Raw genomic sequence first — 57,671 nt, 5'->3', positions numbered from 1 at the left:
CTTAGTGAAACGATAGCCTCACTTAGGTGAAACTTTATCTTCACCTAGGTGAAAAGATTATATGCTGCCCGCCGAAATCTCTCTCAAGCCGAAAATCCAGCAATATAGCAAGCTGGCATTCCGACAGGCAAGCAAGAAAAGGCGAGTTAAGCTTCAGCCAGTCCCGGATGCGTCATGGGGATTCCCAACGCATCTGCTACTCCTTGACCATACTTCTTATCTGCTTTCATGCAGTTCCGGATATGGCGGAGCTTTATCTCTTCCGGAATATCTCCCATCGATCTCGCCGTATTCTCAAACAAAGCCTGCTGCTGGACAGGGCTCATCAGGTGGAACAAGTCGCCTACCCGAGAATAATAGTCGGAATCGTCTTCTCGGTATTTCCACTGATAAGCAGCTCCATCCACTTCCAAAGGTGGCTCCTTATATTCCGTTTGGTTCTACCATTCACCGTAACTGTTCGGTCCATAGCCTAAAGTAGAGCCATGATTACCATCTACATGCATCTGTCCGTCACGATGATACATGTTCAGGAACGGACAGTGACTACGGTTTACCGGAATCTGATGGTGGTTTACTCCCAAACGGTAGCGCTGGGTATAGCCGATTTGGTGCAGATACCCATTCTTTGCAACGACCATTTAACTTCCCGAGGCTTTCTATTCTGACCACAAGAGAGTTACCGTAAAAAATCGGCATTGGCCTTTGCAGAGTTTTTGCTGAATGTAGCTGAGGGCAGATAAGCCATCATCGAAACAAGGTAAAATAGTATCTTATTACTGCAAGCTACCAGTCAGACTTTCTAAATAAATAAAAAATTCCGATAAACAAGAATTATTCTCTCGCTTACCGGAATATCATAAAAGTTATAACTCTCAGTGACAGGTTCTATTAGCGTAAGCGTTCGTATGCCTTTACCAACATTTCATCTTTTCCAATAGCACGAATAGCCAACCAATTCAATATAATTGAAATAAGAGGAAGGCACAATGTCCATGCAGGCGTAAAGCTTCCACAATCTTTTAATGTTCCCCAAACAAAAACCGCCACAGTTACATAATAACCTATCAGTACAATGCTACTGAACAATGTCAGGCGAATCTGTAACATACGCTTTCTATAAAGAAAAATAGTAATAAGCGATATAAATGCTACGACCACAAGAATAGCAAATAAAGCCCACGGTGCATAGTTCATGTTTCCATCCGGTGCTACTACTGCAAGATTTGTCATATCCGAAACACTTGTGTCCGTATAAAAATGGCCGACAGGGAAAGACATCATCACTACCATCAATATGGCAACGATAAGTAAATAAACAGTCTGAATACGTTGTATCATAATAAAAGAATAATTTAAAGGAGAAAGGATAAATAAAAAACACAGAAGCGCATTATCACCCATACTGAAAATACACTGTAGCGATATGCGTTTCTGTGTTCAAACAATATATCCTTATTGCAGTTTTTCTTTTTCTTTAGCAGGATTTCTGTAATATACCTTACCTTCTATATACTCCTGAGTAGCAATCAAAGTAGGTTTTGGCAGTTTTTCATAATAACGTGAAATTTCAATCTGCTCTCTGTTCTCGAATACTTCCTCCAGATTATCGTTGTAAGAAGCAAATTCTTGTAATTTCTTTGACAAGTCATTCTTCATTTCTACCGCAATCTGGTTTGCACGTTTACCGATGATTGCAACTGTTTCATAGATATTACCAGTATCTTCACACAGTTCCATCAAGTCACGAGTTACGGTATTGGTAGGAGCGTTTGTCTTTTTGTAATCCATAATTTTTTATTTAATTATAAACCTTGATTAATTTTCGTCTTTCACAAATTTACTTGCATCTTTAAAAATTTGTTCCACCTCATTTTTATACTTACTTTCCAGGAACTCATTGATAAATGCATAATATTCATCGATTGTTTCACGCATACGGTCTTCCTTCTTTTCAGGAACACTTTCCTTTGCCATGTCATACTTTGCACGTAAAATCAAAATGGAAAGATCTTCCCGTCTCTTTGTATAAGGATATTCACGTAAAATATTCTGCGCAGTAACTACAGCTGCCAGATAATTATTACCTGTACTACTATACACCGTATTACCTGTATACGATCCTAAATCATAATATAACTTAGCTGACAAGAATTCTTTTTCTACCAGCTTATCCTGCAACTCAAAAATCATGTTCTGAGCCAGTTCCTTACGGTCACTTTCAGGGAAATATTCCATAAACATCTGCAATTCCTCAATAGCTTTATAGGTACTGCTCTGATCCAAACGAGGCTCCGGCGTATCCAAATACAAAGCTTTTCCGCTGTAGAAACGGGCCAATTCTGTATACGTTCCGCGAGGATAAGTCGTATAATATGTATTAAAATAATGAGAAGCTGTTATATAATCTCCCTGATTATAGTAAGTCATCGCCAACATATATGCTGACTCCTCCGCATTGCTCGTTCCCTTCATTATCAAGGCAAGATCTTCGAGAAGAGTAGCAGCTTTACTGTTTTGTCCTTTAGCAAAATAACTTTTTGCAGCTTCATATTTATATTCGTTGTCCGTGCACTTCAGCACTTTATTGTACTCTCCGCATGAAGACAAAACCCCAGCAGAAAGGATAGCCATAACGATGTACTTTTTCATGTTTATCAATATAGATGTGCAAAAGTACTCTTTTCCGACGAATAATGCAATAACTCAATGTTTTTTAATACAAAATTTACACTCCTGCGCCATCAGATGAAAATAATGTGTATTTTTACACTCCTATTAAAATATATACATAATGAACTTCGAACTTGTATCAGAATATCAGCCAACCGGAGACCAGCCGGAAGCTATCGCACAACTTACAGAGGGAGTTAAAGCAGGTATCCCGGCACAAACGCTACTGGGTGTCACCGGCTCTGGCAAGACATTCACAATAGCGAATGTTGTCAAGAATATCAATAAACCGACATTGATATTAAGCCATAATAAAACTCTGGCGGCACAATTATATGGAGAGTTCAAGAGTTTTTTTCCACATAATGCCGTAGAATATTATGTATCTTATTATGATTATTACCAACCGGAAGCATATTTACCTTCCACCGATACTTATATAGAGAAAGATCTCGCCATCAATGAAGAAATAGACAAATTACGTCTTGCTGCTACGTCTGCATTACTTTCTGGAAGAAACGATGTCATTGTTATCTCGTCAGTGTCATGCATTTATGGTATGGGAAATCCTGCCGATTTCTATAACAATGTAATAGAAGTCAAAAAAGGCAAACTGCTGGATAGAAATGTTTTTCTGCGCCGATTGGTAGATAGCTTGTATGTACGCAATGACATAGAATTGAATCGAGGCAATTTTCGTGTAAAAGGGGATACTGTCGACATTTATCTTGCTTATACAGATAATCTGCTACGTGTCATGTTCTGGGATGACGAGATTGATGCCATTGAAGAAATAGATCCCGTTTCCGGCCACCGGATAGGAAGTTTCGACGAATATAAGATATACCCTGCCAACCTTTTCATGACAACGAAAGAAAGTACACTACGGGCTATTCATCAGATAGAAGATGACCTGACCAAACAGGTTGCTTTTTTCGAAGAACAAGGTAAAACCTATGAAGCTAAACGCTTATATGAACGTGTCACCTATGACATGGAAATGCTTCGGGAATTGGGGCATTGTTCCGGTATTGAGAATTACTCCCGCTATTTTGACGGTCGTGAACCAGGTAGTCGCCCTTATTGTCTGCTGGACTTCTTTCCCAAAGATTTCCTGATCGTCATAGACGAAAGCCACGTAAGTGTTCCGCAGATACGCGCCATGTACGGAGGCGACCGGGCCCGTAAAGAGAACTTGGTGGAATATGGTTTCCGCTTACCTGCTGCCATGGATAACCGTCCCTTAAAGTTTGAAGAATTTCAGGAACTGGCCAAGCAGGTTATTTATGTAAGTGCAACTCCGGCCGACTATGAATTGATACAGAGCGAAGGTGTAGTGGTAGAACAAGTAATCCGACCGACAGGACTTCTCGATCCGATAATAGAGGTACGCCCCAGCATGAATCAAGTAGATGACTTAATGGAAGAAATCCAGCAACGCATTGAACAGGAAGAACGTGTCCTTGTCACCACACTAACCAAACGCATGGCGGAAGAATTAACCGATTACCTGCTTCGCCATAACATTCGTTGCACTTATATACATAGTGAAGTGGAAACATTAGAACGTGTACGTATCATGGAAGATCTTCGACAAGGTGTTTACGATGTATTGGTCGGAGTGAATCTGCTGAGAGAAGGACTGGATTTGCCGGAGGTTTCACTTGTTGCCATTTTAGACGCCGACAAAGAAGGCTTTCTTCGCTCCCACCGTTCACTTACGCAGACAGCTGGACGTGCGGCCCGAAATGTAAACGGAAAAGTTATCATGTATGCAGATAAAATAACTGACAGCATGAAACAAACCATCGATGAGACAAACCGCCGGCGAGAAAAACAGCTGGCCTACAACGAAGCACATGGTATTACTCCCCAGCAGATTAAAAAAGCCAGAAATAACGCACTGCTTGACAACACAGGAGGAGAAGCAAATCCGAACAGCAAGGAACTTAAGGCATATACAGACAGTCCTGAGCAAATGCATGCTGCTGCCGACCCAATTGTGCAATACATGTCAAAAGAGCAGTTACAAAAGAGTATGGAACGTACGCGGAAACTTATGCAAGAAGCTGCTAAAAAGCTCAACTTCATTGAAGCTGCCCAATACAGAGACGAACTGCTGCGGCTTGAAGACTTATTAAAAGACAAGTCCTAAAATTCCATCAAGATTAAAAGATTTCCACTTAAAAAAGACAAGCAACAAGAACTATATTTACCGGCAAGATAGAACCGGGAGATATAGTTCTTATTGTCCTGAAGAGATAAAAAAACAATCACCCCGAACAAAACAAGTATATTGTCTGTCCGGGGTGATTCTTTATATAACGCTTGTATTATTTCTCAATATCAATACCCTTATTGCGTAATGTCATTGCCATCAGGCGCAAATAATCGCTGTACTGCTTTTCAGTCAAAGTACCTTTCATCAACTTCAGATTTCCATACACAGCATTACGAATCTTCTGATTACTGTTTTTCTTTGAGCTGTTTGCCATCTCCATCTGTTCCTGAAAATAGTCGCAAATATTAGCAACTTCTTCATGTTGCTGAGAAGAAAGTTTCAAATACTGTGTCAATTTCGCCTTGTTAATAGCGCCATCCCATTTTTCAGTAACCTTAATTGTATCATTTGCACCGTTAGCAAATACAGAAACAGAAAAAGTCAATGCCGCTACTAATGTAAATCCTAATTTTCTCATAATACCTAATTTTAATGTTACCTAAAAACTTTGTTACCTTAAATACTTATACTTATTAAATCTAGTTTAGCTTGAGCTCAATCCTTTTACCGCAACAAAGGTAGAAAATATATTCTACAACATACAAATGAATCTACTTAAAAATGCATTACACATATCATTTATTGATATAAATCAAACAAACCATATCATAACAGGTATCAATGCAACACTTTTGTAACATCAAGTTATTATTTCAATTAAATCATTGACTTTTTGAAATGCGATACACAGCAAAATCATATACATAAAGTTCCCATATTGAAGATTATTGCTTACCCACAACAATACACTTCCCCAAAAGGAGCATCACCGTTTTGACAAACCTTAAAAATATCCTATTTTTGCATACAATAAAACCAAAAGAAGTCAATATGAAGAAACATGTTATTTTATTAACGCTGGCAATTCCTCTATTAGGACTGTCATCATGTATGAGTATCTTCTCCAGTTCGCAACAGCCCATAACCATTACAGGAGAAAATGGAATCAAACTGTATGATGCAACAAATAATGTAAAACTTGCAGAAATCAAAGAAGGAGAATCTACTACAATCAAGTTAAAGAAGAAACTTTCCGATAAAACCATTATAGCCAAGAAAGAGGGTTATAAAAACACTCCTTTTGTCATAGAATCGGCTTTCAATGCAAAATCATTGTGGAATATATTATTCTGGCCAGGATTCCTGATTGACTTAGGTACAGGAAAAATCAACAAATATGATCCGGTTATTTATAATATAGAAATGGAGAAAGAATAAATATCTATTAATAAAAAAGCCTTTGACTTACATCAAAGGCTTTTTTTATTAGTGTTTAGAAACTTGTCAGATTATCCGCCGAAGTTATCATACATGATAGAAGAGCTTTCTACGCCCAGGCTATCAAGCATGTTAACCACAGCTTTTGACATCGGACCAGGACCACACATGTAGTATTCGATGTCTTCTGGAGCTTCGTGATCTTTCAGGTAAGTGTTGTACATAACCTGATGAACGAATCCCGGAGTATACTTCACGCCCGCTGCATCGGCTGCCGGATCCGGACGGTCGAGTGCCAAATGGAAGTGGAAATTCGAGAAGTCCTTTTCCAACTGCAAGAAGTCTTGCAGATAGAATACTTCATTCAATGCACGAGCACCGTAGAAGTAATGAAGTTCACGATCTCTCGTATTCAGAGTACGAGTCATATGCATAATCTGTGCACGAAGCGGAGCCATACCGGCACCACCACCTACCCAGATCATTTCCTTCTTAGAGTTGAAGATCGGGTGGAAGTCACCGTAAGGACCACTCATCAATACCTTATCACCTGGTTTCAGGGTAAAGATATAAGAAGAAGCGATACCCGGCATTACATCCATAAATCCGCTACGGTCTGGTTTGAACGGCGGAGTAGCGATACGAACGGTCAACATGAACACATCACCTTCAGCCGGATAGTTAGCCATTGAGTAAGCACGGATTGTTTCTTCCTCGTTTTTACATTTCAGCTTAAACAAACCGAATTTTTCCCATGAAGGCAAGTATTCCTTACCGATAAGATCTTTATCGATATCCTTGTCATAATCCATTTCATATTTAGGAATCTTAATCTGAGCATAAGAACCCGGAATGAAGTCCATGTGAGCACCCTTAGGCAACTGCACCTTGAATTCCTTGATAAAGGTAGCCACGTTCTTGTTAGAGATAACCGTACATTCGTATTCTTTTACGCCCATTACAGATTCAGGTACCTTGATAGACAAGTCACCTTTCACCTTCACCTGACAGCCCAGACGCCAGTGGTCTTTCTGCTGTTTGCGGCTGAAGTGGCTCACTTCAGAAGGCAGGATTTCTCCTCCACCTTCTACGACCTGACATTTACACTGTCCGCAAGAGCCCTTACCACCACAAGCAGATGGCAAAAACACTCCGTTTACAGCCAATGTATTCAGCAATGTAGAGCCAGACTCTACTTCCATTTCTTTATCGCCGTTGATAGTCAATTTTACATTACCGGAAGCAACGAGAAACTTCTTTGCCACCAGCAAGATGACTACCAGCACCAGAATAGTCACCAGGAATACTCCAATGCTTGCTAAAATAAAATTCATATCCATTGTCTATTCCTTTCCTATTAGATGTTCAAACCAGAGAAACACATAAATGCCATTGCCATCAGACCTACAGTGATAAATGTGATACCCAAGCCTCTCAACGGAGCAGGTACATCAGAGTAAGCCATCTTTTCACGAATAGCAGCCAAGCCCACAATAGCCAGCAACCAGCCCAGACCTGAACCCAATGCATAAGAAATTGAATCCCATACATCACCGATGAACTTAGAGTCCGACGGAGTCAGGTTGATACGCTGCTGCATGAACAGTGAAGCACCCATGATAGCACAGTTTACAGCAATCAACGGCAAGAATATACCCAGTGAAGCATACAGTGAAGGACTGAAACGTTCTACGATCATTTCAACCAACTGTACAATAGCGGCAATCACGGCAATAAAGAGGATGAAGCTCAAGAAGCTCAAATCGATACCCAGAATACCATCAGCAGCCAGCACCTTAGTCTGGAGCAGATAGTTCACCGGCAGTGTAACCACCAGCACGAAGGTAACGGCAATACCCAGTCCCAGTGCGGTCTTTACATTCTTCGATACAGCCAGATATGAACACATACCCAAGAAGAATGCAAAAATCATATTGTCCACAAAGATAGAGCGGACTAATAAACTTATAAAATGTTCCATAATCTTGTTTTAATTGAGAACCTTCCGCAAAACGAGAAAACCCCGCCTACGAACAAGTTCTTCATTGAATAACTATTATTCTTTATCTTGCAATTCTTTGTGTTTAGCACGCTGATACCAAATAAGACATGCTACGATGATCAATGCCATAGGAGGCATCAGCATCAAGCCGTTGTTTACATAGCCAGCGCTCTTTATTGCATCATAGTTCAGAATGTTGAAACCAAGCAATGTACCAGAACCCAGCAACTCACGGATAAATGCAACCATTACCAGAATCTTTGCATATCCAAGACCGTTTCCGATACCATCCAAACAAGATTCCCACGGACCATTAGCCATGGCAAATGCTTCCAGACGTCCCATCAGGATACAGTTGGTAATAATCAGACCAACGTATACAGACAACTGTACACTTACATCGTAAGCAAAAGCCTTCAACAATTCACTTACAATAGTTACCAATGCGGCAACAACAACCAACTGCACGATAATACGGATACGGTTAGGAATTGTTTTACGGATCAACGAAATCACAACATTAGAGAAAGCTGTAATAATGGTAACAGAAAGTCCCATTACGATAGCAGGCTCCAACTTAGAAGTAACTGCCAGTGCAGAACAGATACCCAATACCTGTACGGTCACCGGGTTATTCAAACCCAACGGAGTAGAAAATACTTCTCTATTTTTAGCTGAAAATAAACTTCCCATATTATTATCTCCTCCTTTTATTCGTTAGTAGTTAAAAACTTGGTGTATTGTCCCATACAGTCTTTCAGCATCTTGTCTACAGCAAGAGAAGTAATTGTACCTCCGGAAATACCATCTACCTGGAATTCCGGTTTTTCAACCTTACCATTCTTTACAACACCCAGACCGATGGCACCATTCTCCATCACATTTTTATCTTTAAATTCGTTCTGGAAGTGTTCTGTAGCAATCTCAGCTCCCAGACCCGGAGTTTCTGAAGCATGAGAAAAATAAGTTCCGTAAACAGAATTCTTATCTTCATTCAGTGCAACATATCCCCAGATAGCTCCCCAAAGTCCGGCACCGTAAACAGGAATGACATATTTAGTCTGACCGTCTATTTCGCAAACGAACAGGTGAGCACGACCGTTTTCCTTATATTCTTTTTCGTATGCAGTAACAAAAGCACCTTCATACGGAGTAAGTGTTCCGTCTTCGGCAACAACCATATCAGACTTCACAACTTTGGCAAATTCAGCTTCTGCATCCTGTACATTCTTGATGCCCAGTGAAGAGAGAATCTGCTTCTTTGTATCAAGCTCTACGTTCTTTCCCTGAATATCGCGCAGAGAAGAGTTAACGAAAGCCAGCAAGAATGCTACGATAACAACCATTACCGAAGCATAAATGATAGTATAAGAGTTACTATTAGTATTCATTGTATATTCGGTTTTTATTTGTTAGACATAGCACGTTTCGCACGACGAGAAATATTGTTCTGAACTACAACGTAGTCGATCAGCGGTGCAAAGATATTCATCAGCAGGATAGCCAGCATCATACCTTCAGGATAACCCGGATTCAATACACGGATAATGATTGCCATGGCACCAATCAGGAAGCCATATACAAACTTACCGTTTTCTGTACGTGAAGAAGTTACCGGGTCAGTAGCCATAAACACTGCACCAAAGCAGAAGCCGCCCAAGCACAAGTGTTCGTACCACGGCATGTGAGCAACACCGGTATCAGGACCAATCGTATTGAAAATCCATCCCATTACAGCTCCACCAACAAACACAGACAACATTGTCTTCCAGCTTGCTACACCAGTCCACAACAAGATAACAGCACCGATTGCGATGGCGATTACGCTTGTTTCACCGATAGAACCCGGAATCAGACCAGTAACCATGTCCCATGAGAAAGCAGGACATTCAGCAACCTTGGCAACACCCAGAGGAGTTGCAGCAGTCAGTCCGTCAACAGTCTTACCCAGACCGAAGATACTGTCACCTGATACCCATACAGCATCACCCGACATCTTGGTAGGATAAGCAAAGAACAAGAATGCACGAGTAATCAAAGCCGGGTTAAAGATATTCATACCTGTACCACCAAATACTTCCTTAGCGAAGATAACAGAGAATGCTGTTGCAACAGCAAGCATCCACAACGGACAGTCTACAGGAACAATCATCGGAATCAACATACCAGAAACCAGGAAACCTTCCTGAATTTCTTCCTTCTTCCATTGTGCTACGACGAATTCGATTCCCAGACCTACTACATAAGAAACAATAATTTTCGGCAGAACAGCCAGGAAACCGTAAGCAAACATTTCGATAAAGCTACCGCTGATGCCTGCATGAACATAATGCTGATAACCGACGTTGTACATACCGAACAACAGTGCCGGAATCAATGCAATAACCACGAGTGACATGATACGTTTGCTATCAATCGCATCGTGGATGTGCGTACCTGTCTTCGAAGTAGTACTCGGAACAAACAAGAATGTTTCGAAACCATCGAACACAGAACGAAAAGCATGATATTTGCCGCCCTCTTCAAAGTTTGGCTTTATCTTATCTAGATAATTTCTTAGCGCTTTCATTTATATTCTATTAATCTTTTAGTTAGTATTAGCACATTTCACGACGGAGCATATCCAGTCCTTCGCGAACGATACGCTGCAATTCCATCTTAGAAGAGCAAACGAACTCACACAGAGCGAAGTCTTCAGGAGCAACTTCGTAGATACCCAGTTGTTCCATGCGGTCAATATCTCCGGCAATGATTGCTTTTATCAAATATTCGGGCATGATGTCCATCGGCAATACCTTGTCATACTCGTTAGACATAATCATGTGACGTTCGCCACCTTTTACACGAGCATCCAGTGTGTATTCCTTCTTACCCATCAGCCAGCTGAAATAAGAGCGGCTGGTGCTGAACTGATCAAGACGAGGCATGATCCATCCCAGCATTTCGTGTACATCGTTACCTTCAGGAATAACTGTTACCTGGCTATGGAATGCGCCAAGGAATCCGTTGGCAGAAATCTGCTTACCAGTCAGTACGTTACCGCTGATATAGCGCAGTTCTTTTCCATTATTTACATTACCGGCAAAAACATTTGTCAGACATGCACCTACTTTCAGCTTGCAATAAGCAGCCTTCTTCACTTCAGAGCCTGTTACAGCAACCGTACGAGTCATGTCTACACGTCCGGTATTCAGCAGACGACCGATAAAGATTACAGCCTGCGGATCGATTGTCCATACGGTTTCACCTTTATTTACAGGAGCAATGTGGTTAATCTGTACACCTACGTTGCCTGCAGGATGAGGTCCGTCGAACACTGTCACAGTCACGTTCTTAGCCTGTGTCAGAGCTGCAGCACTTTGTTTTACACTAATACTCAGGTAAGTCTTGGCAATTTTTGCCAAAGCATCAAGTCCTGTCTGGAAATTTGCTTCTTCACCTTTCAGGGCAAATTCAAAATCAGGAGCAAGCGGATTGCTGTCGAACGCTGATACGAAAATTGCTCTCGGAGCAACTGTAGGATCGGCAATGACATCATACGGACGCTGTCTGAAGAAAGCAAACATACCACTTTCCAGCAACAGTTCCTTTACTGCAGCGGCATCCATCTTGGCAACGTCTTTCTTGCCAAACTCCTGGAAGTCCTGTTCTGCAGCTGCTTCAACCGTAATGCTCATCACTTTACGGCGAGCTCCACGCTCCACACTGGTTACTACGCCGCTTACGGGCGAAACAAATTTCACTTCAGGATGATTCTTGTCAATAAACAAGGGTCCTCCGGCCATAACATATTCCTGTTCCTTCACTACGACCTTAGGTGTTACACCTGTAAAATCATCGGGAATCAACGCATAGAATCCCGGCTCTTTTACAGCTACCACTTCAGCAGTCGCCTTGCCTTTCAGGTTAATGTCAAGACCTTTACGCAATTTTATTAAATTAGCCATATTGGGTTATAAAAAATGGTTTTATAAATTTGACTGCAAAATTAAATAAAAAAGAATGGAAATAAACAATTTCAAGCGGGTTATTACGGAAAAAATTCTTTATATAATTGTTTATAAGTTACAAAAAGCCGCATTTTGTCTTCATTTTGTAATATACAGAGAGCAATTTTGATTATTTTACACTCCATCAAATCCGACTGTTTTCAGACTGATTTGCGAGCATTTCTCGTTTAGAACCATTTGACAAGAATTATAAAAATTTAGCTGAAAAGTGATTTCACCAGCAAGGTTTCGAAAAGCAGAAGAAGGCGTTTTTCCGAAACGCCTTGCCACGAAAAGAGGGACAACAATAGATTTTAATCATCATCCCGTCAGGAGTAGAAAAATCTTCGGCACGTGTTACTGAAAATTTGTACAAAAGATTTTATTTTTTGTACAAATTTTCAGAAAACATCAGCACAAATTTATTCACAGAAGCAGAGCTTTCAAAAGAGAAGCCTTTATATTGTCATTCAGCCACTTAGATTTTTCTGAATGAAAGTCTGCATTATGTTTTAAATGAGGGCATCTTTCCTGCCCTCATTCTATCAATATCCCGGATTTTGCTTCAGTAATCCGTTCATATCAATAACTTTTGCCGGAATCGGAAAAACAGTAGTATAGCCATCCGCCTCGCCGGGAAGCTGGGGACGGAAGCTGTAAGAACGAGTAAACTGATGGAAGCGGATCAAATCTTGACGGCGCCACCCTTCCCATGCAAGCTCCAGTTGCCTTTCGGACAGCAGGTTATCGAGAGTTGCCTCACGGTAAGGAGCTCCTACCCTGCCACGTACTTCATTCAGTTCGGCAGTACCGTCTTCACCGTTTCTTACTTTAGCTTCACTCATCATCAGTAATACATCTGCATAACGGAACAGTACGATATCATTATCCATCAGCTTACCATCCTTTAATGCCGTATTATCTACCTCATATTTCTTCATACGGGCACCCGCTGTCTGCTCATATTCTGTATTCGATACATCGAGGGCTACTTTGTCAGGATAATAAATTAAAGGTTCACCGTTGTCGAGCAGTACAGGATTGCCTTGCAAATCGTACACTTCATCTGCAAAATAACAATACTCAAAACGAGGATCTACCGCATCAGTCCCGTAGCCGAAAGTCTGCAAAACTTCGAGTGCTGCACTCGATCCGTTTTCACCTCCCAGCCCGTAGGCCTTAGCATGATTATAATGACGAGAGCGGAAAAGATATTGCATCTGGTTAGTGTACAGGGTTTTACTCATAGGAATAACAAAAATATTTTCCTGTGAAGATTCGTTAAAAATGGCAAAATTGGAAGAATAATCATTTTCCAGCCGATACCCCATCCGCGCAAGTTCTGCACAATAAAACTGCGTAGTTTGCCATGCATTAAGCTGTTTTCCATCGACGGTGAAATAAATGGCACTTCCTTCCGGATAAACGCCATCGGTCCAGTCGGCATCCATATAAACTTCTGCATTTAGAGCCAGTTTAGCCAACAGGAAATAAGCTACGGCTCGTGTCATTCTTCCGTAATAAGTACCGGGAGTATTACTTCTTTCTTCACTCAGGAAAGGCGCAGTTTCCTGCAACTCTTTTACAATAAAAGTAAAAATCACATCCCGTTCTGCCTGCAACATCGTTTTATCGCCACCCCCTGACGAGGTTATCAGAGGCACCCGCCCAAACAAATCCATGGTATAATAATAGAACATAGCGCGCAGTGCACGCACTTCTGCCTGATAAGCAGGAAGCTCTTTATCGGAATGGGTAGCCGCATACTGCCCAATCTGTTCCAGCGAATAATTGCACTGTTTGATGGAACGGAACAAATATTCCCAAGTATTCAGTATGGCATCGCTGCTCACTCCCCACTGATGGAGGTAAAGCCCTTGCCAGAACCCGCCATCATACCAGTCGCCACCGCGGGTGGGCATGATAGCTTCGTCAGTCGTAAAGGTATTCAAATCGTATATTCCACGTCCCGTACCCTGCAAACCTTCTGAATCTTTGTAGCTTCCCACATAATTATAAAGTGAAGCCACGCCGTTACGGTAAAGAGCCGATATGTTAGAATAGGCTTCTTCTTTGGATAAGCCATCACGAGGATGTTCTTCCAGAAAACTGCTGCACGATATATTCATAGCTGCAGAGCAGGCCAGCATGTATATATATAGTTTTTTCATAGTAAACGGTTTAGAAATTAAGGCTTAAACTGATAGTATAGGTTCTCGACAACGGATAAGTACGTTTATCATCCACTCCCAATGTAGAATCGACAGTCATGCTGTTGATAAGAGGAGTCAGTCCTGAGTACCCACTGATTGTGCCCAGATTGTTGACAGTAAACGCCAGACGCATGTTGTGCAAAAACTTTGTATTCTTCAATGGAACATAGTATCCTACCGTAAGATAGTCAAAATTGATATAATCGCCATCTTCCAGCCAGTAGTCGGTCGCAGTCTGATCCTTGATCATCCGTGCAGGAGCTTCCGCCATCACGTTATAATCGGGAAGACTGTTCATATTCATGTATGTCAGCGAGGTACCATTATATATCTTATGTCCAAAGGCTCCATTTATTTGTAAAGAAACATCAAACTGTTTGTATCGGAAACTGATATTCGAGCCAAGCAGAGTTTTCGGTACAGCTTGTCCGGCAATATAGCGGTCCTCACCATCTTCCAGATTCACCCCTCCTCCATTCAGATCGGCTATCTCGTATTTATATCCTCCATTTCCGTCGGGAACCAGTCCGGTACAATGAGGCAGATAGAATACTCCCAGCGGCTGTCCCACTATCTGATACACGATATTGTTGTATCCTCCGTGGAAACCGGCGCCGTTTAGTCCGGCTATAACAGTATATTCTGAAGCAGAAACATATTCTCCATCATACATACCACTCAACGAAAGCAGCTTGTTTTTCTGGAAAGTGATATTTGCATTGATATTCAGCTCCATATCTTTTGTCTTCAACGGAGTAATGCCAATTGAAATTTCTGTTCCGCTATTCCGCATCGAACCGATATTCGCCAGCAACGTATTATAGGTAAAAGGAGGAACACTTACCCGATAATTATAGAGCATGTCGGTAGTCTTGGAATTATAATAGTTGACAGAAAGCAGCAAGCGGTTGCCATACAGACCAACATCCAGCCCGGCATTGAACGTATGTTTCACCTCCCATTTCAAATCGGGATTGATATTTCGAAGCGTTTCATACGTCACGACAGGAGAATTGCCAACCGGTGCGACTCCGTTCGGGCGGACAAGGTTCATCGTGGTATACGAATCTATGCCTCCCTGATTGCCGGCAAGTCCGTAACCTACGCGCAGTTTCAGATTGTCTATCCATGAAAATTGCTTCATAAACTCTTCACTGGTTATATTCCATGCAGCCGAAACAGAAGGAAAAAATCCCCATTTATGATTTGCACCAAATTTGGAAGACGCATCGGTACGGGCGTTGACCGTAAGCACATAGCGGTCGGCAAAGGCGTAATTCACTCGTCCCAGAAAAGAAGCCAGATGAGGTTCTTCGTAATATGACCCCGTTCCATCCCACGGGCGCAATGCACCAGCCTGCAAATTATCAAACCCCATACGATCGGATGAAAAGTTTGTTACCGTAGTATAAAAGCCCGCATATACGTTTTTCTCTAATTCTGCCAGTGCCAGTACATCAATAAAATGTTTTTTTATTTGCTTCTGATAAGTAAACATCGCATTTCCCAGCATCGATTCTGAGCGGCGATTTCCACGATACGCCTGTCCGTGTGCCCAGACCGTAGTAGGAAGGTACTGGGAGTCTTCGGAATCATTGTAAGTATAAGAGCCGAAAAGGACAAATTTCAAATCGTCAGATAAATTGAAATTCAATCGGGCGTGCGCACTAAAATAAGAAATATCATCACGGTCGTTTACTTCCATCCATGCCAACGGGTTGGTAATCTGGCTGGCCGTCGTTATCTGATCCCATGCATCCGTCGTATAATCTTTATGATTCGGGAAGGTAGGATTAAAAGCTGCTGCTGAATAAAAAGTCTTTTGCAGATCGACCAGGTTACGGTTTTTCTTGACCGAGCCGAAGAGTCCCAAGTCGCATTGAATAAACTTGCCAAATATATCCTGCGACATATTCATGTTCGAAGTGAAAAGCTTCATACTTTCATTCAGCACTACGCCTTCCCTGTCGAGATACCCCAGCGACACACGATATTTGGAAGCATCTCCTCCTCCATAAAAAGCGATATTATGATTTTGCTGAATGCCCAACTGTTCTATTTCTTTTTGAAAATCCGTATCGTAACCCTTATCAAGAATTGTCAACCCATGCGCCGCTGCAACATTACGATATTCGGCTCCTGAAAGCATACCCAAGTGACGATAAGCATGAGCGATACCGAAACTTCCGTTGTAATTGATACGCGTTTTACCGGAAACGCCTTTCTTTGTTGTAATATTAATAACGCCGGAAGCACCACGAGAACCATACTGAGCAGTTTCGGAAGCATCTTTCAAGATGGTAAAGCTCTCTATATCCGTAGGATAAACAGAAGTAAGCATACTTAAGTCGCCCAGTACACCGTCTACGATAATCAGCGGATCATTGCCGCTTGTCAATGAAGTAGTACCTCGCATTCGCACCGACTCCAAGGCAGCTGTACCGTTACTACTTTTCATGATTGACAATCCCGGGACTCGTCCCTGAATGGCTTCCAACGGATTGGCAAGCTGTTCCTTGTTCATCTGCTGCTCGGTAATCTGCTCTACCGAACCGGATATATTTTTCAGACTACCTCGTGCATACCCTACCGTTATCACACTATCAGGAAGTGAAAGGGATTCATTTTGTGCATTCGCAGTCTGACACAACCAAGGGGCCAGCAGACAGGCTGCCAGATATTGCGGCCTCGTTCTTCGATGCTTCTTCATACAGATTCGATTTTAAGGTTATAATACGAAGTTAAGCAAAAAAGAGGACAAAAACAACCCTGCGGTAAAATAAAACGTCCTGAAATCTTTTCAGGCCATACCAATAAGCGTTTAAAGATTTCAGGACGTTTGGTCTATATATCTACGTCATCCGTTATTCTTCCGGTGCAAACATCGGATCCCATGCAGGAAGACGCACCGGTTTCTGCTTCAGGATATCCAGTACTTTCGCCGGTACATATTTCTTTTCTACCACCAGACGGAACATATATTCATTGAACCATTCGTCTGTCATAATGAGATGTCCTTTATAACCTGATTCTGCTCCCCAGCTATTTTCAACCATCCACTTTTTAGGCTTTCCGTCTTTATCCAAATCGACGGCCATCAATGTCATGGCATGGCTTGATCCACTGGCAAATGTCTGTACACGTTGTTTCTTGTCCATTCCAAACGTTGTTCCCATCAATGATTCATAATCGAAATTTTTCAAATCAAGTGTACCACGTTTGCTATCCAAAAACTTTGCGACATCACAAGAGAAATACATCATCGTGCTGTCTTTGATAGACGCGATTGCCATCGCTTTTATATCATCAACAGGCAGATTTACATAGGTCCAGTTCTTTCCATCGTATACATGACGGTCGAAATCAATTTCATAGCATTTGTAATATTCACGGCTCGGGTCGTTCATCAGCATAACGTAATTATTCGTCAGATCGTTACCCAAATATTCCTGATAGAAAGATTGCGGAGTATATTCTTTAGTAACCCCGTTCATTGTCCAGGTAAAGTGCTCAACCGGTTCGCCGAATGCCAGTGCCAGCATACGATATATGGTAGAAAGCATTTCTGTTTTTTTCTGTTCCAGTGCTGGAAGTTTACCACCTTTGGCAGCCTCATCACGTAATTGCAATCCGAACTCCCTCAACTTCAGGCCAATCAGACGGGCAATCTGTGAAGTGTTCTCGCTGCTATAAGTTTCAGGCATGACAGAAGCAGGAACAACACCGTACTTTCCTATTACATCGGATATACCGGTAAACTGTCCGCCATCGCTGATCGGATTACGGAACAGCCATTCTACCATTTTATCATCCATTGGTTTTTCACGTGTATCAATAATGCCTTGCAGGAAAAGGTTTGCTTTTTCCAACTGATCGTAGAAGAAACAATAATTCTGAGAGAATTCCATTTCATCCAAACCATACTTGGCTATCATTTGTGCACGTAATACATTTAAACCGGTAAACAGCCAACAACGTCCGGATTGCTGCTGGTCGGTAATGCCATGCGAAATAACTTTATTCGAAAAATTCGTATCGAAGTTAGCCAGATTTTCATGATTTTTCGCCAAAACTGCTATGCTGGTTCCTGCCATTGCATTATAAATGGCCTTATCGGAAGCAGTATGTTTGTAGCTGCTCTTTATCTGATTCAACATGTCTTGTGTAATTCCCCCCTCCTGGGCCTGTACGCCCAGTGTCATTGCCATCAGGCATGCCAACGTGATTGTTTTTTTCATATATCTTACTTTATCATTTTAAATTAATGTGCCAAAAGTACGAAATACTCTTTTAAAAATAGTAAAATAAGATGGCAAAATATAGATTACTTCAAGTGATATTTGTAATTTTGATTAATTTTTGAGCAGTACGCATGAGCAAATTCAGAAAAGTCAAACATATTGTCCGATTTACCATCATCATTGCATTGGTATGCTATTTCGGAGTTATCGCCGTTTTGAGTCTTCCTTTTATTCAAAAACGGCTTTCTGTATTTGCGGCTCAGGAACTCAGCCGCATCATGCATACCGAAGTCAGCATCGGAAGTATAGACTTGGGACTATTAAACCGTGTCATTATACAGAATGTTTATCTGGAAGATAAGTCGGGACAAGAATTACTTAAAATAGCCCGTTTGTCTGCCAAGGTAGAAATTTCTCCGTTATTACACGGGAAAATACGCATCAGCAGCATTCAGCTTTTTGGATTGAATGCCCATCTAAATCGCCCGACTCCCGACAGTAAAACGAACTTCCAGTTTGTCCTCGATGCTTTTGCTTCAAAAGATACAGTGAAGAAACAATCGAATATCGATTTGAGAATTAATTCTGTACTGATTCGCCGTGGGCAAATTTATTATGATCTTCTCTCTGCAGCACAAACTCCGGGGCGTTTCAACGTCAACCATCTGGGCATTCAGAATTTTTCGGCTACCTTGTCGCTGAAAGCATTGACTCCAGACTCCTTGAACGCACAGATCAAGCGACTGAGTTTCAACGAGCAAAGTGGATTTAAGCTAAAGAAACTGGCCCTGAAACTGACAGCCAATCATCACGGACTGCAAGCTAACAATATCGAAGTTTCATTGCCTCAGAGTGAACTTGCCATCGATACACTTGCTGCTGCTTACGACAGCACGGCTTCATCGTCTATCATCAACAACGATACACGATATATGGCCCGCATACGTGCCAGCATAACATTATCCGATCTGGCAATGTTTGTACCATCGTTTACCCATTTTAATGATGCCCTTAATATGCGTATCACCCTCGAAGGGAAAGGATATCAGACCAAATGTACAGACATTTATCTTTCGAACGATTATCAGAGTCTTCTGCTGAAAGGAGAAGCTATGGTAAATCACTGGAATGAAAAAAATAACATGTTCCTCTTCGGCAATCTGGCACAACTGAAAGCTGATAAAGAAGGGACTGGCTGGCTCATTCAAAATCTGACAGGCAAGACTAATACTCCTGCAATATTACAACGAATTGGAGATATCAACTTCAACGGAGATATATCCGGTTATCTAAGTCAGTTAACAACACATGGTACACTCCTGACCGATGTTGGTAGTATCCAAGCTAATGTAACCATGCACTCGGACACGATTACGCATCTACGTTCTTATTCCGGTAAGATTATCAGCCCGGAATTAAACTTGGGAGCATTACTCGACCAAGAGAAAACTCTTGGAAATACAACTTTTGATATTGAATTAAAAGGTTTTAAGTACCATGACGGAAAAGCAGAATCATACATTAAAGGAAATATATCATCACTGACATACAAGCAGTATGAATACCGTAATATCATGCTCGACGGGAAATATACTCCAGGAGGATTCAACGGAAAGTTGTCTTTGGACGATAGCAATGGAAACATTGAGATAAACGGACATTTTGCAACACGGCAAGCTGTACCCGATTTTAACTTAAGAGCGGTAGTTCGGAACTTCTGTCCTAATGACTTGCATCTGACCGATAAATATAAAGATACAGACATGTCACTGAGTCTGACCGCAGATTTCAGCGGCCATTCTATCGATGATATGCAAGGTAAAATCAGCATCGACAGTGTCAGTGTCAATGCTCCCGAAGAGGATCAATGCTATTACCTCGACAATTTAAGTATCATAGCAGGAAATACGGGTAAAAACAAAGAGAAACAACTCGAGATTCGTTCTTCCTTTTTGAATGGCTGCGTAAAGGGAAATTATTCATATCGTACGCTTCCGGCAAGTATCCTGAAAACTTTACAACGGTATATTCCCTCTTTACTGGCATTAAATAAAGAATTACCCGAAACGAATAACGATTTCCAGTTCCATTTTCAATTAGATAATACAGAGCTGTTTTCTAAGGTATTCAATATACCTGTAGAATTAGGGATGCCTGCAACATTGAATGGTTACTTCGATGATCGCCGTACACGCTTACAGATACAGGGATATTTACCTGAATTTATTTATAATGACTCTTATTTTGAATCGGGAACCTTCCTCTGTAGTAACACAGCAGATGAGCTGGAATGTCAGTTACGCATCAACAAGCGTATGAAAAAGGGAGAAACTATCAGCTTAGCTATCAACTCCCGTGTAGCTGAAGATAAATTGAAAACGACAATCCACTGGGGAAACAACGTGCCTTCCACTTTCAGTGGAGTCGTAGAAACAGTTGCCAGCTTCCGGAAATCGGAAGAAAAAAACAGGCTTTTAACCTCTATTGATATCCGTCCAAGTAAAATTATTCTGAACGATACAATATGGAAGATACATCCTTCAAAGATTACAATCGACAAAGATCTCATAGAAATCAATAATTTCTTGTTCGAGCATCAGAATCAGTATTTGCGGGCCAATGGACGTATCGGGAAAGAACAAAGCGACTCATGTCTGGTAGATTTGAGCAACATCAATTTGCAGTATGTAATGGATATCATCCAGTTTCATGCCGTCAAGTTCAATGGCTTAATCACAGGACGCGTACACTTGCACAATGTGTTGCAGAAGCCTGTCATGTATACCCGCCTTAGTGTTAAAGACTTCTCGCTAAATGATGCTTTATTAGGATTGGGAGATATCAAAGGAGAATGGGACAATGAATTGGGAGGAGTACGACTGCATGCTGACATAAAAGAAAATGAGCATTATTTTACGAACGTAGATGGATATGTTTCCCCTAAAGAAAAAGGATTAAACCTTAATATTCAGGCAGGAGGAACGAATTTATCTTTCCTACAGCCATTTATAGAAAATATATTTACCAATATGCAAGGAAGAGTTTTTGGACATGTTCGCTTATATGGGCCTTTTTCAGGACTTGATTTGGAGGGCTGTGCCCAGGCTGATGCCAGCATGAAAGTGAACATTCTGAATACATCATTCAATGCACATGCCGATTCGGTTCGTATCAGTTCTGGACGTTTTAGTTTCGAGAACGTACGTGTTACCGACCCAGAAGGCCATACAGGACTGATCAATGGTGCTCTTAACCATACAAAACTAAAGAATCTGACCTATAATTTCCGCTTTAACACCAACAGAATGTTAGTATATCATACAGAGAAAGAGACACCTGAATTTCCTTTCTATGGACAAATATATACTACCGGCGATGTATTATTACGCGGAGGAAATAATATGCTGACAGTAGACGGGACATTGCGAACTGATCCAGGAACAAAGTTTACATATGTCACAGCGACTGCCGCTGAAGCTACCAATACACAATTTATTACATTTGTCGACAAGACTCCTCGCCGCAAGCAAGAGAGCATCCAGACAGAATTATATCACCACTTAAACAAGAAAGAGGATAAGGAAGAAGAAGACACGCCAACGGATACTCATATTAATTTCCAGATAGAGGCAACTCCGGCTGCAACGATGCGTATTGTCATGGACCCAGTAGCAAGAGATCATATCTCTGCAAATGGAACGGGAAACTTACGCATAAATTACTATAACAAAGGTGATTTCCAGATATTCGGAAACTATAATATAGAAGAGGGTATCTATAAAATGAGTATGCAAAACGTAATTCATAAAGACTTCATTCTCCAGTCGGGTGGCTCTGTTTCATTTAATGGTAATCCTAAAGAAGCCAATCTGGACGTACAAGCTGTATACACCGTGAACTCAGCATCCTTGAATGACTTAGTGGCTGATGCCTCAAACACAAAAGGAACTGTCAAAGTTAACTGCCTGCTGAATCTGAAAGGTAATCTGACAGCTCCTACCCTCAAGTTCGATCTCGACCTTCCAACCGTGAGTGATGAGGATCGCGAACTGGTACGAAGCCTGACCAGTACGGAGGAACAAATGAATACTCAAATCATTTATTTGTTGAGTATCGGCAAATTCTATACATACGATTATTCCAATAATGCTAATCAGTCGGATGCTACCAGCTCTTTAGCCTTCAGTACTCTGTCAGGACAACTGAACAATATGCTATCACAAGTAATAGACAGTCAGAACTGGAACCTCGGAACAAATTTAAGTACAGGCGACAAAGGCTGGACCGATGTAGAAGCAGAAGCTATACTTTCAGGAAGATTACTAAACAACCGCCTGATTATAAATGGCAATTTCGGTTATCGTGACAATCCGATGCGCAACACAAATTTTGTGGGTGATTTTGAAGCGATGTGGCTGCTCACGAAGAACGGAGATTTCCGTCTGAAAGGATATAATCAGACCAACGACAGATACTTTACCAAATCGACATTGACAACACAAGGTATCGGTTTGATGTATAAAAAAGACTTTACCAACTGGCGTGAGCTTTTCGACTGGATTTTACTGAAACGAAGAAGCAAACGTAACAGCCAACAATAACGATAATAAAAAGACACAACATTATAAAAACAAACTATTGCATTATGGAAAAGAACTACTTCTTGCCTGCCGAATGGCATCCGCAAAGTTATATCCAACTGACGTGGCCACATAGCGGGACCGACTGGAACTATATGTTAGACGACGTAGAAGCATGTTTTCTCAATCTGGCTCGTGAAATAGCTTCCCGCCAGCCTCTTTTGCTGGTTGCTCCCGAATATCCCGAGATACTGAAAGGCCTCGACTGCAAGGATAATATACACTTTATAGAATGTCCTACCAATGATACATGGGCACGCGACCACGGATTCATCACCTTATTGCAAAATGATGGAACTCCCCTATTATTGGATTTCTGTTTCAACGGCTGGGGAATGAAATTTGCGGCCAATAAAGATAATCTGATAAACACCCGGGTATACCAAAGCAATCTACTGAACGGAGAATATATCAACTGTCGCAATTTCGTACTTGAAGGAGGTTCGATAGAAAGTGACGGACAGGGAACACTGCTGACAACCTCTACATGCTTGCTTGCTCCCAACCGGAATGATACAATGGACCGCAGTGAACTGGAAACATACCTGAAAGAAAGATTCAACCTGCAACAGATTTTATGGCTGGACCATGGCTTCCTTGCAGGAGACGATACCGACAGTCATGTTGATACACTGGCTCGTCTGTGTCCGGATAACACAATTGTTTATGTACAATGCACTGATTCTTCCGACGAGCACTACAAAGAGCTGCAACTGATGGAAGAACAACTCAAGGCCTTCCGCACACTGGAAGGAAAACCTTTCCGCCTGCTTCCTTTGCCAATGGCAGAAGCCGTTTACGACGAAGAGGGTGAGCGCCTTCCTGCGACGTACGCAAACTTCCTGATTATGAACAAAGCTGTACTATATCCTACCTACAATCAACCGGGAAATGACCAACTGGCAGCAAACGTCCTGTCCCAAGCCTTTCCAGACAGAGAAATCGTAGGAATAGATTGTCGCGCACTCATTCAGCAGCATGGATCATTGCATTGTGTAACTATGCAATATCCGGAAAACGTAAAGACCAACAAACATTAAAAATCTCAGAAAAAATATGAAAAGAATTATCCGTGTGGGCATTGTACAACAATCTTGTACAAACGACCTGAAAACAAATTTAGAAAAGCTACATCGCAATATTGCCTCTGTAGCACAAGCAGGCGCACAACTTGTTGTATTACAGGAATTACATAATACCCCCTACTTCTGTCAGACAGAAGATACGTCCTTGTTCGATTTGGCTGAACCGATTCCCGGTCCATCAACGGGATTTTACAGCGATATTGCTGCAGCCTATCACATTGTATTGGTAACCTCATTGTTCGAGCGACGTGCTCCAGGACTTTACCATAATACTGCTGTTGTATTCGATGCCGATGGAAGTATCGCCGGAAAATATCGCAAAATGCATATTCCAGACGATCCTGCTTACTACGAAAAATTCTATTTTACGCCGGGCGATCTGGGATTCGAACCAATCGAAACCAGTCTGGGAAAATTAGGTGTACAGGTATGCTGGGACCAATGGTATCCCGAAGGAGCAAGACTTATGGCTCTGAAAGGCGCCGAACTGCTGATTTATCCAACAGCTATCGGATGGGAAAGCAGTGACACTCAAGACGAGAAAATGCGCCAGCTCGGAGCTTGGGTTACCGTACAGCGCGGACATGCCGTAGCAAACGGACTTCCGGTTATAGCAGTCAACCGTGTGGGACTTGAACCTGATCCTTCAGGACAAACAAACGGCATACAATTCTGGGGAAACAGCTTCGTGGCAGGACCGCAAGGAGAAATTCTTGCACAAGCCAGCAACCTGAAAGAAGAGAACATCGTGGTAGACATTGATATGAACCGTAGCGAGAATGTTCGCCGCTGGTGGCCTTTCCTTCGCGACAGAAGAATTGACGAGTTTAAAAATCTGACGAAACGTTTCATCGATTAAAAAGACAGATTTTCCGCTTTTACAATCGTACCCAACCACCTGTTGCCAGCCTATAAGCCAAAACCATTCGGACCTATACAGCTATTCGGATTCATTGTCTATTATACATGCCGGAAAGCAGTTGTTCGTATATGTCGTGATGATAATTTTTTGACTTTATTTTTAATGCAGGCAGTAAAAAGAATATAAAATAATTCCCCACAGATTAAAGTCCGGAAGGAAACATATCTGTGGGGAATAATTGTATATACCGAAAAGTAATAACAGCATCAACGTTTATGCCAGAATCCCGGCGAGAACATAAGCAGAATACCAAATAATTCCAATCGACCAATTAACATCAAGAACGATAATATCCATTTGACAATATCGGGAAGAGTACTCCATGAAAAGGCCGGTCCATACGCTCCCAACCCCGGTCCTACATTACCTAAACTGGAAACCACCAGTCCAAATGATTCCGTAAGGCCCAGACCCAAAAACATCAAAACCACCCAACTAATGAAAATACAAATCATATACAACAAGATAAACGTATTGACTGTCGATATGGTAGATAAAGAAATAGTCTGTTGATTCACTTTCACCGGCAGCACAGCACGCGGATGTATCAAGCGGCTGAACTCATTTTTCATATTCCGGAATAAAATAACCAGACGCATATTCTTGATACCACCACCCGTAGATCCGGTACAGCCACCAGCCATCATCGTATAAATCAAAAGCATCCATGTGAAAGGAGGCCAGCCATTATAGTCATCGGTAGCAAAGCCACAGGATGTATGGATACTGGCAACCTGAAAGAAAGCCTTCCGGAAAGCCTCTTCCCAACCATAATGATTTTGAGTAACCAGAGGAACCATAATAAACAAGGTCACTACTCCCACCGATATCAGAAACCATCTGCTTTCATCATCCTTGAACAGATGAAGGAACTTACCTTTCAAACACATAAAATACAAGGAAAAATTAATTCCCGACAAAACCATAAAGATGGCAATCACATATTCTATAAAGGGAGAATTCCAATGAGCCACACTATCTTGCTTGGTAGAATATCCTCCGGTAGCTGTCGTAGAAAATGCATGACACACAGCATCAAACAAGTTCATGCCGCCCAGCATCAACAAAATAGTTTCAGTCACGGTAAGCAACAAATATACAGTCCAAAGCCACTTTGCCATGATACTGATTTTAGGATGAATCTTATCATGCGTCACTCCCGTAGCCTCAGCCGAAAACAAGACCTGATTTCCAACCCCGAAAATCGGCAAAACAGCTATGGTAAAAAAGACAATTCCCAATCCACCTATCCATTGAGAAAAGCTACGCCAGAACAACATTCCATACGAAAGCGACTCAATATCATCAAGAATAGTGGCCCCCGTTGTGGTAAACCCCGACATTGTTTCAAAGAAAGCATCGCTTACCGAAGGAATTTCCCCACTCAGATAAAAAGGAAGCATGCCAAACACTGTAAATAAAAGCCAGGTAAAAGCTACAATACAATATCCGTCGCGGCGAGAAAGCTTATTTTCGGCCTTACGCCCTAAAAACAACAATATGCTACCCGCCACAGCAGCTATCAGTGTAGAATATACAAAATAAATATAACTATGTTCGCTGTAACATAACGATACGCCTGCACAAACAAGAAACATTACTCCCTCTATGAACAACAAAATACCCAATATCCGGAAGATCATCTTACGATTAATCAGACTATTTGTCCGGTTTCCACTTAAATATTCATTATTAGCTATAATATCTTGCATTTCTTTTTTTCTAAAAATTGAGATACAAATCTAATGATAAAGATCGAATAGAATGGATTTTTCATGTAAAAAGATGCATTTTAAATTGTAATTTATACCCAACATTCGGAAATATTTGCGTAATTTGCAACATTAATTAACCAAATTATCTTCTGACACTGTATGAGCAAACTCACTTTTCATCTGATTAAAAAGCTGACAGGCGTCGATATCGAACAATTACAAAATGATAACGAGGCTTTACTGATAAAAAACCAGCAACTTTCCATCGAAGTAAAAGACGCGAACAAGGAAGTAACCTACAAACGTACTCAGTTGACTGAAACGCAGGAGGAACTGTCCGTAGCACAGACAGAACTTAGCCAGTTGCAAACATCCATTGCTGCACACCAGCAGGAAATATCCAATCTGCAAACTGAAATTTCAAAATTGCAATCGGATAAAGAAAACGGATTGGAAAAAATGCAAAGCGATGAGCAGGAAATCGTTTCCCGCAACAACGAAATACAGTCACTGAGCAACAAGCTCGACGAGGCGCTGAAACTGAATCAGACGATTACTGCCGATAAAAATAAACTGGAACAACAGCTCACCGATTTAAAAGAAAAACAGGCCCAGAGTATAACACAACTGGAAGATTTAAAAAAGCAGAATGAATGTTTTGCTGCAAGCAAGGAACAACTGGAACAGCAATTGTCGGAAGCACTGAAACAAAACGACAGCCTTGCAGCTCACAAAGACGAGCTGGAACAAAAACTGGACGAAACTCTGAAACAATATGCAGCAACCGAAGCCGACAAAAACGAACTGGAGCACCAATTGACTGATGAAAAGGAAAAGCAAAACCAGCATGTTGCCCAACTGGAAGATCTGCAAAAGCAAAATGAATGTATTACTGCAAGCAAGGAACAACTGGAACAGCAACTGTCGGAAGCACTGAAACAAAATGAAGTTATTGCGGCTGGAAAAGACGAACTGGAACAACAGTTGGACGATGCTCTGAAACAAAACGAAACAATTACAGCCGACAAAGACGAGCTGGAACGTCAGTTGACAGATCTGAAAGAGGGACAAGACGAAAACAGTACGTTGCTCGAAGATTTACAAAAGCAGAACGAGAACATTGCGACTGAGAAAAATGAGCTTGACCAGCAACTCTCGGAGGCATTAAAGCAAAACGAAACGATTGCCACCAGAAGAGATGAGCTGGAACAACAGCTTAACGATGCGCTGGAACAAAATAAAACAATTTCAGCCGATAAAGATGAGCTGGAGCGTTTGCTGGCCGACGAGAAAGAGAAACAGAGCCAAAATGCTGCACAACTGGCAGAATTACAGAAACAAAATGAATGTATTACAGCAAGCAAGGAGCAACTGGAACAGCAACTGTCGGAAGCACTGAAGCAGAATGAAAGTATTACTGCCGGAAAAAGCGAACTGGAAAACCTGCAGAAACAGCTTGAAACACTGAAAAAAGAAAATGAAGCTCTAAAAAATTATTACTCACAACTGGAAGAAGAAAGAGGAAAAGCTGTACAAAATGAAGAGCAGGCGAAAAAAGGAATAGAAGACCTGACCAAAAACTATACCGACTTACAAAAAGACTTATCCGGACTGCAAGAGAAACTTGATGCAGCTGAATCTGAAAATGCAAACCTCTCGGGCAACCTTTCTGAACTGCAAAAGAAAATGCACCTTTTGCGTGAAGAGAAAGAACAGCTTGCAAAAGAAAAAGAAGAGTTACAAGCCACTCTGACCCGACTGGAGGAAAGCATGCAGCAGCAAGCAGCGGCAGAAAAAGAAGAACAGACTCAGGAGTCAGATAAGATTCAGGAAGAGCCGAAACAACCTCAGAATGAAGTAGAGCAATCGCAGGAAGCACAAACTCCCGCTCAAGAAGAATCCAACGAGGTTCCTGTACAGACAGAAGCACTTCACGGCGGAGAAGAACATCCAGCCACCGGACAAGCTGCTTCCACACCTGCTACACAGCAACCTGAACAGTCTCACCATTCAGATATACTGGAAGCATATCAGGAGATGAAAGCCAGACTGGAGGAAAGTACACTGCACTATCCGTATACACGCATTACCTCAGAAACAGACGGCTGCCAGTACATTTACGAATCGCGCACCCTGCAACTGAAAGCCGAGTTGTTTATCTGGGGAGTAGAAGGCAAGGAAGTTATACTCGAAGAAAACCACTTCATCCCGTACAATGAAATAGCCAACATAGAAGGTCTGGAGTCACCCTTTGCAACCGAAGCCATGGCTTGTGACTTCTCGGAAGGCGGCAACGGAGAAGAAGTTGCAGAAGCATTGTTGATGGCTATCTGTTGTTATCATCCGGTCCGTGTCACATACCGCGACAAGAACGGAAGAATATCAGACCGCAACCTCTACTGGATTTGCTTCCAGCCACAGGGAGTAGCCAGCGTACGGCTGCCGTACGAAAAGATTTTCCGCGACATGTTCGACGGAAACATCGATACGGAACATATCATGGCTATGTGCGCCCATAGTCCTGTTCCACGCATATTCATTATCAACCAGATATTGAACATACAGGTTTTCGATGCTTTCGTAACAACCCGTAAGGGAATAGACACACAGATAGACGGAATGTACTATGCAGTACTTGCCTCGCAGCAGGAAGCTGCCGACATGATTTACCAGTGCCTGCCGCAGCAGTTCAAGAAACTGCCTTCAGTCATCAGTTACCGTGCGCACTACTGGATGCTGGAAGGCGACTATCAGAAGGCGATGAAACTCTATCTGAGCTTTGCACCCGATACGAAAGTGGCAAACGGCAAGACATGGGCAGATATCAATACTGCCAATTTCGATGAATTTATCAGAAACGACGTAGAGGCGGAGCGTTTCTCACAACTGAAAGAAGCATTAAAAGAAGAGGGTTGGGCTATTTAATAGCCCAGCTCACTGCTGTCTATTTCTATTTCACCAAAGGAAATCATCGCATTAAACAGGCGGATGCGGGAATAAAGAGGCAAGTCGTCTACGGTTATGTCGCGTTCTACAAGCTGTTTTTCATCGAGCAGACGCCGGCGATGTGTCCCCTTCAGCAAAGGAGAAGAAGGCGTATGCCACTCCGTTCCGTTCCATAAAGCGACATTGGCTATCGAAGTATCTGTCAGACAGCCGTTTCGCACAATCAGTACATCATCTTTTTCGCCACGCCGGGCAAAGAGCTTGTCCAGCAGACTTCGGTCGGTACTTTTCAGCGAATAATCAGCCTCGTCACAATCTACCAGTTTCAAGCTATGCACCTGTCGCAAGTGATAAGGTATATAGCTCACATCCTCAACCTCACGACCATATACCACACGGCAACGCGTACGCTCCCGATAAGGTGCAGGATGAATGAATTCCGCCAAATCCAGCTCAGGCAGTTTCCCCCACACCATCCGGCGAGTTTCATTCAGGCGGAAGTTATGATAAGGCAAATTCCAGATTTCCCCGCCTTCGATACGAATAGTTTCAATAAATCGGCACATATATTTTTTTCACCATTTCTTCATATTCACTGCGGGCGTTGCTACGGAAAGTAATACCTCCCCCGCTTTTATACACCAGTCCACCGTCCGTCTGTTCCAGGAAACGAATCATCACCGCACTGTCCAGATTCCGTCCGTCAAAATATCCCATTACGCCGGTATAAAATCCCCGCTCATACGTTTCCGCCTCCCGGATAATCTCTACGGTTTTCTTCTTCGGAGCTCCAGTTATGGAACCCGCAGGAAGCAGTTTAAAGAACATCCCACCCAACTCTTCCCGATAGTTTTCCGACAGGCGTCCCCTGATTTCGGAACTCATCTGAAGCAAGCGTCCGCTATGTGTATGCAGTTCGTCCAGATAGCGGTATCGGGTAACGGTTACTTCGGTTGCTACCTGACTCAAGTCATTGCGTATCAAATCGGTAATGGTAGCATGCTCGGCAGCCTCCTTCTCATCGTTCAGCAGCAAGTTGCGGGCATCGGGCAAAGAAGCATCAATGGTACCCTTCATCGGATACGAATAAATATAGCCATCGACTATACGGACAAATGTTTCAGGCGAAAATACCACAAAGCAATCGTCATACCACAGCTTATAGCGAGCTGTAGCATGTTCGAATACCTGCCGCAGGGAAAGACTGGTTTCCACCGGCGTAGCACAAGTCAGATTCGTCAGAAACGAATTGCCGGCATGCAAGTTACGGTGAACAATATCGAACGAGCGAAAATAATCTTCATACGCCTGCGGAGCAGACTTCCAGTACATAGCCTCAGGTTTCGGAGCTGATGTTGGCAACACATTTGCAGCCTCCGGAAAAATAAAGGCCAGCCTGTCTGGAGAGATGTCCTTCAGCTCCGAAACCAGACATTCCGTTTCATCAAAATTTATCAGGAAGAAAAATGCAGTTCCCCGTGCTCCGAAGCGGTTCATGCGGGCAATCGCTTCTTCACGATTGTAAAAATGCAGTTCTTTCATCGGGCAGAACGGGTTTTAAACGATAAAATATAAATAGTAACTCCGATGGTGACAAGTGCCATCATTCCCTTCAACCACCAGTAAGGAAACAGAAAAAGCACACAATGCAAGGCTGTAATCCAAAGCAAGGCAACAGATATAATCTTAGCCCGGAGCGGAATGGCCCTTTCCTCGCGGAAACTGCGAATATACGGTCCCAGATACTTATGTTCCAGCAACCAGTTGTATATGCGTGGGGAACCTTTGAAAAACAATGCCGCCGCAAGCAGCAAAAAAGGCGTCGTAGGCAGCACAGGCAAAAAAATGCCTATCACTCCCAACGCCAAGAAAAGGGAACCTGTTGCGATATAGATATATTTCATTGTACAAATATACAACGAAACCCGGATATTCCTCGAAAAGTAGAGTAAATACCGCCATATTTTCATATTGCCGCTTTTTATCCTATCTTTGCAGACAGTAAAAACAGATTAATATGGAAATAACCAGTGCCGAATTCGTAGTCAGTAATTCAAGGGCAGACATGTGCCCCAAGACCAACTTGCCGGAATATGCCTTCATAGGCCGGTCGAACGTAGGAAAATCCAGCCTCATCAACATGCTGACCAAACAGCCTAAGCTGGCCATGACTTCTTCCACTCCGGGAAAAACGCTTCTCATCAATCATTTCCTTGTCAACAAGGAATGGTATCTGGTAGACCTTCCGGGGTACGGCTATGCGCAGCGAGGCAAGAAAATGATGGAGAAAATTCAGAAACTCATCGAATATTATGTTCTCGAACGCGAACAGATGACCTGTCTGTTTGTGCTGGTAGACAGCCGTCTGGAGCCTCAGAAAATAGACCTCGAATTTATGGAATGGCTGGGAGAAAACGGCGTACCTTTTGCCATCATCTTTACGAAAGCCGACAAACAGAGTAGCGGAAAGACTAAATTCAATGTCGACCGGTATATGGAAGTACTGAAAGAACAATGGGAAGAACTTCCTCCGTATTTCGTGTCTTCTTCGGAAAAGAAAACCGGAAGGAAGGAAATACTGGATTACATCGAGTCTATAAATAACTCTCTGCAAGCACAAATCAAGTAAGGCTCTGATTCTTTACCAGCAAATCTGGAGATGTTGTTTTAAAAATGTCCTGACGTTTTTTTATTTTTTGTACAAAAACAAAAATCTTTTGTACAAATTTTCGGAGAAACAAACTGAGGAATTTTTTCTTTTCTCGCGACAGGACTGATGAAACTTCATGACACTCCATACATGACAAAGCCAACTAATTCGCACTCCCTCTAAAAGATGCAAATTAGTTGGCTTTTAATCTTTTCGACAGAATTCTATCTTCAAAAGAGAGAAACGTCAGCCTTCTATCTCACTCAGTTCCAGCCAGCGCATACTCTTCTCGTCCAGTTCATCATTCAAAGCCGGAAGACGTTTCGATTTTTCCGTCAACTCTTCCACACTCAACGAACCGCTGCACAGGGCTTCCTCCAGCGCTTTCTTTTCCGCCTCCAACTGGGCAATGTCTTTCTCCAACTGCTCGAATTCCTTTCTTTCCTTGAAAGTCATCCGGCGCTTGTCGTTCAGGCGTACACGCTGCGTCTTTTCCTCTTTCGGCTTGGCAGCCTCTTTCTCATGTTCCGCCTTGGCAAGTTTCCATTCGCGATAGTCGGAATAATTGCCGGGGAAGTCGCGTATATCGCCCTGACCTTTGAATACCAGCAAATGGTCGACAACCTTATCCATGAAATAGCGGTCGTGGCTGACAACAATCACACAACCTTTAAAGTTCTGCAAGTATTCTTCCAGCACCTGAAGAGTCACAATATCCAAATCGTTGGTAGGCTCGTCCAAAACGAGGAAGTTCGGATTCTTCATCAGCACCGTACACAAATACAAACGGCGGCGCTCTCCACCACTCAGTTTATAGACATAACTATGCTGTGTTTCGGGAGTGAACAGAAAATGCTGCAGAAACTGCGATGCTGTCAGGCGTTTGCCGTTGCCCAGTTCTATAACCTCTGCAATGTCGGTTATCACGTCTATAACCTTCATCTGCTCGTTGAATTTCAGCCCTTCCTGCGAATAATATCCAAAACGTACCGTTTCGCCGATATCGAGCGTACCGCTGTCCGGCTTCTCCAAACCCATCAGAATCTTGATAAATGTAGACTTTCCGGTTCCGTTGTTTCCCACAATACCCATTTTTTCATAACGGGCAAAAATGTACGAAAAGTCATCCAGAATCTTTATATCGCCGAAACTCTTGCACAAATGGTCGGCCTCAAAAATTTTTGAGCCGATATACGATGCCTTCACGTCGAGCTTTACGTTCGTATCATACGTATGCTGCTTGGCAACCTTCTCCAATTCGTAAAAAGCCTCCTCACGATAGCGCGCCTTGTGACCGCGCGCCTGAGGCATACGGCGCATCCACTCCAGCTCCGTGCGATACAGATTATTGGCTCGTGCTATTTCTGCATTGGTAGCATCGATACGTTCCTGACGCTTCTCCAGGTAATAACTGTAATTACCTTTATACGAATAAATCTGCTTGTTGTCTATTTCGATGATTTCCGAGCAGACACGATCGAGGAAATAACGGTCGTGTGTTACCATGAGCAAGCTCAGGTTGGCACGGTTCAGATATTCTTCCAGCCATTCGGTCATGTCGAGATCCAAATGGTTGGTCGGCTCGTCCAGAATCAGCAGGTCAGGTTCGGTAATTAAGACATTCGCCAGTGCCACACGCTTGAGCTGTCCTCCAGAAAGATGCTTGATTTTCTGATCGAAATGACGGATTTTCAATTGTGAAAGAATTTGCTTGGCACGGCGCTCATAATCCCACGCCTTTTCGTGTTCCATGCGTGCCAGCAAGTCCTCCAGCCCCGGATTTCCGGGAGTTTCCATACATTTCTCATATTCCTTTATCAGCTCGACGGTACTGTTTCCGTGATGGAAACAAGCCTCCAGCACCGTCAGTTCTTCCGGGTAAGAAGGACTTTGCTCCAAATAGCCCACCCGCAAGTCACGACGGAAGGTAATGGTACCTTCATCGTACCCTTCCTTTCCGGCAAGTATATTCAGCAACGTTGTTTTTCCACTTCCGTTCTTGGCAATCAGCCCGATACGCTGTCCTTGTGCAATACCGAACGATATTTCATGGAACAGCAGCAGGTCGCCAAAAGATTTTGTCAGATTCTCGACTTGTAAATATGGAATCATTCTCTTTTATCTTCTAAATTAATTTTACATCGTAACGGTCAGAGTACCGCCTCTACTTCCGAACGGATACGCGCATACTCGGCCTTCAAGTCGCAAGGCTGGCCGTTTTTCACCTTATCCCATATCAATCGGGCCGGATTGACCATAACATCTGTCTGAGCGAAGCGCAAGGCAGGATACTCCTTCTCGCCGTCTACGACTGTCACCCAGTCCATGCCATCCATTTCATTTACAAGAATCGCTCCGAAGGCAAAGCCAAAACTTTCCCATGCCGACCGCTGGTTCTTGTTGAAACGTCCGCTATCCATCACTTTCTGTATGCTGTCTATATCGGCTTCACTCGAAGTAAAATCTTTGGTGAGCTGCTTCTTGATGGTAGAAACAGCCCAGTCGTATGCTTCATTGATAGCATTTATCTCGAGCACACGCACCGGAATAATTTCTTTCCATGGCTTTTCACCTGCGCCACGCACATTCAGCGACGCTATAATCTGCTCGGCCACCTTTACACTTTCGCCTTTGCTCACGGTAAACGAACATTCTACCGAGATATTCCCCTTACCCGTCACCCAGATATGGGAAGTATACCATACTCCGTTTTCCTGAAAGCTCTCGGTCAGATAGGCACAGTTCCACTTGCCGACCTTGACCAGTTTCACTCCACGACTCTGCTGCATTTCGTACTCGATACACTCCTGTGCATAATTCCGGCTCTCGCCCTGATAGGCTGAAATACGGAAGTTTCCCGTCCATTTGTCGGGATTGTAAAACAAGAAACTGTCTTCTGTGTCCTCAAACTCGCGCCAGTCTGACGGATATTCCAGTGAGAACCACGAACCGGGGGATATATATTTCATCATAACCATGTTATTTTTAAGAAATCAATACTAAGACACGTACACACATTTTCTCTGCGGCATATTATTTGACCGGAAGAATCTCTATCCAGTAGTCGTCCGGATCATTAATGAAATAGAGTCCCATAGCTTCATTTTCGAAACATACGCAACCCATTTCCTTGTGGAACTTGCGTACTTCATCGTAGTCACCTTCTACACGCAAGCAGAGATGGCTTTCATTTTCGCCCAGTTCGTATGCCTCCGTATGGTCGCGCAGCCATGTCAGCTCCAGCAGAAAATCAGAATGGTCGTCGGCCATATATACCAGAATGAATGAACCGTCGCCAGCTTCCTTACGGTGCGACTCATGCAATCCCAGTGCTGTTTCATAAAACTTGATACTCTTTTCCAGATTAGTCACATTGATATTAAAATGATCGAATCGTCCTTTTACTTGCATAATACTTTTCATTTATTGAGTTCTAAACTTATTTTTTGTCCTCTCGACCGTATTTCAGGCATCGAGGCGCCATTCTTCTGCGCTATGGGCAGGAAAGCAGCAGCCTTATCGTATGCTTCGTCGAAGTGCATCGGTACAAAGATAGAAGTTTTTATCTGTTCTACAAATTGGCGAGGGCCACGCATATACTCCCTCCCCAGGCGCGGATCGACAGGAAACATTACCACATCCATGCTGCGAGTATAGCGGGCAATGTCATTCAGTTCGCGAAGAAAATGATTTTCGTAACCTCTCCATTCGGCCTCATCGCTTTCATCCATCCAGTGCCAGTTATTCAAGTCGCCTGCATGAAATATCTTTTTCCCTGCCACTTCGATAAGAAAAGACACACCGATATCGGTCGATCCGAAAGCATGTATCTGCAAAAGTTCATCGGCGTAATGTTCTCCTTTCTCCAGCCATATCGCATCTTCCGGCCCCGCCAGCTTCTGCTGTAAAATATCCCGCGAGAAAATGAATGAAACGTCGGCATGTTTTGCCCGAAACGTGAGCACGTTTTTATTGAAATGATCGGCATGAGAATGGCTGGAAAGCACATACAGTTTGCCGGGACGTTTCAGTAACTCATCGTGCACAACACCACTTGTTGCCGAAACCGAATCCTCAAAGTAATCCATAATCACGGTAAACCCTTCACCCAGCAAAGCAAATCCGCTGTGATATAAATAGATAAGTTCCATTTTATTCTACCTGTTTATTTTCCGATAGGCTGTATATAAGCACGAGTGGCCTTGTCAATCTCAAGAAACATATAGTTCAGCTTACCAGAATGAATCATTTTTTCATTCTCCTTATAAATACGGGTTGCATATTCCTTCGACTTGTCGAACATCAGCCGCGAAACACTTTCCTGCGATTTTCCCGCCACTGTAGAATCCAGCTTTTCTTCGGGGAAGAAATCGTCCAGATTTACGTCACCTATCATCGAGGTTTCCAGAAAATGCATATTCCGGTGCATGCGGTCGGTATAATATCCTACAAACATATGTCCGGGGATACGTACCAGAATCGGATCGATATTGATAGCCTTAAGCAATGAAGCAAACAACACACTACCGTCCACACAGTTTATCTGTGCCGACTGCAAGGCATCATCGAATGTACGGACCCGCTGAGTAAATACTACATTCGACGACAAGCTGCTGTTGCTGATGGAACTGTACTTAAAGTTTCTTTTCTGTAAAACATACCACAAAGCATATACCTGCTTGTCGACAATGTCTTCACTCTTACCCTGATATCCCCAGAAACGATTGACGATGCGTGTATTCAAGGCTTCACGCAACAGCTGGTCTATCTTCGGATTGTCCTCATTCACATAAGCGGCAAAAAATTCTCCCGTATCATGAAATTTCATACGGCTGTCGATATATCCCAGCAGACATTCGTTGATGCTACGCACAGAAAAAGTATGTACACTACCGCTCAGCTTGCGTTTATTCAACTCCACATGCATGGAAACACTGACCGGAACAGCCTGCTCGTTCTCACGAAGGGCATTGTAATTCCACACGATATCAGGAAAAACGGTATATTCTTTTCCCGCTTCGGGCAAAATAAATTCAGACACGGAGCGTGAAAAGAAAGGGGTTTCATCTACCTCTACCCTCAATTTACTATTGTTATACGTGCTCTTTATACGTACGGCAATGCACGATTTTGAATTACCTATATAACCGGTATCTGCAGGAACAATCAAATTGGCATCCGTAGTAGCCGTCGACAAGATGGTGACAGGGAAAATATTACCGCCCAGTTCGTCCGTAATTTCGAAACTGGAACGGAATGGTTCATACCGATAGATATAAATACCCGCAACCAGCACTACGACAACTCCCAGCACACATGTGGACAATTTCCACTTATTACCGATACGAGAAAAGAATTTCAGCCCTTTCATATTACTCTATTTAAAAGAATGTCACTCAGGAGCAGCCCCAGCCACATCCTGAATGACAATATACTTAATGCAACTGTCAGATTATCTGACTGCAATACATTCAATTTCTACCAATGCGCCTTTTGGCAATGCTTTTACAGCAACGGCAGAGCGAGCAGGAAAATCACCTTCAAAGTAGGTTTCATATACGCCGTTCATTTCGGCAAACAATGACATATCTGCAAGGAATACAGTGGTTTTCACAATATTGGCAGTAGTCAAGCCAGCCTCAGCCAGAATATTTTTAATGTTTTCGAATGATTGTGCAGTCTGTTCTGCTACTCCACCAGGAGCAAATTCTCCGGTAGCCGGATCAACAGGCAGCTGTCCCGACAAGAATACCATACCATTTGCTTCGATAGCCTGGCTATACGGACCGATAGCAGCAGGAGCCTTTTCTGTAAAAATTACTTTCTTCATGTTGTTTGTTTAGCTTTTTAGTATAAAAAAATCTATAAGTTAAAATTCAACGCTAAAATAACACTTTTCTCGCAAACAGAGGAAAAAAAGAAAAAAAAAGGCAAGTTTATTGGATAATATCAGAAAAAGGCTTACTTTTGTCAGTGTAAAAACTTCTTTTTACTTACATCAAATAAAAAAACAATCATTATAACTGTAATTACTGACAAGCGTAAATAATACGGGCACTTTCTTATCATATGCCTGTGCGTGATTCTATGCGCATATGCTTTCATGTATTTACTAAATTCATTACACTATACTTATGTATAACATCATTCAACTAAATGACAAAGATTTGACTGAATTGCAGCAGATTGCCAAAGAGTTGGGACTGAAAAAGACCAGTACGCTACGTAAAGAAGAACTGGTATACCGCATTCTGGACGAACAAGCAATCGTCGGTGCTACCAAGAAAGCGGCAGCTGCCAAGTCAAATGAAGACCGTAAAGAAGGGCAGCCTCGCAAACGCTCACGTATCAGCGTGAAAAAAGAAGGCGACAAAGTGTACACAGCAACAAAGGACAAAGCACAAAAACTGGAAGCTAATACTCCTCCCCTGCCAGCACCTGCCCCGCTCTTTAAAGATGAAAATGTACAACCTTCAGAAAAACAGACGGAAAGCGTTGCCGCTCCTGCCAATGACGAAAAGCCTAAGACTAAACGAGGACGTAAGCCCGGAAGCAAGAACAAAGCTACATTGGAAAAGGAACAAAAATTAAATCAGACAAATACTGAAGAACCTATTCAGGAAAAGACAATTCCAACACCGGTAGACAATGATGACATGGAGCTTCCGGAACTGAACCTTACAGGTGGTGACGACTTTATTCCTATCGAAGATCTTCCTTCTGAAAAAATTGAACTTCCGACAGAGTTGCTGGGAAAATTTGAAGCTACAAAAATGGAAGCTGCTCCACAGACAGCGCCTGCCGAGAAACCTGAAAAGGAAAATAAACCCAATAACAACAAATTTCAGCAGCGCCAGCAACGCTACAACAATAATAACCGCAACAACAATCAGAACGGACGCCAGCAACAACAGCAATCTCAGAACAACAATCATACCGTTCCTCAAAATACAACTGCTAACCTTCCGGCTCCTCAGCTTGCCGTTGCAGAACCGGTACAGCCTAAACCGGTAGAAAAACCGTATGAGTTCGATGACATCTTGGCTGGTACGGGGGTTCTGGAAATAATGCCTGACGGCTATGGATTCCTCCGTTCTTCCGACTATAACTATCTTTCTTCGCCAGATGATATTTATGTATCTCAGTCACAAATCAAACTGTTCGGACTGAAAACAGGTGACGTAGTTGAAGGTACAATTCGCCCGCCTAAGGAAGGTGAGAAATATTTCCCGCTGGTAAAAGTATCAAAAATTAACGGACTGGACCCCGGACTGGTACGTGACCGTGTACCGTTCGATCATTTGACTCCGTTATTCCCGGACGAAAAATTCAAGCTCTGTAAAGGATATGACGACAACTTGTCGGCACGTGTTGTCGATCTTTTTGCTCCAATCGGTAAAGGACAGCGTGCTCTGATCGTCGCACAGCCAAAAACAGGTAAAACTATCTTGATGAAAGATATCGCTAATGCCATCGCTGCCAATCATCCGGAAGTGTATATGATTATGCTGCTTATCGACGAACGCCCGGAAGAAGTAACCGACATGGCGCGCAGTGTAAATGCCGAAGTCATTGCTTCTACTTTCGACGAACCGGCAGAACGTCATGTTAAAATAGCAGGCATCGTACTGGAAAAAGCAAAACGCATGGTGGAATGTGGTCACGATGTTGTTATCTTCCTCGATTCTATCACTCGTCTGGCCCGTGCTTACAATACAGTATCACCGGCATCGGGTAAAGTACTTTCGGGTGGTGTCGACGCAAACGCACTGCATAAGCCGAAACGTTTCTTCGGTGCCGCACGTAACATTGAAGGTGGAGGTTCACTGACCATTATTGCTACCGCCCTGATTGATACGGGCTCTAAAATGGATGAGGTTATCTTCGAAGAATTCAAGGGTACCGGTAACATGGAACTCCAACTGGACCGCAACCTGAGCAACAAGCGAATCTTCCCGGCTGTCAACATTACGGCATCAAGTACCCGTCGCGACGATCTGTTACTCGACAAGACAACATTGGACCGTATGTGGATTTTACGCAAGTATCTTGCCGACATGAATCCGATAGAGGCTATGGACTTTGTAAAAGACCGACTGGAAAAGACCAAAGACAACGAAGAGTTTCTGATGAGTATGAACTCATAAGAATAAATTTTATACAGACTGCATGCCCTGTAAGCTTCTGCCTCTATGCAGAATGCTTGCAGGGCTTTTTTATTCATAAGGTTGTATCAGTACACCGGATTCTTATTTTTACCTTTTTTAAAAATTACAATTAGAAACTTTCACCGTACAAACTCTTATCATGTGGAGTTTATTTTCTATATTTAGACCAACAAAACTCATCACATTATGAAAAGGGTAATTTTATTGATAGCCTTATTTGCTGTCACATGGGAGCTTAAAGCACAAAATAGTGATCCGACACGATGGGAAGCAACTGTGGGATTGAACGTTTCCAACCTTGGCGGATTAGGTTCTCGCACCGGATTCCATATAGGAGCCAGAGCTGAATTTCCGATATTTGCCTTGGATACCAAAGGATACATCAACGCGGGAGCTATTTTGTCATTAAAGGGATGTTCGCAAGACCGGCTGGAACTGGGAACCATAAAAACGAATCCTTATTATCTGGATATACCAATCCATTTCGGCTATAAGCATAACATCACAAGAAATGTATCTGTCTTCGGCGAAGTAGGACCATACTTCGGAATCGGATTATTCGGCAAGCACAAACTGAAAGACGTTACGATTACGGATGTAGAAGGGAGTCACGTAAAAGAAGACTATGAAGAAAATGTTTTTGCAGACAATGGTCTGAAACGGTTTGACTTCGGACTCGGATTCCGGATTGGCGCGGAACTACAAAAAAGATACTCTGTTTCTCTGGGATATGACTGGGGATTGCTTAATGAATATAAAAAAGGTGAAACAACTGCCGGAGAATATAGCAACAAGTACTGGGATGCGACACCCGACTTGAAAAACAGGAATCTGACTATTTCTTTAAGTTATAAGTTCTGATTTTTACGAGGAACGAACTAACTGAAATATAAAAGAGAGCTACATGACTCCCTGTAAACGACGGATTATCGCCAACAAACAGCCCCTTAAAAGTTTATCTGTACAACTTTTAAGGGGCTGAATTTTTATCAGTCATCAATGTCGATTACACGATATTTATTGTCGAAGGTTATTTCCCAATGGTTAGTAAGTTTCACTTCATATTCTTTACCTTTACGTTCTATCTGAAGTATCTTTTCTTCGGGATAGTGTGTCTTAACATATGTTTTAACGGGCGCAGGAACGATGGCGGCAGGTATTTCCGATTTCAGACATTTGACTTCAGTCCAATTGCCAGAATGATCAAACTCCAGTTTTTCTCCGTTTGTAAAAATAACATCGTAGGTCTTATTGAATAATCCTGATTCCATTTTTGCCAAGGCTACCTTATGATTTTTAAAATAGGTTGTAATAAAGGTCTGAGCCTTTGTCGGCAATTGCCCCACCTGAATCGGCTTGTCATTATCTGCCCACAACATTGTCTGTACTGAGAAAAAACATACCAGTAAAAAAACGAACTTCTTCATATCTGCATTGTTTTAATTGTTATTACTTGATTATTGTATTGCAAAGGTGCAGAACGAATCTGAAAAGAAAATGAAATAAGGACAGAAATTTTCAAAATTCGGATTCATCTCCAATCAGAATAATACGAAACTGCCAGATTATTGAAATACCCCTACTCCGATCGGCTTAATGTAAATACATGCCTGTTGTCTATATAAGCATAAGCAATCTGTAAATGATTCGATTTACAAATAGAATCAACCAAAGCCAAACCAAGCCCTGTCGAGCCTTCTTTCTTCTGTCCCTGATAGAAGCGCTCGAATATACGCTCACGGTCCAGAGCTTCCTCGCCGGCATTGCTGATTTCGAACGAACTGGAAGTTATCTTTATATGAATGAATCCGTTATCTACATTATGGACAAAAGCGTTTTTCAACAAATTGGTTACCAGTACAGACACTAAGGCATCATTTATGTCTACGCAGAATTCCGAATCACTTTCTACCGTCACCGTAATATTACGATAAGCATACACTTCCTTGTAGTCCTCCAGATAACGGTTGAGAATTTCATTCAGACAAACAGAATGAGTATCTGCAAACTGACCGTTTTCTATTTTACACAGCAACAGCAAAGAACGGTTCATACGCGTCAAATTCTCTAAGGTCTGATGTGTCTTTATCAGCTCATTTAACTGATGTTCTGTCAGGTTTTCATCTTCCATAAGCATTTCCAGGCGGTTACGACAAATGGCGAGCGGTGTCTGCATTTCATGTGAAGCATTTCCAATAAATACTTTCTGCTGTTCAAACAGTTTCTCACTACGCTCGGCATAAGCCATTGCTGCCGTATTCAGTCGACGAAACTCGGTAACCCGTGTTTCATTTTCCAACGGCGCATTCTTTTTTCCTAACTGATAATTGTCCAACCACCTGAGTAATGTATACAGTGGCTTCATATTTTTATGAAATACCCACACATTTATCAGCAGAATAATCAGTAGCAATAAAACATACAAAAATACAATCCACCAGAAAATAGCTCTTAACAAATCAAGTTTCTCAATGGTCGGTGTATAAACTACCAGCTCCATATAACGTTCATCATCTGTCCGGAAAATGGTTATCAGAACGCGTGCCGGCTCCGTTTCATCTTTTTCAGTAATAAATACCATCTCATCGCGGTAAGTTATTTGAGGATGAGATGCCGCATAAGATTTGCTGACTTCGTATAGATAATATTGGTTGTTGGAACCATTGCTGGCTGCCGGCATTTCTTCTCCCGACAAAGCACGAATAATAAGCCCCTCGGAATAATCTTCCAAGGAATCGTCGACCTCATCATTTACCTCATCGACAATCTTTATGTAAAAGAATCCGGCCCACAAGGATAAAACGATAACCAAAGCCAGCGAGATACGCCATAATACTAAATGGAATAATTTCATTCGACTACAAATTTATATCCGAAGCCGTAAACAGATTTCAGTTCGGGAGTTGCTCCTGCATCTTTCAAACGTTTGCGCAAATTTTTTATTTGCGCATAAATAAAATCAAAATTGTCAACTTGATCAATATGGTCGCCCCAGACGGATTCTGCCAGTGTATTTTTATTTACCAAACGCCCCGGACGTGACATAAAATAAATCAGTATATCATATTCCTTCCGGTTCAACTCTATTTCTTTGCCTTGTACCAGCACACGAAACTGATCGGGAAAAACTTCTATATTCCCGACTTGCAATTTGCGTTCACCATCGCGCAGGTTACGACGGAACAGACTTTTTATGCGTGCATGAAGTTCGGCCAAATGAAAAGGCTTGGGCAGGTAATCATCCGCCCCCAAATCGAGTCCATTCACTTTATCTTCCAAAGAATCTTTTGCTGATAAAATAATCACATTCGTACGCTTTCCCAGTGCATGAAGCTCCTCCAGCAAATCAAGTCCATTACCGTCTGGAAGCATGATATCCAACAAGATACAATCGTAGTCATAATCTTCAATCTTCTGCAGGGCTGTACGATAATCCGGTGCTTGAGATACCACATAACGTTCTTTTTCCAAGGAGTTTGTCGTAATCTCCCTTAAATCTTTATCATCTTCTACTATTAATATTTTCATAGTTCTATTTTTTATGGCAAAAATAAGATTTTCATGGAGATATGCAAATACATTCCTTTATTCTCATAACCTATAACTGAACAAATTTCGGGAGAAACACTGACAAACAAAAAAACACATTCCTATTCTTCTTTCCAAAGAATATGGAATGTGTCTGGTTCATATATCTGCCAATAATTTTCTTATTGCACTTTTACCTCTTTGCCAGCATCATACAAATGCTTGGCATCATCAGGAATGGGTTCGTTCATATTATCGAAAGTAAGTATATGTTCGCCATAATAGGCTTCATTGACTTTCAGCTTAATGCCTTTTGCCTTATCAAGTGGAAGTGTATTTAAATTATAACAGACGACTCCAGGATTTAAATTAAGACCGCCCAACGTATCGCCATAGGTATTATAACGATATTCCAAATGTATATAGCCGTCATCGGCAATATCAGGCTGATCTGCTCTTTTTACCAAGCTGACACGATGTTTATATTGCAAAGGACGTTTCTGAGTAAAAATTACATTCAGATAACCACCTCCAATCCATAAATTTTCCAGATATGCCGGATGATCGGCATACTCATCTTCATTTTCGGGAGTCAGGTCTTCTACCGCCTTCGTCAGGAAAGGATAGATTTGTTCAGCTTTGATGCCGACATCATAGCCATAATAATTATCAAACAAAGGATTGAAGACTAAAAAGGCACGCTGTCCTTCTACCAGAGAATAATTCCATATCCCATTGGCAGCTGGAAACATTGTCCCCCATGTATCGCCTGTAAAACTATATACACCCTCTCCTTCTACACGAACTGTTACCCAATCTGAAGCAATGTCGCCAATAGAATAGCCATCATCATCGCTACAAGACTGCCACATACCCGCTAATACGAATATAGCAGCGACCCAGTATTTTCTCAAAATATTCATAGAATTATCATTTTTCTATTTATTAAAGTAAAAAAATACCGAATACTGCATGTATTAATAAAAATTAAGAGGCTATGAAAATCATAGCCTCTTAATCTATCTATTTAAAATTTATTATTCATTGAACCAGCGAACATAGCAGAAGTCCTGACGATAAGGTAATTCTGGATTCTTCGGGAACATACGGTAAGCAACTTTAAAGCTTCCGGCATTAGACAGACTATGAGTAACCTGGAAAGTATACAAATCACCTTCACGTTTAACCATTTCCATAGGAGCTACACAGTAAACATATTCCTTGCCTTCTACATTGGTATAAGTTACAACCATTTCGATACCTATAGCATCGTCAAGTCCCTTTTCATCGACAACACAAGTAATGGTATAATCCTTACCACTTTCTACATTGCCTTGACGCAGCTCTTCGCACTTATCCATTGAAACGACCTGAATAGAATCCCATTTCTCGGCAACTTCTTCTTTCCATTTTGCCAATTCTTTGACTTTAGCAAAATCATTTTCAGCCAATGCGTGGAAACGTTTAGCTTCCTTACTGTAGAACTTATGATAGTAATCGTCCAACTGACGTTTCATTGTATAGTGAGGAGCAATCTGAGCAATAGAATTCTTGATAGTCTTAACCCATCCTTCAGAATATCCTTTCTTGTTGCGCGCATAATACAACGGTAAAATTTCTGTTTCAAGTATGCTATAGATAGTTGCAGCATCCAACTTATCCTGATACTCCTGATTCTGGTAAGTACGTTTATCAGTCAGGGCCCAACCAGCACCTTCACGATAACCTTCCAACCACCATCCATCAAGAACAGAGAAGTTTACAACACCGTTCATCAAGGCTTTTTCACCTGATGTACCAGATGCTTCCAACGGACGTGTCGGAGTATTCATCCAGATATCAACACCAGAAACAAGGCGACGTGCCAGTTTCATGTCATAATTCTCAAGGAAAATAATCTTGCCCAAGAATTCAGGACGCTGAGAAATTTCAACAATCTTCTTAATCAGACCTTGTCCTGCACCGTCATGTGGGTGTGCTTTACCAGCAAACAAGAACTGTACCGGATAGTCAGGGTTATTTACAATCTTAGACAGACGGTCCAAATCAGTAAACAACAAGTGTGCACGTTTATAAGTAGCAAAACGACGGGCAAAACCAATCAGCAAAGCATTCGGATTAATTTTATCCATCAATGATACAACACGAGAAGGATCTCCCTGATTCTTCAACCATGTATCACGGAACTGATCACGGATATAATTAATCAACTTATTCTTTAATGCCAAACGAGTCTTCCAAATTTCTTCATCGGGCACATTGTAGATCTTTTCCCAAATTTTTGGATTGGACTGATCTTTCAAGAATTCCTTGTCAAAATATTTAGCATACAACTGTTTCCATTCAGAAGCACACCAAGTCGGGAAGTGTACACCGTTAGTTACATAACCTACATGGTTTTCTTCTGGGAAATAACCCTTCCATATACCAGAGAACATTTCCTGAGAAACTTTTCCGTGCAGCCAACTTACACCGTTAACTTCCTGGCAAGTATTACAAGCAAAAGTAGACATACAGAAACGTTCATTGTGATCACCCGGATTGATACGACCTAAATCCATCAAATCATCCCAAGAAATACCCATACGCTGCGGATAACCTCCCATGTATTTTCCGAACAAACCTTCGTCGAAATAATCATGACCAGCAGGAACCGGAGTATGAACAGTGTACAATGAAGATGCACGAACTACTTCCAAAGCTTCATCGAACGACATTCCGCTTTCTACATAATCGCACAAACGCTGAACGTTACATAATGCAGCATGACCTTCGTTGCAGTGATATACATCTTTCTTTATGCCTAACTTCTTCAGCAGCAAGACACCACCGATACCTAACAATATTTCCTGTTTCAGACGGTTTTCCCAGTCACCACCATAAAGCTGATAAGTAATAGGACGGTCGAACTCACTGTTCATTTCATTATCTGTATCAAGCAAATACAAAGGTACACGACCTACATTTACTCTCCATACATATGCATGAACATAATAATTCAAATAAGGAACATCAAGTACCATCGGCTGACCATTCTCTTCAGTTACACGTTCCAATGGAAGACTTCCAAAGTTCTGTGCTTCATAATTGGCAATCTGCTGTCCGTCCATAGACAAACTCTGAGTGAAATAGCCGTAACGATACAAAAATCCGATACCGCACATATCAACGTTGCTGTCTGAAGCTTCTTTCAGATAATCACCCGCCAGAATACCCAAACCACCAGAATAGATCTTCAAGACATGAGTCAGACCGTATTCCATACAGAAATAGGCAACGGAAGGACGAGAAGTATCAGGCTTCTCATTCATATATGCTTCGAATTTATTATAAATGCTATTTATTTTATCCAGAACTTCATGGTTTGTAGACAACGCTTCAAGTTTTTCGTAACTTAAACGTTCCAGCAAAGCGACCGGGTTCTGACCTACGACCTGCCATAATTCAGGGTCCAGTTCTTTAAACATCTCGGTTGCTTCATCATTCCATGCCCACCAAATATTACGAGCCATTTTTCCCAACATCTTCAATGATTCGGGAATACGAGATTTTACATTTACCTCTCTCCATACCGGAGCGTTAGCATAATTCGTTTTGACTTTCATATTGCTTAAAATTAGTATAAGAATTCAAGTTATTTCAAAGAAAGGCGCTTTGCAGCATTACGTAACGCAATGTCGTAGGCCTCATAGTAGTACTGTATAAAGTGTTTCCACAGTGCCTTTTCAGCAATATTTGCCGCATTCTTACGTATTTTATTAATCTCTGTATCAGTCAATGTCGAAAATTCAGTAATCGTATCTTTTATCATATCTGCTACTTCCGAATAATTGTAATCTGTACGATGGATTACTTTTACTCCGTCTTCCAACATAGAGTAACTTCCTTTCAAGGAATTTACCCATAATCCGAATCCGGCCAAATCGGTAGTAATAGTAGGGACTTTGAAAGCAATGCTCTCCAACGGAGTATACCCCCATGGTTCATAATATGAAGGATAAACACTTAAATCCATTCCAATCAGTAGATCATAATACAACTCATTCAATATGCCATCTTTACCATCCAGATAACAAGGGACAAAAACAACTTTTACCTTTGTATCCACAGCATTAGACATATTCAGATATTTCAACATATCCAATACCTGGTCATGACTCATGTTATGCAACCAATGGGTAATAAACGGACACTCCAGAGGAGTATCATAGTCTTTGCCACTATCCAGACGCTCACGCAAATCTTCACGAGCCTCACCTACCCATCCTGGTACATAGATAAACGCCAGAATATCTTTCTTCAAGTTCTTGTCACGTGTAAGTCTGTTCAATGCTTCCAGATAGACATTGATTCCTTTATTCTTAAATTCATAGCGTCCACTGGTTCCAATAATCATTGTTTCATCGGTAAGATGAATGCCCATTAGTTTGTTTGCCATGTTCAACAGAGTGGCACGGGCATGCTTACGTTTTTTAGCAAAAGCCGTACCCTTAGGAACAAAATCATCCTCAAAGCCATTCATGAGAACAACATCTGCCGACTTATCCAACAATTCACTACATTCATGATTCGTAATCTCACTTACCGTAGTAAAACAATCTACATGATGTGCAGTCTGCTTTTCAATAGAGTGTTTTGACTCCATATTAAGTTCCCGCGCCATCTGGTCGCCATTATAAGCAAATAAATAATCGTAAAGAGGTTTATTGTTTCCGGCAATTGAACGTCCGATAGAAGTAGCGTGAGTAGTGAAGATTGTTGCAATTTCAGGAACGTGTTTCTGTATATATAAGGCTCCCAGTCCGGTCATCCATTCATGTGCCTGATAAATAACTTTATCAGAGGCTTTCAAGTTATACCTATAATAGCTTTCTACTACCTTTCCTGCTGCATATGAGAACATGGATGCTTCATCATAATCACCATAAGCGTGAAGGGAATCTACTTGGAAGTCGATCCATGCTTGGGTATAAATATCATTCTTTTGAGCATAGTACGAAGTGAAATCTACTAAAATAGCAATTGGATGTCCCGGGACATTCCATCGTCCTATACGTATTTTCAGTCCATCTTCTTCTGTAGCATGTTTACGCCATGCCAGCAACATCTTTTCATCTTCGGTAAATAGAGGATTCTCTTTTCCTAGCCAAACATCCGGACCAATAAAGAAAATCCTGTCAGGAAATACGTTCTGCAGGGTTTTCGCCCTTGTTGATAGTACAGTATAGATACCCCCTACCTTATTGCACACCTCCCAACTCGATTCAAAAATGTAATCAGGTGTTAATAGCTGTTTCATCATCATCTTTAATATTTTCTAAATCAGGCACGAAGTTACAAAAAACATTTAATAAGGCGAAGAAATAAAAGTTTTTTATTCCATTTTCACCTATTACTAATAAAAAAACGCCTTGGCTTTATTCCTTTAAAGCCAAGGCGTTTCGAGAAAATATCAGAAGACTCTTTCAAAGGACTTCCAATACCCGCTCGTTTATTATACTAATTTATGCAAGTGCAGAACCCATCAAGAATGTAGCAGCAAGAGCTACAATTGCATACAATTCCGGGAATACGGCCAAAATCAAAGTATTACCAAATACATTGTGTCCTTGTCCGATAGCTGCAATACCATTTGCGCAAACCTGTCCCTGACGAATAGCCGAGAACAATGCGACCAATCCCAAGCCAATACCAGAGCCAAGAACAGCACAAGCCTGAATAGCCGAAATTTCGGGAGTCAAAACATTAAAGATGCTCTGGAACATAAAGTAACCGGCAAAACCATACAATCCCTGAGTACCCGGAAGGGCTGTCAAGACCAAGAAGTTACCAAATGCACTATCATTTTTCTTCAAAGCTCCAATTGAAGCATTACCTGCAATTGTTACGCCATAAGCACTACCAATTCCTGATAAACCAACCATAATTGCGATGCCAATGTAGGCAATCAAAAGATTCATTTCCATAATTTATAAGATTTAATTTTTAGTTTTTTACTTTGTTATTATTAGTTTTTAAAAGGTTTATATTCCTTTCCGCCTCCTTCATATCCCGAATTCTTAAAGAACTCTACAAAAGTCAGACGCATCGGGTGCACCATTGCTCCCAGTACATTCATAAACATATTTATAGCATGTCCGATTACAAAAATCAAGACCATAACTATCGGACCGGCAATGACATTATCAGGACTCATTCCCACAGCCAAACTATTAAATACACTTGCCAAAATTCCTCCCGACAATCCTAATGCGAACAGACGGACATACGACAAGACATCACCTAACAGACCTGTAGCCATGTTATAACTATCCCATAGTCCCAGACCAATATTTATAAAAACATTCTTTCCCGGACTATTGTACAAGTAGGCCATCAATACTCCGATAACCAAGAAGACCAAATGAATCGTTCCACCCATCGGCATGAAGCCTGGAGCAGCAAAAGCAATAGCCGTACTAACCAGGATAAAAAGCCATCCGATTGTAGCGACAGCATATTTAAAGCCGAACTGGATTGTCTGATTTACAGCCTTTAGTATCATACCAAAGATAATCTGTACACCTCCCAATATCAGAGAAAGATTGAACATCTGCTGGTTATCCAGCGAAATTGCTTCTTTCAAGCTCTGGAAAAGAGGAAGTTGAATATCATACAGATTAAATCCAAAACAAGTACCAGTCAAAAGCCCGCACACCATTGTAGAAGCCCCCAGCAACTGTACCAATGTAAGAATTGGCTTCATCGAAGCTGATATGTTCTTTGCTACAAGCCGATAAATAGTGACAGCCAGCAACATGAACAAGCCATAACCCGAATCACCCAAACACAATCCGAAGAACAGCATAAAAAATGGAGCAAAGAACGGAGTCAAATCCAATTCATTATACTTCGGAAGCATATACAAACGCATTATCGGTTCAAAGAGCCGGAAGAATCCTTTGTTATCAAGCAAAATAGGGACATCATCCTCTGGAGTAGGATCTGCTACTTCGTAGTACACCTCCTTTGTTTCCAAGAAACGCTCTATTTCGCCAATACGTTCGGCCGGCGCCCATCCTTGCAACAACATCAATTTATTATCAGCAAGTGAATCCGTATTCAATACAACTTTAGAGAACTCTATCTGCGAATGCACCTGTGCTTGCGCAACTTGCAAATCAGGAATAGCAGATGCTGCCAGTTCCTTCATTCGCGTCTGCAGTTCGTCATTCTGCTTTATCAGATCCTCTTTCCGTGTCTGAAGGTCAGACAGAGAACAATCCGGCAATTTAGCAGCTTCCACTTCCAAGTCGACGTTTTTACCAACCGGAACAACTGTCACAAAATACAACTTCGAACCAACATGATTGATAATTATTGCATTATACAAATTAGTCCACTCCTCCTTAAACTGTTTATCAGAACAAATGTAGAAATCAATCTGATAACCAGCATCACGAAGGCGGTCCAAGCTCGTTGGTTCAAAATTTCCCCACGGTTCCAATTGCAAAAGTTCTTTTTCTACAGCCTGAAGTTTATGAGATACCTGTTGTATCTGTTGTTGGAGGCCCTCAAACTCCGCAAGGGTTTCCTCTCCCTTCTCAACATTTCCGGTATGAGCAACCGCAGGAATATTCAAGCCTTGCAACATTTTTATAGTTGCAGCATAACGTGCCGATAAGCGGATACTTTCTTGTAAGGCCGCATTCTCAGCACTACCTTGTGCTTTGGTAGCCACATGTACCACTCCCAAGTCGCGTATACTCTTTAAAAAGGCATCATATTCTTTATGATAAACCAGAAACGTAAGTTTCTTCATCTTAGCAATCATACCTCAGCCTCCTTTCTTTTTTCCTGAATCGATTTCAGAATCTTCTGAGAAGATTTCGACAAGTTCTCTTCATCTTCCATGAAACGCTTGATTTTTCTCAGCGCATCCTGATAACCGGGTATCTGAACCTTCTCAAAAAGATTCACTTTCTGCGTAGTTTTCTTACGCGCATGTTCCAGCAAGCTCAATTTGGCGAGTGTAAATTCTCTTTCAATGGCTGTACGAGCCAACTCTTTCAGTAAGTGAATACCATCGGCATACCATTTAGGACTACAAAATAAGCTAAACGGCCGAATCTCAAAATCCACATCTTCCAAAAGCGGTACACGTACTCCAGCAATCTTACGTACGCCCAAATGAACATCCTTCACCTTTATCAATGAAGCATCAAATTCATTCCAGAGTGCGAACATGGCTTCATAAGCCTGAATTTGTTTTTCCAGGCTTCCTTCAAGTTCCACAGCCTCAGTCTTGCAGCGCTTTACCTCCAGTCGCAGCGCACTTTCCTTATTTTTAATAATAGGAAGCGTACGCACACGAATCTTGAGCTGCTTCTCAAGCTGTTGCAACGAAGTTTTATTATATTGAAATTTTATAGCCATTTCTCTGTGAATTTATGAATTACTTTTTCCAGTACTGATCAACAAATTCTTTCTTGATATTAACTTCTTCCGGCTTAAAGTATTTACTGAACAATCCCCAAGTCACATCAAGCATTTCTGTTGTATTCAGGTTAACATCGATAGCTAGTAACTGGTTTGCATAATCCTTTGCAAAAGCCAGTGCACGTTCGTCGTAGTTGGTCAAATCGAAACCGTTCTCCATCTTAGTCTTCGCATTAGCTGCATCAGCATACAAACGTACGGCTGCATTCATAACCTGCGGATGATCTTTACGTGTTTTTTTACCACTAACCAACTGTTTCAAACGCGACAATGAACGGAACGGGTCTACGATTACCTTACCGATGTCACTATCACGACGTAAGAACAACTGTCCTTCAGTGATATATCCAGTATTATCAGGAACTGCATGTGTAATATCGCCGCCCGACAAGGTCGTTACCGCAATAATCGTAATAGAACCTCCGGTCGGGAACTGTACAGCCTTTTCATAGATCTTCGCCAAATCTGAATACAATGAGCCCGGCATAGAATCTTTCGATGGAATCTGGTCCATACGGTTCGACACGATAGCAAGCGCATCAGCATACGAAGTCATATCTGTAAGCAGAACCAACACCTTCTGATTATGCTCAACAGCAAAATATTCGGCAGCAGTCAAAGCCATATCAGGAATCAGCAAACGCTCTACAGGAGGATTTTCGGTAGTATTTACAAAACTGATAATACGATCCAACGCACCAGCATTCGAGAAGACATTCTTAAAATACAAGTAGTCATCGTTCGTCATACCCATACCGCCCAGAATAATTTTATCCGTTTCCGCGCGTAATGCCACATTCGCCATCACCTGATTGAAAGGCTGATCAGGATCTGCAAAAAACGGGATTTTCTGTCCGGACACCAACGTATTATTTAAATCGATACCCGCTATACCAGTTGCAATCAACTCAGAAGGCTGTTTTCGACGTACAGGATTTACCGATGGTCCGCCAATTTCGACTTCTGTACCCTCAATCTCCGGTCCCCCGTCAATAGGCTCACCGAAAGCATTAAAGAAACGTCCCGCAAGCTGTTCGCTTACTTTCAGCGTAGGCGATTTACCTAAGAATACAACTTCTGCATTAGTCGGAATGCCTTCTGTACCTTCAAATACCTGGAGTGTTACCTCATCACCAGCAATCTTAACCACCTGGGCCAGCTTGCCATTCACCATAGCCAGTTCATCATAGCCCACCTCCGTTGCTTTCAACGAACATGTAGCCTTTGTAATCTGGCTAATTTTAGTATATATTTTTTGAAACGCTTTTGTTGCCATTTTCTTTTACTTTATAAGTTTACTTCACACTTCTTTCGGCAACCAATGTAGCAAGCTGCTTACGGAAATCTTCATATTGTTCAGATTTATACTTAGAGTAGTTCATCTGCTTACAAATATTTATCATTTTCTTGAAGTAATCCATTACCTCCACAAAGGTCTCAAACTTGAAGTCCGTGTGACAAATATCAATAATCATATTCACAATATCCTCCTGACGCTCCATCGGAGTAACAGAATCTACTTCATCGAACGCATCCTGCTGCAAGATAACAAAGTCAATCAGTTCCGACTTCCAGAAAATTACATGATATTCTACAGGAACACCATCATCCCCTAAAATATTAATCTGTTCGGCAATTTCCTTTCCACGCAACAAACGAGTTTTCAGTTCATTCACTTTTCCTGTCCACTGTCCATTGATACGCTCTGTAATATATTTTTCAAATTCCGGATATTCCAAATACTTTGAATATGAGTCAATCGGGTTTACAGCTGGATAACGTTTACGGTCGGCACGTTCCTGCTCCAAAGCATAAAAACATCGTGCTACCTTTTTTGTATTTTCCGTTACCGGCTCTTTCAGGTTACCACCTGCCGGTGATACCGTTCCGATAAAAGTAATAGAACCAGTTGCACCATTATACAGATGTACGAATCCGGCACGTCCATAGAAATTGGATATAATAGCAGAAATATCCATCGGAAACGCATCTGGTCCCGGAAGTTCCTCCATACGGTTAGACATTTCACGCAAAGCCTGTGCCCAACGAGAGGTAGAGTCGGCCATCAACAAGACCTTCAATCCCATGGCACGATAAAATTCAGCCATTGTCATAGCAGTGTATACAGATGCCTCACGTGCTGCAACCGGCATATTAGAAGTATTTGCAACGATAATTGTACGCTCCATCAGCTTACGACCAGTATGTGGATCTACCAGTTCGGGGAACTCCGTAAAGATTTCTACTACCTCATTCGCACGTTCACCACAAGCAGCTATAATAACGATATCAGCTTCAGCTTGTTTAGAAATAGCATGCTGCAACACAGTCTTTCCCGTTCCAAACGGACCAGGAATAAAACCTGTACCTCCTTCTACAATCGGATTCATTGTATCAATGACGCGCACACCTGTTTCCAGCAATTTATACGGACGTGGCTTTTCAACATAATTCGTCATAGCCTTTTTCACCGGCCATTTCTGAATCATATTTACTTTAATGTCTTCACCTTCCTTATTTGTCAAAACAACGACTGTATCTTCGATAGTATAATCACCTTCTACAACAATCGACTTCACCTTGTAAGTTCCATGAAGTTGAAAAGGTACCATAATCTTCAACGGCTGATGGTTCTCTTCCACTTCACCCAACCAAGCAGAAGGTCCTACTTCATCACTCACCTTTACTATTGGCTTAAAATGCCATTTCTTTTCCTTATCCAATGGATAAGTATATTGTCCACGTTTCAGGAAGATTCCTTCCATTTTGTCAAGGTCATTCTGCAAGCCATCATAATTTTTCGATAGCATGCCCGGTCCCAAAGTTACTTCCAACATATGACCTGTAAATTCGGCCTCGGCTCCAACTTTCAGTCCACGTGTACTTTCGAACACCTGTACATATACATTTTTACCCACAACCTTGATAACTTCGGCCATCAAACGGTCACCTCCGGTAGTTATATAACAGATCTCATTCTGAGCCACAGGACCGTCAACAGTCAGCGTAACCATATTGGCGATAACGCCTAAAACAGTTCCTTTTGTTGCCATTCTTATCTTTTTTTATTATTTTCTAAATTCTTCTGGTATTTGAACTTCATTCTTTAAATTCTGAATCATTTTGCGGAACAATTCATTTCCTTTATCCTTATCCAATGAAATCCAACGTTCAATCATTTCAAGTTGCATCAAGAAAACGAAGACACGCTCAATTGTAAAATAATGAAAGAAAGATTCATCTTCCAGCCATTTCCACTTTAACGTATCGACCTTTTTCTCTCGTTCTACCAGTTCCTCAATATCAGAAATACGCTGCAATGTTTCAAAATATTCAAGTGTTTCGTTTAATCCAAAATCACGTGCATTCGATGTACGCAACTGCTCACATATACTTGTTTCTCCGACAATAACATTTGACACATCCATTTTATATTTCCGCGCCGCCAAAGCAGCAAGTATATTGTTTAAGTTTAAATTAAACTCAAACCACGAGGCAATAAAGGCATTACAGCATGCCATTCCATAAGAAAAATATAATGAAGCTAATATATCTTCAGCGCGATATAATTCTTCTTGTGAAAGTCTGAAATATTGAGTAACGAAATCTACCAAATAGGAAGGAAATCTTTTATCCGGAATATCTCCATCGCGCACAGCATCAATCAGTTGGAGTAATTCTTCAGATGAAAAATTTCCCCTCCCCTCTGTCGCAACATCCTTATTTTTCAAGAGCTTCAGCAAGTCTGTATTATCAAATTTTAGATAAAATAAATCTATCAGCTTCCGATCTTGAACAGATAATTCTGGATACAACTCCGACTTAAAATCAGCCACAGAATAACTTAATTTACCATCATCCAGTGAGATATCAGGCAAACCAGCTACCAGACAATAATATGTACTCATAGTTTTCTGTTAAAACAACATTTCGACTAGCTGAGGACGAAGAAACTCTTTAAAGTAATTTTCAAATTCCTCTTCACCAAAATTCACTTTATACGATCCATCTGCCGGTGAAACAGAAAAAAGCGCCTTGGCCCCATTTACTTCTTCTATTTTAACCCCCTTATCAAGCAAAGACTTAACATCCGAGGCAAAATACTTCTTTAATGATTCAGCATCTTTTACAGAAATGACAATGGGTTCGTTTGCTGACCATTGAGTAGCCAATGCTACAATAAATTTGTTGAAATAATCTTTATCTGCAATAAATCCTTTTACTGCATCCGAAACAGTCTGATTTGTCAATAAATTAGTAACTTCTGTTTTCAGTGCATTCAGGGCCTGTCCCGCAAACAACTTCAATTCGGACTTTGTGTTCTCCGTTAATTCATCAGCAGATTTACGAGCATTAGCTATAATTCCTTCAGCTTCCTTCTCTGCATCAGCAATCAACTTCTGAGCTTTCTTCTGAGCCTCTTCGATAAGTCGCTGCGCTTCTTCATTACCCTTTTCCACCCCTTCACGATAAATCTTATCAGTGAGCTCCTGAATTTTGTTTTCCATAATAATTATTAAACTTTAGTTATATAAACTTACAATTTTAGCAATTGTAATTGTTACAATATCTGAAGTCAAATATACTAAATAAGCCTTAATCACCTACTATTTCGAAGGAAATATTTCCGCTCAAAAGAAAAGATTTTAATTTCACAGTCATGAAGATGTAATATGCTATTAGCCCGACATGTTTTTCAACATAAATAGATAGGAATAGACTATTTCCTCACTAACAGATAGCGCTGAATGCATTATCAATATTAATAAGCTTCGGCATTTTCTATTAAGCTCCCATTTGTCATCATTTCCTGAGCATCCGGAGAAGTTACCATGCGGGAGGGGAAGCCCTTCGCCCGCCGTCAGGAGTCCCGGGGCAGGGACATAAAAAAAGGTCCCGCAGCAACGTTGCTGCAGGACCCT

The 57,671-nt window shown here is 41.7% G+C and carries 45 protein-coding genes and 1 pseudogene; 9 read left to right on the top strand and 37 right to left on the bottom strand.

The genetic code is table 11. The features are described 5' to 3' along the window. Nucleotides 1–146: 146 nt before the first annotated feature. The 4 genes and pseudogenes from WKT12_RS10155 to WKT12_RS10140 all read right to left on the bottom strand — a co-directional run. Nucleotides 147–623: pseudogene (locus WKT12_RS10155) on the bottom strand (catalase-related domain-containing protein); the annotation flags it as partial. Between the two features lie 268 nt (nt 624–891). Further along, nucleotides 892–1,341: a DUF4293 domain-containing protein gene (locus WKT12_RS10150; protein WP_021971492.1), complete on the bottom strand. Its 450-nt coding sequence runs from the start codon at nt 1,339–1,341 to the stop codon at nt 892–894. Between the two features lie 114 nt (nt 1,342–1,455). After that, nucleotides 1,456–1,791, bottom strand: a complete 336-nt coding sequence (locus WKT12_RS10145) for a DNA-directed RNA polymerase subunit omega (protein WP_021971491.1) — start codon at nt 1,789–1,791, stop codon at nt 1,456–1,458. 27 nt (nt 1,792–1,818) lie between these two features. Further along, nucleotides 1,819–2,652 carry an outer membrane protein assembly factor BamD gene (locus WKT12_RS10140; RefSeq protein WP_340319618.1) on the bottom strand — a complete coding sequence of 278 codons (834 nt, stop codon included), beginning with the start codon at nt 2,650–2,652 and terminating at the stop codon, nt 1,819–1,821. A gap of 142 nt (nt 2,653–2,794) precedes the next feature. Between WKT12_RS10140 and uvrB the strand changes: the two genes are divergently transcribed. Further along, the gene (uvrB, locus tag WKT12_RS10135) at nt 2,795–4,828 is read left to right on the top strand and encodes an excinuclease ABC subunit UvrB (RefSeq protein ID WP_340319617.1); all 2,034 of its coding nucleotides are present in this window, start codon (nt 2,795–2,797) and stop codon (nt 4,826–4,828) included. A 178-nt stretch (nt 4,829–5,006) separates the two neighbouring features. Here the strand turns inward: uvrB and WKT12_RS10130 are convergent, their stop codons facing one another. Beyond that, on the bottom strand, nt 5,007–5,372 hold the full coding sequence (locus tag WKT12_RS10130; protein WP_340319616.1) for a hypothetical protein: 366 nt from the start codon (nt 5,370–5,372) through the stop codon (nt 5,007–5,009). A gap of 413 nt (nt 5,373–5,785) precedes the next feature. Between WKT12_RS10130 and WKT12_RS10125 the strand changes: the two genes are divergently transcribed. After that, nucleotides 5,786–6,172 carry a hypothetical protein gene (locus WKT12_RS10125; protein WP_021971487.1) on the top strand — a complete coding sequence of 129 codons (387 nt, stop codon included), beginning with the start codon at nt 5,786–5,788 and terminating at the stop codon, nt 6,170–6,172. 71 nt (nt 6,173–6,243) lie between these two features. Here WKT12_RS10125 and nqrF read toward each other — a convergent pair whose 3' ends face one another. From nqrF to WKT12_RS10080, 9 genes are all read right to left on the bottom strand, one after another. Then, nucleotides 6,244–7,512: an NADH:ubiquinone reductase (Na(+)-transporting) subunit F gene (gene nqrF, locus WKT12_RS10120; protein WP_021971486.1), complete on the bottom strand. Its 1,269-nt coding sequence runs from the start codon at nt 7,510–7,512 to the stop codon at nt 6,244–6,246. Nucleotides 7,513–7,529: 17 nt separating this feature from the next. Then, nucleotides 7,530–8,153, bottom strand: a complete 624-nt coding sequence (nqrE, locus tag WKT12_RS10115) for an NADH:ubiquinone reductase (Na(+)-transporting) subunit E (RefSeq protein ID WP_021971485.1) — start codon at nt 8,151–8,153, stop codon at nt 7,530–7,532. Between the two features lie 75 nt (nt 8,154–8,228). Next, nucleotides 8,229–8,867 carry an NADH:ubiquinone reductase (Na(+)-transporting) subunit D gene (locus tag WKT12_RS10110; RefSeq protein WP_021971484.1) on the bottom strand — a complete coding sequence of 213 codons (639 nt, stop codon included), beginning with the start codon at nt 8,865–8,867 and terminating at the stop codon, nt 8,229–8,231. A gap of 17 nt (nt 8,868–8,884) precedes the next feature. Then, nucleotides 8,885–9,565: a Na(+)-translocating NADH-quinone reductase subunit C gene (locus WKT12_RS10105; protein ID WP_340319615.1), complete on the bottom strand. Its 681-nt coding sequence runs from the start codon at nt 9,563–9,565 to the stop codon at nt 8,885–8,887. 14 nt (nt 9,566–9,579) lie between these two features. After that, the gene (locus WKT12_RS10100; protein WP_021971482.1) at nt 9,580–10,743 is read right to left on the bottom strand and encodes an NADH:ubiquinone reductase (Na(+)-transporting) subunit B; all 1,164 of its coding nucleotides are present in this window, start codon (nt 10,741–10,743) and stop codon (nt 9,580–9,582) included. Nucleotides 10,744–10,771: 28 nt separating this feature from the next. Continuing rightward, nucleotides 10,772–12,121 carry a Na(+)-translocating NADH-quinone reductase subunit A gene (locus tag WKT12_RS10095; protein WP_340319614.1) on the bottom strand — a complete coding sequence of 450 codons (1,350 nt, stop codon included), beginning with the start codon at nt 12,119–12,121 and terminating at the stop codon, nt 10,772–10,774. Between the two features lie 587 nt (nt 12,122–12,708). Then, nucleotides 12,709–14,334 carry a RagB/SusD family nutrient uptake outer membrane protein gene (locus tag WKT12_RS10090; RefSeq protein WP_340319613.1) on the bottom strand — a complete coding sequence of 542 codons (1,626 nt, stop codon included), beginning with the start codon at nt 14,332–14,334 and terminating at the stop codon, nt 12,709–12,711. Nucleotides 14,335–14,344: 10 nt separating this feature from the next. Then, complete coding sequence (locus WKT12_RS10085) at nt 14,345–17,086, bottom strand: SusC/RagA family TonB-linked outer membrane protein (RefSeq protein WP_340319612.1); 2,742 nt, start codon at nt 17,084–17,086, stop codon at nt 14,345–14,347. Between the two features lie 154 nt (nt 17,087–17,240). Further along, nucleotides 17,241–18,614, bottom strand: a complete 1,374-nt coding sequence (locus tag WKT12_RS10080) for a C1 family peptidase (RefSeq protein ID WP_021971478.1) — start codon at nt 18,612–18,614, stop codon at nt 17,241–17,243. 134 nt (nt 18,615–18,748) lie between these two features. Between WKT12_RS10080 and WKT12_RS10075 the strand changes: the two genes are divergently transcribed. The 3 genes from WKT12_RS10075 to WKT12_RS10065 are packed head-to-tail and all read left to right on the top strand — an operon-like array spanning nt 18,749 to nt 25,201. After that, a complete protein-coding gene (locus WKT12_RS10075; RefSeq protein ID WP_340319611.1) occupies nt 18,749–23,218 on the top strand; it encodes a translocation/assembly module TamB domain-containing protein in 4,470 nt (1,489 codons plus the stop codon). A 44-nt stretch (nt 23,219–23,262) separates the two neighbouring features. Then, nucleotides 23,263–24,297, top strand: coding sequence for an agmatine deiminase family protein (locus tag WKT12_RS10070; RefSeq protein ID WP_340319610.1), 1,035 nt, complete (start codon nt 23,263–23,265; stop codon nt 24,295–24,297). 16 nt (nt 24,298–24,313) lie between these two features. Further along, nucleotides 24,314–25,201 (top strand): carbon-nitrogen hydrolase, encoded by an 888-nt coding sequence (locus WKT12_RS10065; RefSeq protein WP_340319609.1) that lies wholly within the window; start codon nt 24,314–24,316, stop codon nt 25,199–25,201. A 269-nt stretch (nt 25,202–25,470) separates the two neighbouring features. On the opposite strand, the gene WKT12_RS10060 is transcribed toward WKT12_RS10065, so the two are convergent. Further along, nucleotides 25,471–26,976, bottom strand: a complete 1,506-nt coding sequence (locus WKT12_RS10060; RefSeq protein WP_340319608.1) for a TrkH family potassium uptake protein — start codon at nt 26,974–26,976, stop codon at nt 25,471–25,473. Between the two features lie 162 nt (nt 26,977–27,138). Here WKT12_RS10060 and WKT12_RS10055 point away from each other — a divergent pair, with 162 nt between their 5' ends. Then, a complete protein-coding gene (locus WKT12_RS10055; RefSeq protein WP_340319607.1) occupies nt 27,139–29,904 on the top strand; it encodes a hypothetical protein in 2,766 nt (921 codons plus the stop codon). On the opposite strand, the gene WKT12_RS10050 is transcribed toward WKT12_RS10055, so the two are convergent. Genes WKT12_RS10050 through WKT12_RS10040 form a run of 3 tightly spaced genes read right to left on the bottom strand, consistent with a single transcriptional unit; the run spans nt 29,901 to nt 31,829 of the window. Continuing rightward, a complete protein-coding gene (locus WKT12_RS10050) occupies nt 29,901–30,491 on the bottom strand; it encodes an aminotransferase class IV family protein (RefSeq protein ID WP_021971472.1) in 591 nt (196 codons plus the stop codon). The two genes, WKT12_RS10055 and WKT12_RS10050, sit on opposite strands and share 4 nt — an antisense overlap. Then, the gene (locus tag WKT12_RS10045; RefSeq protein WP_340319638.1) at nt 30,475–31,458 is read right to left on the bottom strand and encodes an aminodeoxychorismate synthase component I; all 984 of its coding nucleotides are present in this window, start codon (nt 31,456–31,458) and stop codon (nt 30,475–30,477) included. The genes WKT12_RS10050 and WKT12_RS10045 overlap by 17 nt, the downstream gene beginning before the upstream one ends. Before the next feature lie 5 nt (nt 31,459–31,463). Next, nucleotides 31,464–31,829, bottom strand: a complete 366-nt coding sequence (locus WKT12_RS10040; protein ID WP_021971470.1) for a YbaN family protein — start codon at nt 31,827–31,829, stop codon at nt 31,464–31,466. A gap of 113 nt (nt 31,830–31,942) precedes the next feature. Here WKT12_RS10040 and yihA point away from each other — a divergent pair, with 113 nt between their 5' ends. Further along, entirely contained in the window at nt 31,943–32,554 is a 612-nt protein-coding gene (gene yihA, locus WKT12_RS10035; RefSeq protein WP_021971469.1) for a ribosome biogenesis GTP-binding protein YihA/YsxC, read from the top strand. A gap of 267 nt (nt 32,555–32,821) precedes the next feature. Here the strand turns inward: yihA and WKT12_RS10030 are convergent, their stop codons facing one another. The 6 genes from WKT12_RS10030 to WKT12_RS10005 form a co-directional block, all read right to left on the bottom strand. After that, complete coding sequence (locus tag WKT12_RS10030; protein WP_340319606.1) at nt 32,822–34,687, bottom strand: ABC-F family ATP-binding cassette domain-containing protein; 1,866 nt, start codon at nt 34,685–34,687, stop codon at nt 32,822–32,824. Between the two features lie 38 nt (nt 34,688–34,725). Then, nucleotides 34,726–35,544 (bottom strand): DUF3805 domain-containing protein, encoded by an 819-nt coding sequence (locus tag WKT12_RS10025; protein ID WP_340319637.1) that lies wholly within the window; start codon nt 35,542–35,544, stop codon nt 34,726–34,728. A gap of 64 nt (nt 35,545–35,608) precedes the next feature. Next, nucleotides 35,609–35,986, bottom strand: coding sequence for a VOC family protein (locus tag WKT12_RS10020; RefSeq protein ID WP_021971466.1), 378 nt, complete (start codon nt 35,984–35,986; stop codon nt 35,609–35,611). Nucleotides 35,987–35,994: 8 nt separating this feature from the next. Continuing rightward, nucleotides 35,995–36,726 carry an MBL fold metallo-hydrolase gene (locus WKT12_RS10015; RefSeq protein WP_021971465.1) on the bottom strand — a complete coding sequence of 244 codons (732 nt, stop codon included), beginning with the start codon at nt 36,724–36,726 and terminating at the stop codon, nt 35,995–35,997. 14 nt (nt 36,727–36,740) lie between these two features. Then, nucleotides 36,741–37,946 (bottom strand): hypothetical protein, encoded by a 1,206-nt coding sequence (locus WKT12_RS10010; protein WP_021971464.1) that lies wholly within the window; start codon nt 37,944–37,946, stop codon nt 36,741–36,743. 81 nt (nt 37,947–38,027) lie between these two features. Beyond that, the gene (locus WKT12_RS10005; protein ID WP_340319604.1) at nt 38,028–38,405 is read right to left on the bottom strand and encodes a RidA family protein; all 378 of its coding nucleotides are present in this window, start codon (nt 38,403–38,405) and stop codon (nt 38,028–38,030) included. A 304-nt stretch (nt 38,406–38,709) separates the two neighbouring features. On the opposite strand from WKT12_RS10005, the gene rho reads away from it, so the two are divergent. Further along, nucleotides 38,710–40,722, top strand: a complete 2,013-nt coding sequence (rho, locus tag WKT12_RS10000; protein WP_340319603.1) for a transcription termination factor Rho — start codon at nt 38,710–38,712, stop codon at nt 40,720–40,722. Between the two features lie 207 nt (nt 40,723–40,929). Next, the gene (locus WKT12_RS09995; RefSeq protein WP_021971461.1) at nt 40,930–41,604 is read left to right on the top strand and encodes a porin family protein; all 675 of its coding nucleotides are present in this window, start codon (nt 40,930–40,932) and stop codon (nt 41,602–41,604) included. A 128-nt stretch (nt 41,605–41,732) separates the two neighbouring features. On the opposite strand, the gene WKT12_RS09990 is transcribed toward WKT12_RS09995, so the two are convergent. From WKT12_RS09990 to WKT12_RS09930, 13 genes are all read right to left on the bottom strand, one after another. Then, nucleotides 41,733–42,170: a PepSY-like domain-containing protein gene (locus WKT12_RS09990; protein WP_021971460.1), complete on the bottom strand. Its 438-nt coding sequence runs from the start codon at nt 42,168–42,170 to the stop codon at nt 41,733–41,735. A gap of 152 nt (nt 42,171–42,322) precedes the next feature. Then, nucleotides 42,323–43,597 carry a sensor histidine kinase gene (locus tag WKT12_RS09985; RefSeq protein WP_340319602.1) on the bottom strand — a complete coding sequence of 425 codons (1,275 nt, stop codon included), beginning with the start codon at nt 43,595–43,597 and terminating at the stop codon, nt 42,323–42,325. After that, nucleotides 43,594–44,271 carry a response regulator transcription factor gene (locus tag WKT12_RS09980; RefSeq protein ID WP_021971458.1) on the bottom strand — a complete coding sequence of 226 codons (678 nt, stop codon included), beginning with the start codon at nt 44,269–44,271 and terminating at the stop codon, nt 43,594–43,596. Before WKT12_RS09980 ends, WKT12_RS09985 begins: the two co-directional genes overlap by 4 nt. A gap of 182 nt (nt 44,272–44,453) precedes the next feature. Beyond that, nucleotides 44,454–45,194: a NigD1/NigD2 family lipoprotein gene (locus tag WKT12_RS09975; protein ID WP_340319601.1), complete on the bottom strand. Its 741-nt coding sequence runs from the start codon at nt 45,192–45,194 to the stop codon at nt 44,454–44,456. 114 nt (nt 45,195–45,308) lie between these two features. Further along, on the bottom strand, nt 45,309–47,876 hold the full coding sequence (gene glgP, locus WKT12_RS09970) for an alpha-glucan family phosphorylase (protein WP_021971456.1): 2,568 nt from the start codon (nt 47,874–47,876) through the stop codon (nt 45,309–45,311). 29 nt (nt 47,877–47,905) lie between these two features. Continuing rightward, the gene (locus tag WKT12_RS09965; RefSeq protein WP_340319635.1) at nt 47,906–49,573 is read right to left on the bottom strand and encodes a glycosyltransferase; all 1,668 of its coding nucleotides are present in this window, start codon (nt 49,571–49,573) and stop codon (nt 47,906–47,908) included. Nucleotides 49,574–49,775: 202 nt separating this feature from the next. Further along, a complete protein-coding gene (locus WKT12_RS09960) occupies nt 49,776–50,237 on the bottom strand; it encodes an ATP synthase subunit C (protein ID WP_021971454.1) in 462 nt (153 codons plus the stop codon). A 41-nt stretch (nt 50,238–50,278) separates the two neighbouring features. Beyond that, complete coding sequence (locus WKT12_RS09955; protein ID WP_340319600.1) at nt 50,279–52,084, bottom strand: V-type ATP synthase subunit I; 1,806 nt, start codon at nt 52,082–52,084, stop codon at nt 50,279–50,281. Beyond that, nucleotides 52,081–52,686 (bottom strand): V-type ATP synthase subunit D, encoded by a 606-nt coding sequence (locus tag WKT12_RS09950; protein WP_340319598.1) that lies wholly within the window; start codon nt 52,684–52,686, stop codon nt 52,081–52,083. Before WKT12_RS09950 ends, WKT12_RS09955 begins: the two co-directional genes overlap by 4 nt. 19 nt (nt 52,687–52,705) lie before the next feature. Further along, entirely contained in the window at nt 52,706–54,025 is a 1,320-nt protein-coding gene (locus tag WKT12_RS09945; protein WP_021971451.1) for a V-type ATP synthase subunit B, read from the bottom strand. 19 nt (nt 54,026–54,044) lie between these two features. Beyond that, the gene (locus WKT12_RS09940) at nt 54,045–55,802 is read right to left on the bottom strand and encodes a V-type ATP synthase subunit A (protein WP_340319597.1); all 1,758 of its coding nucleotides are present in this window, start codon (nt 55,800–55,802) and stop codon (nt 54,045–54,047) included. A 15-nt stretch (nt 55,803–55,817) separates the two neighbouring features. Next, nucleotides 55,818–56,657: a DUF2764 domain-containing protein gene (locus WKT12_RS09935; protein ID WP_340319596.1), complete on the bottom strand. Its 840-nt coding sequence runs from the start codon at nt 56,655–56,657 to the stop codon at nt 55,818–55,820. Nucleotides 56,658–56,666: 9 nt separating this feature from the next. Further along, the gene (locus WKT12_RS09930; RefSeq protein ID WP_021971448.1) at nt 56,667–57,257 is read right to left on the bottom strand and encodes a hypothetical protein; all 591 of its coding nucleotides are present in this window, start codon (nt 57,255–57,257) and stop codon (nt 56,667–56,669) included. Nucleotides 57,258–57,671: the final 414 nt, after the last annotated feature.

The organism is Phocaeicola sp. HCN-6420, from assembly GCF_037890145.1.
In the GTDB taxonomy this organism is placed as follows: Bacteria; Bacteroidota; Bacteroidia; order Bacteroidales; family Bacteroidaceae; genus Phocaeicola.
The sequence above is the reverse complement of the archived record's forward strand: the minus strand, read 5'-3'. Positions and strand labels throughout refer to the sequence as shown.

Bases quoted from the DNA above. Each gene is read 5' to 3' on its own strand.
- WKT12_RS10150 (WP_021971492.1), bottom strand. From the start codon at position 1,341: ATGATACAACGTATTCAGACTGTTTATTTACTTATCGTTGCCATATTG.
- WKT12_RS10145 (WP_021971491.1), bottom strand. From the start codon at position 1,791: ATGGATTACAAAAAGACAAACGCTCCTACCAATACCGTAACTCGTGAC.
- WKT12_RS10140 (WP_340319618.1), bottom strand. From the start codon at position 2,652: ATGAAAAAGTACATCGTTATGGCTATCCTTTCTGCTGGGGTTTTGTCT.
- uvrB (WP_340319617.1), top strand. From the start codon at position 2,795: ATGAACTTCGAACTTGTATCAGAATATCAGCCAACCGGAGACCAGCCG.
- WKT12_RS10130 (WP_340319616.1), bottom strand. From the start codon at position 5,372: ATGAGAAAATTAGGATTTACATTAGTAGCGGCATTGACTTTTTCTGTT.
- WKT12_RS10125 (WP_021971487.1), top strand. From the start codon at position 5,786: ATGAAGAAACATGTTATTTTATTAACGCTGGCAATTCCTCTATTAGGA.
- nqrF (WP_021971486.1), bottom strand. From the start codon at position 7,512: ATGGATATGAATTTTATTTTAGCAAGCATTGGAGTATTCCTGGTGACT.
- nqrE (WP_021971485.1), bottom strand. From the start codon at position 8,153: ATGGAACATTTTATAAGTTTATTAGTCCGCTCTATCTTTGTGGACAAT.
- WKT12_RS10110 (WP_021971484.1), bottom strand. From the start codon at position 8,867: ATGGGAAGTTTATTTTCAGCTAAAAATAGAGAAGTATTTTCTACTCCG.
- WKT12_RS10105 (WP_340319615.1), bottom strand. From the start codon at position 9,565: ATGAATACTAATAGTAACTCTTATACTATCATTTATGCTTCGGTAATG.
- WKT12_RS10100 (WP_021971482.1), bottom strand. From the start codon at position 10,743: ATGAAAGCGCTAAGAAATTATCTAGATAAGATAAAGCCAAACTTTGAA.
- WKT12_RS10095 (WP_340319614.1), bottom strand. From the start codon at position 12,121: ATGGCTAATTTAATAAAATTGCGTAAAGGTCTTGACATTAACCTGAAA.
- WKT12_RS10090 (WP_340319613.1), bottom strand. From the start codon at position 14,334: ATGAAAAAACTATATATATACATGCTGGCCTGCTCTGCAGCTATGAAT.
- WKT12_RS10085 (WP_340319612.1), bottom strand. From the start codon at position 17,086: ATGAAGAAGCATCGAAGAACGAGGCCGCAATATCTGGCAGCCTGTCTG.
- WKT12_RS10080 (WP_021971478.1), bottom strand. From the start codon at position 18,614: ATGAAAAAAACAATCACGTTGGCATGCCTGATGGCAATGACACTGGGC.
- WKT12_RS10075 (WP_340319611.1), top strand. From the start codon at position 18,749: ATGAGCAAATTCAGAAAAGTCAAACATATTGTCCGATTTACCATCATC.
- WKT12_RS10070 (WP_340319610.1), top strand. From the start codon at position 23,263: ATGGAAAAGAACTACTTCTTGCCTGCCGAATGGCATCCGCAAAGTTAT.
- WKT12_RS10065 (WP_340319609.1), top strand. From the start codon at position 24,314: ATGAAAAGAATTATCCGTGTGGGCATTGTACAACAATCTTGTACAAAC.
- WKT12_RS10060 (WP_340319608.1), bottom strand. From the start codon at position 26,976: ATGCAAGATATTATAGCTAATAATGAATATTTAAGTGGAAACCGGACA.
- WKT12_RS10055 (WP_340319607.1), top strand. From the start codon at position 27,139: ATGAGCAAACTCACTTTTCATCTGATTAAAAAGCTGACAGGCGTCGAT.
- WKT12_RS10050 (WP_021971472.1), bottom strand. From the start codon at position 30,491: ATGTGCCGATTTATTGAAACTATTCGTATCGAAGGCGGGGAAATCTGG.
- WKT12_RS10040 (WP_021971470.1), bottom strand. From the start codon at position 31,829: ATGAAATATATCTATATCGCAACAGGTTCCCTTTTCTTGGCGTTGGGA.
- yihA (WP_021971469.1), top strand. From the start codon at position 31,943: ATGGAAATAACCAGTGCCGAATTCGTAGTCAGTAATTCAAGGGCAGAC.
- WKT12_RS10030 (WP_340319606.1), bottom strand. From the start codon at position 34,687: ATGATTCCATATTTACAAGTCGAGAATCTGACAAAATCTTTTGGCGAC.
- WKT12_RS10025 (WP_340319637.1), bottom strand. From the start codon at position 35,544: ATGAAATATATATCCCCCGGTTCGTGGTTCTCACTGGAATATCCGTCA.
- WKT12_RS10020 (WP_021971466.1), bottom strand. From the start codon at position 35,986: ATGCAAGTAAAAGGACGATTCGATCATTTTAATATCAATGTGACTAAT.
- WKT12_RS10015 (WP_021971465.1), bottom strand. From the start codon at position 36,726: ATGGAACTTATCTATTTATATCACAGCGGATTTGCTTTGCTGGGTGAA.
- WKT12_RS10010 (WP_021971464.1), bottom strand. From the start codon at position 37,946: ATGAAAGGGCTGAAATTCTTTTCTCGTATCGGTAATAAGTGGAAATTG.
- WKT12_RS10005 (WP_340319604.1), bottom strand. From the start codon at position 38,405: ATGAAGAAAGTAATTTTTACAGAAAAGGCTCCTGCTGCTATCGGTCCG.
- rho (WP_340319603.1), top strand. From the start codon at position 38,710: ATGTATAACATCATTCAACTAAATGACAAAGATTTGACTGAATTGCAG.
- WKT12_RS09995 (WP_021971461.1), top strand. From the start codon at position 40,930: ATGAAAAGGGTAATTTTATTGATAGCCTTATTTGCTGTCACATGGGAG.
- WKT12_RS09990 (WP_021971460.1), bottom strand. From the start codon at position 42,170: ATGAAGAAGTTCGTTTTTTTACTGGTATGTTTTTTCTCAGTACAGACA.
- WKT12_RS09985 (WP_340319602.1), bottom strand. From the start codon at position 43,597: ATGAAATTATTCCATTTAGTATTATGGCGTATCTCGCTGGCTTTGGTT.
- WKT12_RS09980 (WP_021971458.1), bottom strand. From the start codon at position 44,271: ATGAAAATATTAATAGTAGAAGATGATAAAGATTTAAGGGAGATTACG.
- WKT12_RS09975 (WP_340319601.1), bottom strand. From the start codon at position 45,194: ATGAATATTTTGAGAAAATACTGGGTCGCTGCTATATTCGTATTAGCG.
- glgP (WP_021971456.1), bottom strand. From the start codon at position 47,876: ATGAAAGTCAAAACGAATTATGCTAACGCTCCGGTATGGAGAGAGGTA.
- WKT12_RS09965 (WP_340319635.1), bottom strand. From the start codon at position 49,573: ATGATGAAACAGCTATTAACACCTGATTACATTTTTGAATCGAGTTGG.
- WKT12_RS09960 (WP_021971454.1), bottom strand. From the start codon at position 50,237: ATGGAAATGAATCTTTTGATTGCCTACATTGGCATCGCAATTATGGTT.
- WKT12_RS09955 (WP_340319600.1), bottom strand. From the start codon at position 52,084: ATGATTGCTAAGATGAAGAAACTTACGTTTCTGGTTTATCATAAAGAA.
- WKT12_RS09950 (WP_340319598.1), bottom strand. From the start codon at position 52,686: ATGGCTATAAAATTTCAATATAATAAAACTTCGTTGCAACAGCTTGAG.
- WKT12_RS09945 (WP_021971451.1), bottom strand. From the start codon at position 54,025: ATGGCAACAAAAGCGTTTCAAAAAATATATACTAAAATTAGCCAGATT.
- WKT12_RS09940 (WP_340319597.1), bottom strand. From the start codon at position 55,802: ATGGCAACAAAAGGAACTGTTTTAGGCGTTATCGCCAATATGGTTACG.
- WKT12_RS09935 (WP_340319596.1), bottom strand. From the start codon at position 56,657: ATGAGTACATATTATTGTCTGGTAGCTGGTTTGCCTGATATCTCACTG.
- WKT12_RS09930 (WP_021971448.1), bottom strand. From the start codon at position 57,257: ATGGAAAACAAAATTCAGGAGCTCACTGATAAGATTTATCGTGAAGGG.